Consider the following 56,947-nt stretch of genomic DNA (forward strand, 5'->3'; position numbering starts at 1 on the left):
AAACATTTAAATTTTCGCAAGTTTCTTCAATATTTAAAAGCAAATAGTTGTAAAATTTGGTGTCGCCTGACATATCGGCTTTTAAAAGCCTATGTAAAATCAAATCCGAATACCGCCTAATCGGACTTGTAAAATGCGTATAATGCTCAAATCCAAGCCCATAATGCCCCAAAGGCTCTACGCCGTATTCGGCGCGTTTTTGCGCTTTGATGATGAGTTTATCGACTTGCTCTCTAACGCCCAAATCATCAGCCAAAGCTTGAATTTTGCTAACCATTTTTGCTATATCACTTTCATAAGCGACATCTATCCCAAAAAGCGCTAAATCATCAAGCAAATTTGCTATTTTTTTAAGATCTGCTGTGCCGTGATTTCTAAAAACGCCCTTGCTAATGCGTTTTGCGGCGGCTTTATTTGCTAGAAGCATACAATCTTCGATTAGCTTGTGAGATGGCGTATCGGTTTCAAACCTTGTGCTTTTTAAAAGTCCCATTTCATCGATACTCATACGCAGTTCTTGTGTGCGAAAATCAAAACCCTTTTTAAGGCGAATTTTGCGTAAATTTTGTGTTAATTTATCTAGCGGTAACAGCCACGATAAAATTTCATCTTCGCACTCTTTTTTGCCTTGCAAAATTTCATCGACTTCGTCGTAGTTAAAACGGCGCTTTGAAACGATTATGGCTTCAAAAAGCTCTTCTTTCTCGGCATCTAAATTTTCATCTAATGAAATTTTAAAAACAAATGCAAGTCGCGGTAAATTCGGCTTTAATGAGCAGATGTTTTCGCTTAAAGCGCGTGGAAGCATAGGCACACTTTTGTGTGGAAAATATATGGAAAATCCACGAATTTTTGCTTCCTTATCTATGGGCGAATACTCGCTGACATACTCGCTGACATCAGCGATTGCGACATAGACTTCGTTTTTTTCTTTGTCATAATAAACAGCATCGTCAAAGTCTTTTGCGTCGATTGGATCGATGGTAACAAATGGCAAATGGCTTAAATTTACGCGATTAGGATACATTGAAATATCAACGCTATCGCCAAAGCTTGTGGCTTGCTCCTCGCAAACATCGCTAAATTCGTCGTTTTTATTGTAAATTGCAAGTGAAATTTTCTCATCTACCCACGGATCTTCAAGGTTTCCTAAAACTTCCACGATTTCGTTTTTAAGGTTATCGATTTTTAAAAGTGTGTTTGGAAGTAGCTGTTTTAGGGACTTTTGCGTGGCTGCTAAATTTGAAGCTAGACCTGTTTTTACATTTACGCCTAGTATTTCATTTCCAAATTTTTTGGTAAAAACAACGCTTGTTAAATTCGCAGGAACAACGCACATTAGCACTTTTGCGTGAATTCTTGCTTTTTTTGTGTTTATTATTTTTGCTAGGACTATATCGCCAAAGTGTGCTGCGTTTATGTGCTTATTTTCGATAATCAAATCTTGTTTAAATTTTTCATCAAATGCCGATAAATAGCCAGTTCCGCCTTGCGAAATATCAAGTTTGCCAAATACAAAACTATCATTTAGATAAAATTTGCCTTTGTGGTTGCTAATGGCGCCGATATTTTGCAAATTTCGCATTAACTCTTTTTGTTTTGAGTTTAAATTTTTCTCATCAACGCCTAAATTTAGGGATTTTAAAAACTCTTTCATTGTGCTATCTTTTTAACTGAATTTAAAAATGCTTCTTGTTCAAAACCAAATTCAACAAGCAAATTTAGCGTATGATCTATGCTTGTTTCATCGACTCTGTGGTAGATATTTACGACCGTTTTGACGACTTTTATCATAGCGCACGGAATTTTTATATCAAAATCTGCATCATCGATTAAGCTAGAAAATCTCGCTAAATACGCCATTTCATCAAGTCCTAAATGCAAAAAAATCTTGCTTATAACGCTTTCTCTGTCGGCACTTGTGAATTCTTGCTCGACATCGGTGAAATCTTGCGGATACACGCAAGTTTTAACAAGAGATAAAAATTCATACTCTTTTTTATTTTTTTGCAAAAGCTCATCGATGAAAATTCGTCCAAATTCCATCAAAATAACAATGCTAAGTATGATTTTTGGGACATTTGGATATGATTTTATCCACTCGTGCATTATTAAATTTCGCATAAGTGAAATCTCAATAAAGTGTTCGCTTGAAATTTTGTAACTTTTTAAACCTGTCGGCAGTATTTCGCAAAAAATGCAAAATAAAAAAAATGCCTTTATTTCGTCTTTTCCATAAAATTCAAAGGCTTCGTTTAAATTTGAAAATTTTGTTTTTATAAATTTGTTGTTTGCGATTTTTAAAATTTTTTCATCGAATTTTTTATATGACAATTTTTTGCAAATTTTTTCATCACCAAATTTGTCAAAAGCTTCCAAAATTTCGACTATTTCATCATCAAATTTAGGCAAAGATTTTATTTTTTCACTTATAGTTTTATTCATTTTTTTATAAATTTCCTTGAAAAATTTTTGTATCATAGCAAATTTTGGCTTAACCTTAAAATTTTTCTTTTTTATAAAAAATGTGAGCAAAATGTTTTTTATTTACATTGATATTACTAATAAAATTTTAATAATACTTTAATAATAATTATTGCATAATACGAAGTTTTTTTTAATATTACCATAAAGGATTTTTATGAAAACAAAATTTTTGTCTTTTTTGGCTTTGAGTTGCCTTTTAGCAACAAATTCGTTCGCACATGATTTGATTATCACCAAAAGCGGTGAAAACAAATTTGAGGCAAAGTTTGGACATTTACCCGATAAATTTAACGAGTATAATCCTAAACAACTTTTAAATGCAACCGCATTTGACGAAACCGGCGAGATGATAAAAACCGGTATCAATTATAAATTTGATAATAATATCTCGCAAGAAATCGTAACCGAAAAAGCTCCCGCTGTTTTAATCGGCGTGTATAGCTCAGGTGGCACGATTTTTAGCGACGATAAAAAGCGCCACAAAAATGCCGACAAATCGGAAGTTAAAGGAACGATTTTTGCGGCTACAAAAAGCGTTTCTATAAACAAAAACTATTTTGTTTGGAGCGAGAATTTAATAAAACCTTTGGGGTTAAAATTGGAACTAGTCGCACTTGCAAATCCTTTTAAATTGAGCGTTGGAGATACTTTGCCTGTGCTTGTCTTAAAAGACGGAAAGGCTGCTAAAAATATTCGCTTTTATACCGCAAAAGACGAACCAAAAATTTTCTCAGATGAATTTGGAATAGCTCTTTTGCCTATCAAAAAAGCTGGTATTCAAAATTTTTCAGCTTACACGCAAGAACAAATTTTTGAAGAAAATGCAAATTCGCTAAATATAAATACTTCAATATCTTTTGAAATCAGATGAAAAAGCTAATTTTACTGATATTTGCTTGTAGTTTTGCCTTTTCGCACGGCATTAGTTACTCAGTAAAAGAAGATAAAGCACTTATCATAAGTGCTTTTTTTTCGCAAAATGATCCCGTAAGCTACGGCGAAGTTAAAGTATTTTACGAAAATTCCGCCATAGCTATGCAAAACGGACAAACCGATGAATTCGGTAAATTTGCATTTTTGCCGCCAAAAGCTGGAATGTATCGTATCGAAATCATCGGTGATACAGACCACGGCGAACATAAAAGCGAATTTAGCATAGAGGTAAATTCTGATTTTAGCATAAGTAAATATGATGAGCTAGCTTTTGCAAAATATCAAGGAATTTTAAGTGTGATAGGCATTATTTTTGGGCTTTTTGGCGTAATTATAATGATAAAAAATCGTAAAAAAGATTAAATTTACAAATTTTAATAAGGAAAAATATGAAAAAAATAAATTTGGCACTTAGTGCTTGTGTGGCACTTTGTGGTGTGGTTTTTGCAGATGAAAATGCAAAAGCTTACGAGTTAGAAACCATCGTGGTTAGTTCTCAAATAAGCGGTGTAAATTCGCAAATCGATAGTGATAAAATCAGCGTTAGAAACGCAGGATTGCTTAGAGATATTTTGCGAGATGTTCCGGGTGTTTATGTTGGCGGAACAAATTCGGTTCACCAAAAAATTTATATGCGAGGTACTAGCGAGAGAGGTTTAAATGTTACCATTGACGGAGCTAGACAAAGGGGCGCCGTGTTTCATCACGCAGGAGATTTGTATTTAGATCCCGACATTATAAAATCGGTTGATATTGGATTTAGTGCAAACTCAGTCGTAGGAAACTCTGGTTCATTAGCAGGAAGTGTTGCTTTTAAAACAATAGATGCAAAAGATTTATTAGGAGATGAGAGTTTTGGAGGAAAAATCAAAGGCGGATATGCAAGTAATAATAAAGAGTGGCAAGAAAGCTTAATGCTTTATGGAAAACCGCTTGAAAATGTCGATATTTTAGGCTATATAAATCATCGCGGATATAAACAAGGCAAAGACGGCTACGGCGAAAAAATCGGCGGCGATAATGCAAAAAATTTAAACTATTTGCTAAAAATGGGAATTGATGTAAATGATTATTCAAGATTAACGCTAAGTGGCGAAAAAATGAGTATTAAGGGTGATTTTAGAAGATTACCTGAGCGAACTATAAGCGGAGATTTAACGCCGACACAAGCTACAAGAGAAACTTATGCTATTATGTTTAATTCAAATCCAAACGATTTTGTAAATTTAGAAACAAATTTATATTTTACAGATCATAAATTTGAGAGTGATTTTCTCACATACGATTATCTTAGCGGAAAACCGGCAACCAAATCATACGGCGGAAAAGTTATAAATAAAACATTTTTTGGAACCACAGACGGATTGAGTCAAACATTTGTTTATGGCAGCGAATATTATATTACAAAAGGTTATAATAAATCTGATAATCCGCCTTCAAACGGAAAGGGCGAAAAGGTAAATAGTCTATCATTTTTCCTTGAAGACCAAATTCGCTACGGCGGATTTACTTTTACTCCCGGAATTCGCTATGATTATCACAAATTAAGCACACTTGATGATTCGTCTTATTCTTGGAACGCATTTAGCCCCGGCGTTAGTTTGGATTACCAATTTGAAAATGGCTTTGGTGCTTATACAAGTTGGGCAAAAACATTTAGGGGACCAGAAGTTTCCGAAGCCGAGCAGTATCAATACAATGCGGCAAGTATTATTCATAACCCAGATTTAAAACCTGAAAAAGGAGACGCTTTTGAGGGCGGAATTCGCTATTTGGCACAAATTTCAAATAACCAAAGCCTTAGTTTTGCGGCGAAATATTTTTATAACGATTATGAAAATTTGATTTTAGACTATTTTAGATATAGTAGTGGCAGCAGAGCCAAACAAAATGTAGGAAATGCCAGTGTTAAAGGTTTTGAGCTAAGTGCAAAATATAACATAGAAAATTTAAGCCTATCTGCTAGTTATTCAAGAGCTAGAACAGATTATAAGGATTCACTAGGCACAAATTTGACAAATTCAACTCTTGCTTATAGTGACAGCGGTGATAAATTTGGATTTAATGCAGAGTATTTTATAAGCGGATTAAATACCCTAATCGGCTATAACTTAATCGCATTTAATAAAATCGATACCAAAACAAGCACAGGAACGCAAATTCACAAACCGGGATATGCAGTAAATGACTTATATTTATCGTGGATACCAAGCGGTAAATTTGACGGACTTGAAGTGAATTTTGGGATTTATAATATATTTGATAAAGGCTACTGGTCTCATGCACAAAAAGCTAATACAGATAGAGCAACCGGTAAATTTATCGGTCCTATCGAATACGAACCCGGTAGAAATATAAAAGCTAGTATTAGTTATAAATTCTAACTTTTCAGATAAATTTGCAAATTTTTAAAATTTGCAAATTTATATTTTTAAATCTGATTTAAATTTTACACAATATGATTGTTATTTTCAAAAAAGGTAAATGAATATGGAATTTTTAAAATCATACACAGATTTTATAATCATCGGAATTTTAGCTTTTATGAGCTTTTTGGTTGTTTGGTTTAGCATAGAAAGGGTGCTTTTTTACGCTAAGGTTAGCCAAAAAGATTATAAAAATAAAACACTTTATGAAGAAGCTTTGACAAAAAATTTAACAACGCTTTACATAATATATTCAAATGCGCCTTATATCGGGCTTTTAGGCACGGTTTGTGGGATTATGATTACATTTTATGATATGGGTGTAAGTGGTGGAATCGATACAAAATCTATTATGATAGGGCTTTCTTTGGCTTTAAAAGCCACTGCTTTGGGGCTTGTTGTTGCAATTCCAACTCTTATTATTTACAACGCATTTTTACGCAAAGTTGATGTTTTGTTGAATAAATACGATGAGATTTAGATGATGAGACTACCTAGAAAAGATGGGCTAAATATAGTGCCTTTTATAGATATTATGCTTGTTTTACTTGCAATTGTGCTTAGTGTTTCAACTTTCATCGCACAAGGGCTTATCAAAGTCGATTTGCCAAATTCTAAAAACTCAACCCAAATGCAAGAGATGATAAAAACAACGATAAAAGTAGATAAAGATTCTCAAATTTTTATTGATGATAATTCCGTAAAAAGGGAAGAGTTAGAGATAAAATTAAAAAGTGTAGAAAAAGAAAATTTGGTTTTATTGCAGTTAGATAAAGATAGTAAATTTGATGATTTTATCTTTATCATCGATATTTTAAAAGAGATAAAACACGAAAATTTCTCGATTGTTACGAAAAAAGAGCAATGAAAAATAATATCATAGGTTTTAGCATATCATTACTGCTACATATAGCTTTATTTGTCGCTTTTTTTGCAAATTTTAAAAATAATTTTGAGACAAAACAAGAAAGCGTAAGCATAACGCTAAATAATTTTATATTAGAAGAAAACGCAGGACAAAACAGCGACGCCAATGAGATTAAAAAAGAAGAAGTCGTAGAACAAGAGATTATCCAAGAAGAAAAAGTTGAAGAAGCAAAAGAAGAAATCGTAGAAGAAAAACCACAAGAGATTGTAGAAGAAAAACCTGCTGTTGTGGTAAAAAAACCAAAAAAAACTAAAAAAATAGATAAAGTTGCTCCAAAGGTTGTAAAAAACGACGCTGTTAAAGAAAATGACGGCATTGCAGGCAAAAACGCAAGTGCAATAGGAAATAGCCAAATGGCAGTGAGCACAAATTCGCAAGATGAAAATATTTTGGCTAAAATCCGCCAAATCATCGCAAGTTATGCAAAAGAGCATTATCCTACAAATGCAAAAAAAAGAAGACAACAAGGCATAGTTAGTGTCGAATTTACTTACCATAAAAATGGAAGTGTAAGTGGATTAAAAATAGTAAAAAGTTCAAATTCATCTTACCTTGACGAAGGGGCATTAAAGGTCATAGAAAAGACAAAATCTCGATTCCCAAAACTAAGTGATAAAGAGTCTATGACTATAAAAGTTCCTATCGAATTTAAATTACATTAACATAAATTGATTTTTAAAGTTAGAAAATTCATTTTATCTAAGATTTATAAGAATTTGGCTAAAATCAGCAGAAATTTTTTCAAAAAGGACATAAAATGGCAATTACCGTTTATTATGACAAAGACTGCGATTTGAGCTTAATCAAATCAAAAAAAGTCGCTATGATCGGCTTTGGCTCACAAGGTCATGCTCACGCTGAAAATTTAAGAGATAGCGGAGTTGAAGTTATAGTAGGTCTTCGCAAAGGCGGAAGTAGCTGGAAAAAAGCCGAAGATAAAGGCTTTAAGGTTATGGAAGTAGGAGAAGCCACAAAAGCAGCAGATCTTATTATGATTTTAACTCCCGATGAGCTTCAAAGCGAAATTTTTAAAGCTGAAATCGAGCCAAATTTAAGCGAGGGCAAAGCAATCGCTTTTGGTCACGGATTTAATATTCATTTTGGTCAAATCGTGCCTCCAAAAGGCGTAGATTGCATTATGATCGCTCCAAAAGCTCCGGGTCATACAGTTAGAAATGAATTTGTAAATGGCGGTGGGATTCCTGATTTAATCGCAGTCGCACAAGATGCCACAGGCAAAGCAAAAGATTTGGCTCTTAGCTACGCTAGTGCCATAGGCGGCGGCAGAAGCGGTATTATTGAAACTACTTTCAAAGCAGAAACCGAAACTGACCTTTTTGGCGAACAAGCAGTTTTGTGTGGCGGTTTGTGCGCACTTATTAACGCTGGATTTGAAACGCTAGTTGAAGCTGGATACGAGCCTGAAATGGCGTATTTTGAGTGCCAACACGAAATGAAACTAATCGTAGATTTGATTTTCCAAGGCGGAATGGCAGATATGAGATATTCTATTTCAAATACTGCTGAATTTGGCGATTATGTAAGCGGACCACGCGTCATCAACGAACAATCAAAAGCCGAAATGAAAAAAATCTTAAAAGAAATCCAAGACGGAACTTTTGCTAAAAATTTCATTTTGGAGCGAAAAGCAGGTTATGTCAAAATGAACGCAGAACGCAATATCACAGCAAATTCACTGCTTTCAAAAACAGGCGAAAAACTTCGCGCTATGATGCCTTGGATCGCAAAAGGCAGACTTGTAAATAAAGATAAAAACTAATCTTTAATGGCTACAAAAAAGACTACAAAGGGACGCTCTAAAAAGCGTCCCGATTACGCTAAATTCGCTTTTATCGTTGTGCTTTGTTTTTTAAGCGGGGCTTTTTCGTATGGCGTTTTGGATTTGATTTTTTCAAAAAAACAGAATTTAGCCGAAGTTTCGATACCACAAGAAAAAGTGCAGAATTTGCCGAATTCACAAAATAAAAACGAAAAAACTAAACAAATTTCACAAAAACCAAAGCAAAACGATACAAAAAGCGAAGCAAATTTGACATTTTTGACTTCAAATATACCAAATTTGCAGAACAAACCTTTAAATTCAGAAAATCATGCATTAAATTTAGAGCCAAAACAAGAAGAAATTTCAAATACTACTTTGCCGATAAAACCACCATTTGACGGGAAAAAACCAAAACTTGCGATTATAATGGACGACATTAGCGAAGCAGGTCAAATCGCAAAAATCAAAAAGTTACCCGTCGCCGTTACCCCGTCGATTTTCCCGCCAAGTGCAAAAAATCCGCACACTCCAAATCTAAGCAAAGGCTTTAAGAGCTTTTCTATACATTTGCCGCTTGAAGCGTTAAATTACACTGATAATCTAAAAACTATAAAAACAAACGCGAGTTACGAAGAAATCGAACAAGCGGTTGCAAAATTAAGAGAAGATTTTCCAAATGCAAAATTTATAAATAATCACACAGGAAGCAAATTTACAGGCGATGAAAACGCCATGAATTTGCTAATTCGCGCACTTTTTAGATATGATTTTTATTTTATTGATTCTCGCACGATAGGCAAAACGGCAGTTAAAGGCGTTGTGGGACGATACCATATGCGCTATGCTTACCGCGACATTTTTTTAGATAATATCGATAGCGTAGCAGAAGTGCGAATAAAACTAAAAGAAGCCGTGCAAATCGCAAAGAAAAAAGGCTATGCCATCGCAATCGGGCACCCAAAAAATGCAACATTTGGAGCATTGGCAAATTCAGGCGATATTTTGGACGAAGTCGAAGTTGTTTATTTGGACGAAATTTACGAGTATTACAAATGATAGAAAATTTGCTAAATTTAGATGAAATAATCGAATTTAAAAAATTAAAAAATTTGCCAAAAAAACTATATTTTAAGGGCGATTTATCGCTTTTAAAAAAACGAAAAATTTCAGTTGTTGGCTCACGCAAAATGAGTTTTTATACCAAAAATTTGATTTTAAATTTAACGCGTGAGATAACAAAAACGGGTGAGTTTTGCGTGGTTAGTGGGGCAGCGCTTGGGTGTGATATAACGGCTCACACAGGAGCTTTTCCAAATACAATCGCGATTTTTGGAAACGGGCTAGATCAAATTTATCCAAAAGAAAATGAAAAAATGATAAATCAAATTTATGAAAACGCTCTTGCCATAAGCGAATACAAACCTAATCAAATGCCTACAAAATGGAGCTTTTTAGAGCGAAATCGCCTTGTGGTGGCTCTGGGCGAAGTTTTGATCGTGGCACAAGCTGACTTGCGAAGTGGTTCGCTTCAAAGTGCAAGACTGGCTAACGAGCTAGGAATTCCTGTTTTTGTCTTTCCACAAAAAATAAACGAAAGCAAAGGAACAAATCTGCTTTTATCGCAAAATAAGGCAAATTTGATTTATGATATAAATGAATTTTGTGCTAAATTTTTGGGCGAAAATGGGAAAAATTTACCAAATTTACAAAATGATGAAATTTTAAATTTTATTATGCAAAATGATGATTTTAACGCAGTTTTCGCCAAATTTGGCGATAGAGTTTATGAATACGAACTAGACGGCAAAATCGAAATTTTTGGCACGAAAGTGGTTGTAAAATGAGTGAAACGATAGTCGCTATCGATGTTGGACTTAAACGCATAGGCGTAGCAATCTCGCCTGATAGTAAAATCGCACTTCCTAGCACTCCTGTGCTTCGTAAAAATCGCAATCAGGCTGCAAGCGAAATCTCGCAAATTTTAAAAACGAAAAATGCAAAAACGCTGGTTGTGGGTATCCCAAAGGGTGGCAGTAGCGAAGAAGAGATGAGCCGAAGAATTCGCCACTTTGTTTCGCTTTTGGAATTTGAGGGCGAAATCAAATTTATCGACGAAAGCTTTTCAAGCTTCGAAGCTGACGAACTTAGAGAGTTTTCATCTCGCAAAAAAGACGGCAAACTTGATAGCCTTTCTGCGATGATAATTTTGCAAAGATATTTGGAAATTTTATAAAGCAAATTTAAAAAGCGTTATTGTTTAAATTTACAAATTTTTATGATTATTTTGTCGTCGCATTAATTTTTATGTAAAATTCTTAATCAAAATCGTTTAAATTTCCGCTTTGTTTAGCTCTTGAAATGATTTCGCAAAGTGCGTAAATATCGTCATAAAGATATGGCATTTTTAGTTTAAAAGCTTTAAAATTTATCCGTTTCATAAATTTAAAATCTGATTTGTTTCGCAAAATAAACACAAAAAATGCTTTTTTGTGTTTTTGAATATTATTTAGATATTCGACATCTTTTTGATTTCTCAGGATTTCAGCGCTAATAAAAACAAGGTCAGGCTTGTAGATAAAATCGTCCAAATGCTTTTTGATATTCGCCCAGGTCGAATTCGGTGCAACGGCACAGCCCATTTGAGCGAACAAAAGCGTCAAATCGTCAAAAATATTTGCGTTATTTTCGCAGATTAAAATATTGTAGTCATATTTATTTTTGATAAAACCAAAGCGGTTTGATTTATAAAAAACCAAATTTGAGCTAAAATCTATTGCAATTTTATTATTATCAGCTTCAAAATGCAAAAAAGCTCCGATTTTTTCGGCACTTTCTTTTGCTTTTATTAAATTTATATCATCGAAATTTTGTTTGTTGTCTAAAAAATTTTTAATTGAAAGAATTCTGCTTTGACTTAGAAATTTATCCGAATTTACCGATATATGCAAAAGAATTTTATTTTCGCTGACACGAAGCGATGAAAAATTTATACTTATGGTTGTTTTTTGGAATTCAAAAGCAAAAAATTTGCAAATATGATTTACGGTTTGTAAGACTCCGCTAACGGAGTTATCATAAATTCTAGGCAACGATTTTGAAAAATTTACAAAAATCGTGTTATCAAATCTAGCACACTCTTCAAATAAAATTTCGCTTTGAAGCTTTAAAAGTTCAAACAAATCGATAATCCCTGCTTTTATCTCTTTTTGTTTTAGTTCTTTTTTTGGCGTGGGTGTTTGTGAAATTTGCGTGTTGTTTTCTTTTTTTGATTTAAAAAATAGCAGTGCTAAAACAGCCAAAATTATCGTTAAAATCGTTATTAAAGCAAAAATTGCATTCATATTATCAGCATTCCATCGCCATAAGAGTAAAAGCGATATTTTTGTTCTACGGCGATTTTATAAATTTCAAGCGTCCTATCAAGTCCGATAAAACTCGCAACCAGCATTATTAGCGTTGATTTTGGCAAGTGAAAATTTGTAAGTAGATAATTTTGGCGAATTGGTTTATTATTTGGGTGCAAAAATAGCGTGCAAATTCCATCTCTTTCGCCGTTTCTAGCGTAGTTTTCAACCACCCTTGTAACTGTCGTTCCTACGCCTAAAATAGGCTTTTTGCTCTCTAAAAGCCCTGCCGTTTCATTTGGAATAGAATAAATCTCGCCGTGCATTTTGTGATCATAGATGTTTTCGCACTCTACGCCTTTAAAAGTTCCTGCTCCAACATGAAGCGTAAGATAGTGAATTTTGTGCGATTTTTCTAACTCTTTTACCATTTTATCATCAAAATGCAAACTAGCAGTGGGAGCTGCAACCGCGCCTTGATATTTGGCAAAAATGCTTTGATACCAGCCTACATCTTCTCTCATATCGGCTCTTTTTATGTATGGCGGTAACGGCACATGCCCGATAGAGTTAAAAATATCAAAAATTTCATTTGTAGAGAGTTTTTTGCCGTTTTGGGTAAATTTAACCACTCTTAGCCCGTCGTCAAAAAGCTCACAAACTTCGGCTTTCAAGTCGTTTGCAAATTCTAAATTTGTTCCTTTTTTAACGCTTCCTTTGATATAAACACTAAATTTATTATCATTTAACGGCGAATTTAGTAAAAGCTCTATTTTTCCGCCACTATCTTTTTGTCCGTAAATTCGAGCTTTGACAACCTTTGTATCATTAAAAATAATATCACAAGGCGGTAAAATATCGGCCAAATTTGCAAATTTCAGGTGCGAAATTTTACCAGTATTTCGCTCATAAACTAACAATCTTGCATTTTGTTTTGGCATGATTGGCGAATTTGCGATTAGTTCGCTAGGAAGTTCATAATCATAGCTTGAAACCAAATTTAACTTATTCATCGCCTTTACTTTCTTCTTTTTCGTCGTCGTCTTTTGTGGCAGGATTTACCATTTTTGCGATATAAATCGAAAATCCGTAAAGCACGATTAACGGCACGGCTAGTAAAAACTGACTTAATATATCAGGCGGTGTCATAACGGCTGCAAATATGAAAATAACGACGATTGCGTATCTAAAAAAGCCTTTTAAGCTTGCGTCCGTGACAAGACCGATTTTAGCTAGAAAAAATGTAACAATCGGAAGCTCAAAACTTATGCCAAAGGCTACAACTAGTTTTGTAAAAAATCCGACATATTCGCCGATTTTAGGCATCGCAACAAACTGCGAACCGCCGAAATTTATCAAAAAATTATAAGCAATCGGAATTACAAAAAAGTAGCAAAACGCAGCACCTAAAAAAAACATTACACTTGCACTTAGCACAAATGGAATTACATATTTTTTTTCGTTGTCATAAAGTCCGGGTGCCACAAAAAGCCATGCCTGCCAAAAAATAATCGGCATAGAAATCAAAAGTGAAGCGAAAAATGAAACTTTCATCGCCGTAAAAAAGGCTTCGGCGACTTGTGTAAAAATGACTTCGCTTCCTTGCGGCAGAACCTTTATGAGTGGTGCAGTCATAAAATTTAAGATAATTTCCCAAAATCCAAAGCAAATCACAAAAAGCACAAGTAGGCTCAAAACACAGATAATCAGGCGTTTTCGCAGTTCAGCAAGATGGGGTTTAAGTTCTTCAAACATCTTTTTTATCTTTCAAATTTGGATTTTCTTGCTCTTGCGAGAGTGTGTCGGCTTGAATTTCGGTTTGCGAATTTTGCGTTTCATCGTCAAAATTTGCCGAATTTAGCTTATCGATTGCGCTTTGATTTTGTGAAACTTCTTTTTTTTCTTGCGAATTTTGGCTAGTTTTATCTGAATTTGCTTTTTTATCGGTTGAAGTAGCCGCATTTAGGTCATTTTGCAGATCGCTTAGACCTTTATTTAGGCTATCTTTTGCTGAATTTAGATTTTTTTTGATTTCATCGAGCTCTTCAAATGTAAGCTTTTTGCGAACGCTATTTGTTGCATTTTCGATACTGTCTCTGTATTTTTTCGCATCTTCTTTGAGTTCTGCAATTTTGACCTCTTGTTCGAAATTTGATTTTGCGTCATTGACTGCTTTTTTTATCACTTTAAAATATTTTGCTATCTCGACTAAGGCTTTTGGGAGTTTTTCAGGCCCCAACGCGATAACAGCGATAACCAAGATGAGAGTCATCTCGGGAAAACTAATGCCAAACATTAAAAATCCTAAAATAAAATTAAGGGATAATTTTAGCAAATTTAAATTTAACTTGTGATAAAAAGGGCGATTTCATCGGCAAGTAAATAGTTTTGATTGTAAAATATTTTTCCGTCAAATTTTAGTTTTTTATTTTTTGTTAGAATCCCAGCTTTTTCTAGTTCGTTTTGGTTTAAAATTTGAGAATTTATGCCGACGATTGATCTTGCTCCAAGAAATATCGCTTCATTTTTTTTATCAAATTTGCTTAAATTTTCAACTCTTTTTTTAAGTGGATTTTTGATATACTCGTTTAAATTTTGCGCTGAATAAAGCCTTTTTAAGCCGTTTGTGCCGACACTAAATGCACCAAAACCTGCGTAATCTTTTCCTTGCCAATAAGCAAGATTGTGTTTGCAAATTTTATTTTTTTTGGCGAAATTCGAGATTTCGTATTGAAAAAAGCCTAAATTTGCTAATTTTTCAAAAAGAAAATTTGCCAAACGAACGCTATCTTTTTTGAAATTTTCCTTTCCAAAAAAGGGCGTTTTTTCTTCCAACGACAAAGAATACGCGCTCACATGCGAAATTTGCAGTTTTTCTAAATTTGAGATTTCAAATTCGATATTTTTTTTATCATCAAATTTGCTGCCGTAAATCAAATCTAAATTTATATTTTTAAACCCCGCTAAATTCGCATTTTGAACTGCTTTGTGAATTTGAGCCGAGTTATGAATTCGCCCTAAAAATTTAAGTTTTTTTTCACTAAAACTTTGTGCGCCAAAACTTATGCGATTTAGCCCAAACTCACGCATTTGTTTAAGCCATTTTAAATTTGCCGAATTTGGATTTGCTTCGCTTGTGATTTCTGCAAATTTAGTGAATTTTGGTTTTAAAATTTCAAAAATTTTAGCGTAAAATTCGGCACCAACGCTACTTGGAGTTCCGCCGCCAAAAAAAAGAGTGGAAATTTTTAAATTCGGGTTATTTTGCAAAAAATTTGAAATTTCAAATTCCAAAGCGTTAAAATATTTTTGAACTAAGTCAAATTTATCGGTATATGAACCAAAGGCGCAATACGGACATTTGCTTTCGCAAAATGGAATATGAATATAAATATGCAACGCTTTTTCCTTGCTTAAAATGTGATAAATTTAGCAAAAAATTCTAAAAATTTAGATAAAAATTTGACTCATTAATGTAGCTTTTAATTGTTTTTTGGTAGTATTTGCAGAATTTATTTAAAACAAAAAGCAAGGCAATGCAAGAAGAGAAAAAATATAGACCAAATGTCGCAGCTATCGTGCTTTCGCCGTCGTATCCATTTAACTGCGAAGTCTTTATCGCTCAAAGAAGCGATATAAAAGGCGCTTGGCAGTTTCCGCAAGGCGGAATCGACAAAGGCGAAACGCCAAAAGTTGCGATTTTAAGGGAACTAAAAGAAGAAATTGGAACCGATAAAGTAGAAATCATCGCCGAATGCCCACACTGGCATAGTTACGATTTCCCGCAAGCGGTGGCTACAAAAATGAAGCCTTATGACGGACAGACGCAAAAATATTTTTTAGTGCGTCTAAAAAAGCTTGAAAATTTGGATATAAATACCAAAAAACCTGAATTTGATAGCTTTAAATTTGTTAATATCAACGAAGTTTTAAGCCATGTAAATCATTTCAAACGCCCGATTTACAGCGCTGTTATAAAATATTTTAAAGAGGAAGGATATATTTAATGCTAATCGTTCAAAAATACGGCGGAACAAGCGTAGGAACGCTTGAACGCATAGACAATGTCGCTGAACGCGTCATAAAAAGCAAAAAAGAAGGACACGATTTAGTCGTCATCGTTTCAGCTATGAGCGGTGTTACAAATAGACTTATCGAATACGCTGAGCATTTTTCTAAAAACCCTAGCACTCGTGAAATGGATTTGCTTTTAAGCTCCGGTGAGCGTGTAACAAGTGCGCTTTTGGCGATCGCTCTAACCGAAAAAGGCTATCCTGCGATTGCATTTTCAGGTCGCCAAGCAGGGCTTATAACCGATACTTTTCACACAAAAGCTAGAATAGCTTCGATTGAGCCAAAATTTATGCAAGATGCCTTAAAAGAAGGCAAAATCGTAGTTGTAGCAGGTTTTCAAGGTGTTGGTTTAGATGGAGATGTAACGACTTTGGGGCGAGGCGGAAGCGATTTAAGTGCAGTTGCCGTTGCAGGGGCGTTACAGGCTGATATTTGTGAAATTTATACAGATGTCGATGGCGTTTATACGACTGATCCACGCATTGAGCCAAAGGCGAAAAAACTAGATAAAATCAGCTATGATGAAATGCTAGAACTTGCCAGTATGGGGGCGAAAGTTTTACAAAATAGAAGCGTTGAGTTAGCCAAAAAATTAAATGTAAATTTGGTAACTAGAAGCAGTTTTAATTATAACGAAGGAACACTAATAACAGGAGAAGCAAATATGCAAGATATGGAACAAGCGTTAATCAGCGGTATAGCACTAGATAAAAATCAAGCAAGAGTAACTATTCGTGGCGTGGTTGATAAACCGGGCGTTGCGGCAAATATTTTTGGAAAACTAGCCGATGAAAATATAAATGTTGATATGATTATTCAAAACAACTCAAAAGAAGACGGCACTACAAGTATCGGTTTTACCGTTCCACAAAATGAAGCCGAAAAAGCAAAAAATGTAGTTTCATCTTTGGCAAAATCAGTCGATGTCGATAATGATGTAGTTAAAGTTAGCATCGTAGGCGTAGGTATGAAAAGCCACTCGGGAGTAGCTAGTTTAGCTTTTGCTACACTAGCAAATGAAGGAATTAATATCCAAATGATCTCAACAAGTGAGATTAAAATTTCAGTTATCGTCGAAGCAAAATACGGCGAATTAGCAGTTAGAGCATTACATAAAGCTTATAATTTGGATAAATAATGCTCGATTTATTTAAGTGGAATTTAGAGCTTATAAGAACTCAGCCTTGTATGTCGTGGCTAGAAGATAGACGCGAAGAATGGACGCCGCTTCTAGCTTCTAGGCTTAAATTTTTACTTGACGGACGGGCTTTTGTGATTATTTGCGATGACGAGACAGAGTGGTTTGGTAACTATATAGTTTCAAAAGTCAATCATACTGCAAATTCTCGTCCGCTACTTCCATTTTTTACACTAAAATCGCTTTATAAAAATTATTCAAATATATCGACTATCGAAGAGATGAAGCTAGTCGATGATATGCTAAATTTATCTTTTGCGAACGGCATTGTCTATTTTTATATCGGTAAGGGCGATTGTAGGCGTTCGCAAATCGCGAAAAACCACGAAGATAGCTATATGTGGCTAATCGATGAAAGAGCGCAAAATAGTTTTTATCTTAGCGGACAAGATGAAATGCTAGATATGAAACTTATCCAACTTTTTTGGATATTTAACAAAAGCATTGATGCGGTGCTTTTTAACGAAGTCGTGCTATAAAAATGCAACGAATTAGTCAAATTATTTTAACAAACGATTATGAAAGCTTAAAAGAAAATTTGATTAACGAATTTGGCGTAAAAAATTTGCGTTTTTTTGAAAATGATGACTTCAAAGTCGAAGATGCAAAAGCCGTCATAAACGAAGCATATATCGCAGAAAATTCGACTAAATTTATCGTCATAAAGGCTGAAAAATTCGGCGATGAAGCGCAAAATTCGCTTTTAAAAATTCTTGAAGAACCGCCACGAAATATGGTTTTTTTTATCGTCGCAAGTTCAAAAAATTTGCTTTTACCGACGATTCGTTCTCGTTTGATGAGCCAAAATTTACTAGAAAAAAAAGAGCAAACAAAAACAGGCATAAACTGGCAAAAGCTTGATTTAAAGACACTTAGCGAATTCGTCGATAGCAAAATCGCATTAGAACGCACTGGCGAATTTGATAAATTTCGCTTAAAAGAGTTGATATGCGTTATCACAAAAGAGTGTTTGGCGCAAGGCGTAAAATTTAGCGAATTTGAGCTATCTTACATAAACAAGCTTGTTGTTTTATGCGAACTAAACGCCAAATCCCACGCGGTTTTACTGCCGCTTTTACTGATGATAAGTGAGAAAAAATGAAAATTTTTAAAATTAATGCAGATACCGATTTTAACGCACTTTGCGACGATATAAAACCGCAAATCGCAGGCCGAAAAATAATGCAAAAAAAATCAAATTTGCACTTTTTTTATCTAAAAGATATAAAAGCTCCTGCTGCAAATATCTTAAAGCAAGATGCCCTTAGTGTGGGTGCTGAGCTGGTTTGCAACGATAGCGTGATTTTGGGGCAGGGCGTATCAAATGCACTTTTAATCGCAAATGATAAACAAGTGGAACTTTTAGCCAAAAAAGAGGCCTTGCAAGATTTTGAGCTAAAAAATTTGGCGAAATTTTTAAATTTAAAATTCAAAAAACCAAAAAAACCAGAACTTATGGGCGTTTTAAACATAAATGATGACAGCTTTAACGCTTCTTCGCGCATAAATTTAAATGACGGAATTTCTCGCATTGAAGCGATGATTGAAAATGGTGCCGATATTATCGATCTTGGCGGAGTTTCAAGCCGTCCGGGAAGCGAGTATTGTGGCGAAAAAGTAGAATTTGAACGCATTGAAAAGATTATTAGCGAAATTTATCGCCTAAATTTGCACGAAAAGGTTAAATTTAGCCTTGATACTTTTAGCGGATACTGTGCTGAATTTGCCCTAAATCACGGCTTTTGCATTATAAATGATATTGCCGCGAATTTAGAACTTTGCAAAATCGTGAAGCGATACGGGGCAACTTATGTTTTAATGCACATGCAAGGAAATCCAAAAACCATGCAAAATTCGCCTACTTACAGCGATTTGATTTTCCAAATCGATGAATTTTTTGCTTCAAATTTGGCTAAAATCGCCGAATTTGAGTTAGAAAATGTTGTTTTGGATGTCGGTATCGGTTTTGGTAAAACGCCAAATCAAAATTTACTTTTAATCAAACATTTAGAACACTTTTTGCACTTTGAAAAACCGCTTTTGGTCGGAGCTAGCAGGAAGAGTGTGATTAATTTTTATAGCCCAAGTAGCGTTGAAAATCGCCTTGCAGGAAGCCTTTATTTACACCTTAAAGCGTTCGAAAACGGCGCAAGTATCATCAGAACTCACGATGTAAGGGAACATAAACAGCTTTTTGCATTAAATCGCGCAATGCAAAATATTAGTGTGTGGTAAATTTAAGTTGAAATCAGCCTAGCTTTGACTTGATTATTCGAAAAACTCGCTCGAATAGGCATTTAAAGCCTTATTCTTCGCTCGTTTTTCTCTAAAACAAGCCAAATCGTCGGCATACGCAGTCCAAATTTGATATTGAATGTGCTTTTGTCATTTTGTATCCTTCTTGTCAAACAAATTTTTACATAAATTCTTGCAATGACAAATTTATTTTTGGTCGTGTTATGCCGACGATTTTTTCACAGAAACCTGCCACTTCGTGGCACCGCTTTGCTGGTTTTGTGTGGCGAACGAAAGACTAGACTAAATTCGTCTGTCCAAATTTGCCACACAAAAAAGCTAGGCTGAATTAATTTTTAAATTTAGTGACTAAAATTCTTGCAAAATTTGCGTTAGTTTTGCCTTATCTTTGTCGCTTTCGTAACCTGAAATTTTGAGATTTTTTAGCTCTTTCCCGTTTTCGAAAAACATTAAAACAGGCGGAGAAAAAACGCTAAATTCTTTTTTTATTTCGGTATTTTGTGCGTTCGGATTTGTTAAATCGACCTTGATGAGTTCAAATTTGGCTAAATTTGAAGCGATTTTTTCATCGTTAAAGTCGCTTTCAAGCTCTTTGCATGTTTTGCACCAACTAGCCCAAAAATCCACTAAAACAGGCTTTTTGGCTGAATTTATAATTTCGTTTAATTCTTTCAAATTTGATACTTTTTTAAATTTGTCGGCCGCCACAAATTCGTTAGAAAAATTTTCTTTTGCGATAGAAAAGTTTTCAAGTGGCTTAGCAAAGTCTTTTGCGCCACTTGCAAAGCCGATTAAAAGTAAGATTGAATATAACAAAACAAAAAGCGAAATACCTTTTTTAAGCAAATTTGCACTTTTATCAAAAAGTCCCAAAAATACGGCAAAAACGCACCCCAACGCCCCATAAAGCAAAAGTGCAAAATTTTCGCCAAAAGCGCGTGAGCCAAGCCAAATCGCCATAAATAAAAGTAAAAATCCAAATATTTTTGATACAAAATTCATCCACTCGCCGGGTCTTGGTAGGCTAAGCCCAAGCCCGATAGCAAGTAGCAAAACGCCGCTTCCAAGCCCAAGTGAGAAAAGCGCACTAGTGCCAAGTGCGACATTTCCGCTAGTGGCGATATAAAGCAAGGCACCTGCTAAAACTGCACTTGCGCACGGAGAGACGATAAGCACGGATAAAAATCCCATTATAAAAACATCGATAATACCGCCGTTTGTGTCTGTTTTATTTTTTAAAATTTGCGGAATTTTAATCTCAAAAAAGCCAAACATCGATAACGCTAAAATCACAAAAATCGCGCAAAACGCTAAAATAACGACCGGAATTTGCAAATAATCAGCCAAATTCGCACCAAAAAATCCCACACTAGCCCCGATTATAGCGTAAGCTAGTGCCATTGCAAAAACATAAACAAGGCTTATAAAAAAGCTTTTTTTGGTGTCGTTTTTTTGAGCTGTTTTTGCTACGATAATGCTTGAAAGTATCGGTATAAGCGGGAAAACGCAAGGCGTTAAAGAGAGTAAAACTCCATACCCAAAAAATAGCAAAATCACGCCAAAAAAGCTTTTTTGCGAAAACGAATTTGCGATTTTTTCTTCTTGCGAAAATTCGTCAAATTCGGCGTTAAAATTCGATATATTTTTTTTGATTTTTAAAATTTGATATGTTTGATTTGACTTTGTAAATTTAAACTCAAAACTTTGTGGCTCGTAGCAAAACCCGTCAAAGGTGCAGGCGTTAAATGAATTTTGTATTTCGAAATTTTCTAAATTTCCGCCGTTTCCGACAACTACGCCAAGCGGGATAAAAACGCTAAATTCGCCGTTGTAAATTTGATAATGCTTATGTGGTTTTGGGGTTGGCAGATTTAAAATCGGCGTTATATCGCTATTTCCAAATTTAAATTTAATCTCATCTGCGTATAAATAAGTGCTTTCATCAACGCTAAATTTAAACTCGATTTGCGAATTTGAGACACTTGGTGTGATTTTAACGGCTTCATCGACACTCAAAGGCTCGGCAAAAATTTGAGTTAAAAAAATAAAAAAAACGATAAAAAATCTCAAAATAAAATCCTAAATAAAAACTCGCCAAATTTTAACAACAAAAGATAAATTTTGCATAAATTTGCAAAAAAATATTTGTTTTTAAAGTAAATTAGAATAAAATAATCTTTTTATTATTTTTTCAGGAGGAAGAGATGGAAGAAAAAAAGATGAAAGCTGACGGCGAGAGCGTCGTTAAGGACGAAAAAGTAAAAGAAAAGGATAAAAAGAAAAAGGATAAAATGCCTTTAAAAGAGTATGAAGAAGAACTAGTCAAGCTCCAAATTGAACTATTAAAACTTCAAAACTATGTCAAAGAAAAAGGTTTAAAAATCCTACTTATTATGGAGGGTCGTGATGCAGCAGGTAAGGGCGGAACGATAAAACGCCTAACAGAACACCTAAATCCTCGTGGCTGTCGTGTGGTCGCGCTTGAAAAGCCGAGCAATGTCGAGCAAACTCAGTGGTATTTCCAACGCTATGTATCGCACTTGCCAAGCGGCGGCGAGATAGCGATTTTCGATAGAAGCTGGTACAATAGAGCAATGGTCGAGCCTGTAATGGGATTTTGCACACACCAACAACACAAAGATTTTTTACGCCAAGTGCCAAATTTTGAAGAAATGCTTGTAAATTCTGGCATAATTTTATTTAAATTTTATTTTTCGGTTTCAAAAGCAGAGCAAAAACGCCGTTTTGACAGCCGTAAAAACGACCCGCTAAAACAATACAAACTCTCTCCTGTCGATCAAAAATCGCAAGAGCTTTGGGAGCAATATACTTTGGCGAAATACTCAATGCTGCTAGCTTCAAATGCCGAATTTGCGCCATGGACGATACTAGTGAGCGATGATAAAAAACGAGCAAGATTAAATGCATTTAAGTGCATACTTTCACGCATTGATTATCCAAATAAAATCGACGCAAAAGAGCTTGCGGTCGATCCAAACTGGGTGCGAAGCGGTTCGGAAGAGATTATTTTGATGGAAGAAAATCTCAAAAAAGAGGGACTTCGCAAAATGGAAAAACAAAACAAAAAAGATAAGAAAAAAGAAGAAAAGAAACAAAAAGAGCCAAATAACGAAAAAAAGTAGTTCGTAAATTTTGAGCTTGAAAATTACTTGATTTTTTACAAATTTGCCTCTTTGTTGCAAATTTGCTAGATACTTCGCCGAATTTGTGAATTTTTGATTTGCAAATTCGGTTTTTTATTTCCAAATTTTTGACATTTAAATTTTTTAGATTTTAAAAACAGGTAGTATCAAGTAGTGGCGGTATCTGCAACGCAAAAGCAATGCAAATACCACAAATTCGCGATAAAAGAATTATTTATCTCTTAAATTTAATTCGCTTACAAGTTTTGTATAACTTGCATAGTTGGTATTTTTAAGATATTTCATCATTCTTTTTCTTTGACCGACTAGTTTAAGCAAACCTAATCTTGATGAAAAATCTTTCGGATTTGCTTTGATGTGATCTGTAAGATAAGAAATTCTGTTGCTTAGTAGAGCAATTTGAACTTCTGGGGAACCTGTATCTTTTTCTCCCCTAGCGAATTTCGCAACTATTTGTGCCTTTTGAGCCGAATCCAAAGCCATAATTGACCTCCTGACTGGTAAGATTAAAGTTTGCAATTATACTGAAATTTCCTTTTAAGCTACTTAAATTTAAATTTGGAAATAAAAAATTTCAAAAAGATAGCAGTTTAAGCTATTAAATAGCAAAACTTTTATACAATAAAAAGTTAAAAATTAAGATAAGGACTAAAATGCTCTTTACAAAAGCGAGTGAATATGCACTAGTTGCAATGATATGTATAGCCAAAAAATGCTGCTCTTGCGATGTCGATACTTTGGCAAATGAACTTGGAATTCCAAAAAGTTTTTTGGCAAAAATTCTACAAAATTTAGCAAAAGCAAAACTTCTAAATTCTTTTAAAGGCGCAAAAGGCGGTTTTACGCTTGTAAAAACTCCTGATAAAATCACGCTCAATGAAATCATAACGGGTGCTGAAAAACGCCAAACTGCGGTTTTTGAATGCTCTATCGAAGGCAGTATCTGCCCGAGCGGAAAAGGCGATATTTGCCAAATTCGTTGCATTTTTGAAAGCTTACAAGATAAAGTCGATAATTTTTTAGATAGTATCACGCTAGAAGATATAATGAAAAGCAAAGTCTAAAAATGGCGATTTTTCATCTTAGCCATACCGATTTGGACGGCTATGGCGCTCAATTTGTTACAAATTTTTATTTTGATAATATCAAATTTTTTAACTCAAATTACGGCAAAGAGATAAACGAAAAATTCGCCCAAATTTTAAATTTAATCGACACCGAATTTGCAAATGAAACAAATTTGATTTTAATCACAGATTTGAATTTGACCTTGTCTCAGTGCTTGGAATTCCAAAATTTAGCCAGTGAAAAAAATGCAAGAGTTTTGCTACTTGACCACCACCAAAGCGGTGAAGAGTGCGCTAAAAAGCACGGCTGGTATCTGCTTGACTCATCAAGGTGCGCGACAAAAATCACCTATGACTTTTTTAGCGACCTTTACGGCAAAAACGAAACGCTTGATAAATTCGTGCGGGTTGTAAATGCCGTTGATATTTGGCTAGATAAAGATAGCGAATTTGAGCTTGGAAAGGTCTGTTTGGGGCTTGTTTCTGGTGCAAAAGAGATAAACAAAGTTATGTTTGAAAAGGAAAGTTTTAGCTATATTCAGTTTTTAATTTCTGCTATTCCAAACTTTTTTGATATAGAAAATTCGCACATCGCCCTTGATAACGCGATCCACGGACTAAAAAAAGAATTTTTTAAAACCGAAAAAGATGATACACTAAGCAATCTTATTTCGAATTTTGTCGTTGGCAAACTAAGCGCTCAAAAAGATAAATTTATCATCAAATTTGGCGAAAAGACGGGCATTTTGACCTATAATATCGGCAACACTTCTGTCATCGGAAACGACTTTTTGGTAAAAAACCCTGATGTGGATTTTTTCATCGATGTAACTTCGAAAAAAACACTAAGTTTTCGTGCTAACGGCAACGCAAATGTCAGCGAAATGGCGAAAATTCTTGTCGGCGGTGGCGGTCATATAAACGCAAGCGGGGGTATGTTTGCAGGATTTAAAGATAGCAATTCGTATGAAAATATCAAAACGCAAATCATAAATTTGATAGATAAAAAACTAAGCGAAACTAAGGAAAATCAAAATGAAAAATAACGCAAATTTCAAAAATAACGGACACCAAAACGGAAAAAATTTTAATAAAAATTCTAATAAAAACAGCGAATTTGACTTCGAAGAAATGGCGTATGAAGTAAGCGTTTTGCTCGAAGGAATGCTCTATTTTGCGGGAGTTAAAAGAGCAAATTTAGAAAAAGCAGCTGAAATTTATATAGAAAATATCGATGAAATTTTAGAAAATTCCGACCTTGATGGCGTCGATGAGCCAATCGCCGTCGTAGAATACTTAAAGAAAAATCATAAAGAGTTGTTTGAGTAAGATTAAAAGTTAAATTTGAAATGAAAAATAAAATTTCAAAACCAAATGTCTATTCGCTCGAAAAGATTGAGAAGTTAAGGCTAGAAACGCTAAGAGATATTGAAACATTAAAGAAAAAAACTTTATATTTATTGATTTTTATTTTCATTGTGCTTGATATATTAAGCATTTATTTTATGTATCTAAATTTAAAATTAGAGCATTTATATTTTGGCTATATAACCTTTGCTGTTTTAATTAGTGGTTTTTTATATATAAAATCAAATTTAACTTTATTTATAGCTTTTTTGGCAAATATAGGCACTGCCTATGTTTTATTGAATTTTTTTAAATTTGAATTTTATCCTGTTATATTTATTGTAATGTCACCTTTTAGTGTTTTTCTGTTTTACACTATCATTGCAAAAAGTATAGTAAAAAGTAAAGAAAAACTTTTTAAATTTATATTCAAACAAAATTTTATAAAACCACATATACGAAATTTAGGTTACAATTACGACAGCAATCGTTCAATCACAGATAATGAAATAAAATTTAGTAGATTATATGGCGATAATTTTATAAAACAAGGCGGAAACGACAGAATTAGTGGTCAAAAAGATGGTGTAGATTTTGTTTTTAGTGATATAAATATAAGTGTGAATAATAATGGATATTTTCCGTCTAATGGAATTTTTTTCTATGCAGATTTTAATAAATTTATCGCTTCAAATACGCTGATATTTTCTACCGATTTTATACCATTTCAACTAGATAGAAAATTAATCAAAATGGACAATGTAGAATTTAATAAAATTTTCAAGGTTTTTACGGATAAACCAAAAAATGCAGCGTATCTTTTAAGTCCGTTATTAATGCAACAACTGCTTGAATTGCATAAAATATTTAAATGTCCTATAAATATCAGTTTTAGAAGAACTAAAATTTGTATCGCTATTTTAAGAGATTTTGATAGCTTTGAACCTGATATTAATCAAAGCGTTTTAACGCATAATCCGATACACTACATAGAGCAAGATTTAAATAAAATCTTTGAAATAATCGAAACATTGCGGTTAAATCGCAAAATTTGGAGCGTATAAAAATAAAAAAAGCCGAATTTGAAAATTAAAATTCGCAAATTTGGCGTAGTTATCAAAAAAAGCTAATTTTTTATAAAAATAGGCAAAAAATAAACGCAAATTCGCACCAAATTTAGCACAAATTCACTCACAAAACTGCAACCAAGCCTAAGTCGCAGTCAAAATCAACTAAAAACCAAAAAGCTTTCTCAAAAATTCTCTAAATTTCGATTTTTTGGCACAAACAACTGAAAAAACCATGTCCAACTCATTTCGCTCTTGCGTAGTGAAGCGTTGCATAATCACTCTCCTATCAGTTTTTTTATTTTACTCAAAACAAATGAGGCGTCGTCGCTATCAAGCTCACAAAGCATTTGAAACACGGCAAGCGCAGCCTGTGGCTTTGTCGTGCCTAAACGCCAGTCTTGATAGGTTCGCATAGAAACTCCCAGCTTTTTTGCCATTGTCGCATGGGAGATCTTTTTCCCCATATATTTGGATTCCACAGCATTGTGGAGAATATTAAAAATGTCGTTTGTTTCTACCATGATGAAATTATACAAATTCTTTCATTAACTATACATTAAATCGTATAAATATACAAGATTTTGTATAACTTATAATTAAAAATGGTTAAACAATCACTTTTAATGTTGAAATTATACAGATTTTTGCATAAAACGAACATTAAAAATTATAAAAAAAGCAAAAAATTTTATAAGGAAAATGGGTAAAATTTCGCCAAATTTACCTGTTTTTTATAAAAATTTGAGAAAATATTATAAATTTTAAAAGTAGAATTTATAAATTTTGTAAATTTTGAGCTATGCACCTAAATTTTTATTTTTTAAATTTTTGAACGCTGTCATCAAACACTGCCTAAATTCGCCAAATTTTGCCAAAAATTAAATTTTTATATAAAAAACCTTGACATTAATGCACTCAATATTGTATAATTCTTAGCAATTAAAATGAAAGAGTGCTAAAAAATGAAAATGAATAAACGAGATTTGATTTTGGAATCAATCATTTCGGCTTACCTTGATGACAACACGCCGATTGGCTCGTCTGAGCTTGGTTCGAGAATGCAAATTTCGATTCCGGCTTCGACAATTCGGGTTTATTTTAAAAAGCTAAGCGACGAAGGCGCTATCACGCAACTTCATGTCAGTGGCGGTCGTATCCCCACAGTCGCGACTATGCAAGAGTATTGGCAAAGCAAACTTCGCTTTGACAATGTTTTGCAAATCTCAAATTTGGAAAATTTAGCGCTTATTTTAAAGGAATTTGAGATTTATTGTATGATTTTTAGCTCTGATAATGAGCTTTTGCGTGAAGTCTTAAACTACAATAATCGCTTCATCGTGCTTGTTTTTGACGAAGATGAGATTATTATGAAATTTGAGCCTAGAATTTACAAATTTTTGCTGAATTTGGTCGGAATTTCGCTAAAAGATTTGGAAATGGCGAGTATTCAGGTTGGGCTTTCGGGGCTTCGCTCAAAGATAAAGGAACTAAAAAATTCAAAAATCGAGTTTTTGGCAAACGAGGTCGTGGCGTATAAAATTTTCAAAGATGAGAGATTTAAAATCCTTTTAAATCCGTCGATTGCCGTAAATTTTGGCAAAAATTTGATTTTTTCGCCGTATTTTGAAAGCGGTTTTATGGGTATCAAACGCGCCGTCAAACTCGGCGAAAAAGACGCAACGATGATTTGCGCAGGAAGCGTGTATGAAGACTATGATAAATTTTTTAATTATATAACGGAGGCAGCATGAACGAAGAGAAAGAAAATTCGCAAAACGCCGAATTTGACGAAAACAAAGGTTGTGGTTGTGGCGGCGGCTGCGGGTGCGAAAGCCCGTTAGCAGACGACGGCGACGAATTCGCAGATGAGCTAGAAAACGAGCAAGAAAATTCTTGCGAGTGCGAAAATTCGCAAGATGACGAAATCGCAAATTTGCAACGCCAGCTAAATGAAATAACCGATAAATTTTATCGTGCAAATGCCGATTTTGACAATATCAAAAAGCGTTTGGAGCGAGAAAAAAGCACGGCGGTCGAATATGCAGCCGAAAAATTTGCAAAAGATCTCTTGCCGATAATCGACGCGCTTGAAGAAGCCGCTAAAATCGACATTGAAGGCAACGAGCTAGCCGATAAAATCGAAGAAGGCGTGAAGCAGTGCATAAATTTATTTCTAAAAACATTTGAAAAATACGGCATTACGCCGATTTCAACGGACGATGGCTACGAGAGCGAAAGCGGTAAATTTTACCCAATCCAACTCGTAGAAAAAGATGGCGCAAAAACGAACGAAATCGTTCAAGTTTTGCAAAAAGGTTACCTTTACAAAGAGCGAATTTTACGCCCTGTAATGGTTATTTTAGCGAAGTAGATTAATTCGCAAATTTACAAAATTTAGAAAAAAATTTAATAAAAAGGATAAAAAATGGGAAAAGTAATTGGAATTGACCTTGGCACAACAAATTCATGTGTCAGTATCTTTGAAAGGGGCGAAAGCAAGATTATTCCTAACAAAGAAGGAAAAAACACAACTCCGTCAGTTGTCGCATTTACCGACAAAGGCGAAGTTTTAGTCGGCGACAGCGCAAAACGCCAAGCTGTTACAAACCCTGAAAAAACGATTTATTCAATCAAAAGAATTATGGGTTTGATGATGAACGAGAAAAACGCACAAGAAGCCAAAAAGCGACTTCCTTACAAGATAGTCGATAGAAACGGCGCTTGTGCGGTTGAAATCGCGGGCAAAGTCTATACTCCGCAAGAAATTTCGGCAAAAGTTTTGATGAAACTAAAAGAAGACGCTGAAAGCTTCCTTGGAGAGCCAGTTGTCGATGCGGTTATCACGGTTCCTGCGTATTTTAACGACAGCCAAAGAAAAGCGACAAAAGAAGCAGGAACAATCGCAGGGCTAAATGTGCTTCGTATCATAAACGAACCAACGGCTGCTGCGTTAGCGTATGGGCTAGATAAAAAAGAAGCCGAAAAAATCGTGGTTTATGATTTGGGTGGCGGAACATTTGATGTTACCGTGCTAGAAACAGGCGATAGCGTGGTTGAAGTGCTTTCAACAGGTGGAAATGCTTTCTTGGGTGGCGATGATTTTGATAATAGAGTGATTGATTTCTTGCTAAGCGAATTTAAAGCAGAGAGCGGAATCGACCTTAAAAACGATGTTATGGCTATGCAACGCTTAAAAGAAGCAGCAGAAAACGCCAAAAAAGAGCTTTCAAGTGCTATGGAAACGACTATAAATTTACCTTTCATCACAGCAGACGCCACAGGCCCTAAACACCTTATGAAAACGCTAACAAGGGCTAAATTTGAAAGTATGATTGATGATTTGGTCGATGAGACTATCGATACTCTTAACCGCGTTGCCAAAGAAGCAGGGCTAAATATGAGCGAAATCAAAGAAGTCGTTATGGTCGGTGGCTCGACTCGCGTTCCTTTGGTGCAAGAGCAGGTCAAAAAAGCGTTTGGCAAAGATTTAAATAAAAGCGTAAATCCTGACGAAGTCGTCGCAATCGGTGCTAGTGTGCAAGGCGCTGTTATCAAAGGCGATGTAAAAGATGTGCTTTTGCTTGATGTTACGCCACTTTCGCTTGGTATCGAAACACTAGGCGGCGTTATGACAAAGATTATCGATAAAGGCACGACAATCCCAACCAAAAAATCGCAAGTTTTCTCAACAGCAGAAGATAACCAATCTGCCGTTACAATCAATGTCTTGCAGGGCGAGAGAGAATTCGCAAGAGATAATAAAACTTTGGGTAACTTTAACCTAGAAGGCATTATGCCAGCCCCACGCGGTGTGCCACAAATCGAAGTTGAGTTTGACATCGACGCAAACGGCATTTTAACCGTTTCGGCAAAAGACAAAGCCACAGGCAAGGCGACCGACATTCGCATTACAGGTTCAAGCGGATTGAGCGATGCTGAAATCGATAAAATGGTAAAAGATGCCGAGCTTCACAAAGAAGATGACAAAAAACGCAAAGAAGGCGTCGAAGCAAGAAACCAAGCCGACGGAATCGCTCATCAAACAGAAAAAACGCTAAATGAAATGGGCGAGAAAATCCCGGCTGAGCTAAGAGCAAACATAGAAAGCGCATTAAATGACCTAAAAGCCGTGCTAAAAGATGAAAACGCCACAAAAGAGCAAATCAACGCAAAGGTTGAAGCCCTAAGCAAGGCAGCTGAGCAAATGTATAAACAAGCTTCGGCAAATCAAGGTGGCGCTAACGGCGGTTCGCAAAACGGCTCTGGCAACGCTGGCGGCAAAAAAGCAGATGACGATGTCATCGACGCAGAAGTAGAGTAAAACATTAGCTTTTTGGCAAATTTTGGCGAATTGAACTTAAAAAATTCGCCAAAATTTTAAATTCAAAAATCCTTTCTGGTAACTTCGCAATGTAGGTTTAAAATTTTTAAGCCTACATTGATTTTTTAAATTTTATTGAAATTCTTAATTTTAGTTGTTTTTATCGCAAATTCATTGTAAAATTTGGTGTTTATAAAATTTTGAAGGATAAAAAATGCGTAAAATCGGTTTTGACATTGGGATTTCAAGTATCGGCTGGGCGGTAGTTGATACAGGCGAAAGCGATAATGAATTTGAGATTATTGATTGTGGTGTGAGAATTTTTGAAAAGGCCGAAAATCCAAAAGACGGTTCATCTCTTGCTTTGCCTAGGCGCGAAGCAAGAAGCGCAAGGCGTCGTCTTGCAAGGCGAAAAGCAAGATTAAATGCTGTCAAAAGGCTACTTTGCAAAGAATTTGATATTAAATTTAACGATTTTATTATGCAGGGCGAAAATTTGCCGAAGATTTTCGCTACTGATAAAAACACGCTAAACCCGTGGCAACTTCGCAAATTTGCGTTGGAGCGAAAACTAGATAAATTTGAACTTGCAAGAGTGATTTTGCATATCGCAAAACACCGCGGATATGATGATTTGCGGTATTTTGGCGATAGTGATGACGCAGATAGTAAAAAAGTCTTAGGTGCTATTTCAAAAAATAAAAAATTTACTGAGCGTGGTTTTAAAACGGCTTCTAATATGCTTTTAAACGATTTTGAAAAAAAGGAAATTTCAAGTATTCGCAATCGCGACAAAGACGGCGTGTGGAATTATGAAAATTCAATTCCGCAAAGTCTAAACAAAGAAGAACTTACGCTAATTTTAGAAAAACAAGCCGAATTTGGCTATAAATTTAGCGAAAATTTTGCACAAAATCTCATACAAAAGGTCTTTTACTCTCGTCCATTAAAAGACTTTGAAAATAAAGTTGGCAAATGTATTTTTTACGAAAAAGAAAAAAGAGTGGCAAAATTTACGCCATTGGCACAAGAATTTATCGCTTTAACTAAGATTATAAATACGCTTATAAATATCTACAAAGACACAGGCGAAATTTTGCAACAAGAAAAAATTATAGAAATTTTAAATCTTGCAAAATCAAAAGGCGAATTTAAATACAAGGATTTGGCAAAAGCACTGAATTTGCAAAATTACAAAATTAAAGGCTCAAAAAAAGATGATTTAAGCGATACTTTTATAGATTTTAAAAAATATAAAAAATTTACTCAAATTTGCTCTGCTAAATTTGGCGGTGAATTTTGCGATGTTTTTAATGATAAATTTAATGATATTGCACGAATTTGCACCTATAAAAAGGATTTTGACAGCCTTAAAATCGCTCTTAGTAAGTATGAATTTGATGACGAGCAGATAAACGAACTTTTAAAACTAAAATTTAGCACAAATATCGAGCTAAGCGAAAAAGCGTTAAGGCAAATTTTGCCTTTGATGATGAGTGGCAAACGATATGACGAGGCGTGTAAAGAAGCAAATTTAACTCTAAAAATTCGTGAAAAAAGCGAAAAATTACCACCGCTTTGCGACACGCCACACGGAGCAAGTCTAACAAATCCGGTCGTAGCAAGGGCTGTAAGCGAATATCGAAAAGTTTTAAATTCTATTATCAAAAAGCACGGAGCTGTTCATCAAATTTATTTTGAGCTTACGCGCGAAGTCGGTAAAAATTTCGCTAGCAGAAACGAAGCGATAAAAAAACAAAACGAAAATTTTGCCAAAAATGAAGCCGCGAAAAATCGTTTAGAACAATACGGACTTGAAATAAACAGCGCAAATATCCTAAAAATGAAGCTTTTCATCGAGCAAAATGAGTTTTGCGCTTACAGCGGAGAAAAAATCACGCGTGAAGATTTATTAGATCCCAAAAGGCTTGAAGTTGATCATATTTTGCCGTATTCTAGGAGTTTTGACGATAGCCAGAGTAATAAAGTTTTGGTTTTTATTTCGCAAAATCAAGAGAAGAAAAACCGCACGCCTTTTGAGTGCTGGGGAAATACGCCAAAATGGGAATTTATCAAAAATTTTGCCGAAATTCACTACAAAAAGGCAAATCCAGCCAAATTTAAAAAGCTTTTAAACAGTGATTTTAAAAGCCGTGAGCAGGGTTTTCGTGCGAGCAACTTAAACGATACTTCTTATTTAAATCGCCTTATTATGAACTATACGAAAGATTATCTGAAATTTTTGCCGTTAAAATCCGAAAATTCTCGTCATGTTTATTCGATAAACGGCGGTTTTACTACGCCACTTCGTAGATTTTTAGGGCTTGAAGAAAAAAATCGCAACACTCATTTGCACCACGCACAAGATGCCCTTATAGTCGCACTTTGCAACGAAAAAATGAATAAAGCGTTTAATGAATTTATGAGCCGTATCGAAACCAAAAAACTTTTAGAGAGTTCAAAAGATGAATTTAGCGATTTTGACAAAGAAAAATATAAAGAAATTTTGCAAAATAGGCTCGATAAAGATGAGCGAACAAAGAAAAAACTTCGCCTTGATGATTTTATTCATTTAGAAAATTTTAGAAAAAATGTTGAAAATGCACTTAGTAAAATTTTCGTTTCCAAACCACCGCGAAAAAAGGTTACAGGGGCATTACACGAAGAAACTATTTATGATAAAGAAAAATATATTTTGAAAGTCTTGTATCCTAAAAATAAAGATAATATTGTAACTTATGAAATGGAATTAGAATTTGATAAACTATTAAAATTTGGTCGAATAATAGAAATAAATAGTGGTTATGTTACTGCTAAAAGTATTGTTAGAACCGATGTGTTTATTAGAAATGACAAATTCTATTTAGTTCCAATTTATGCTATACATTTTGCGAAAGGTATATTGCCAAATTTGGCTATTTCTGGCGAAAAAAAGAATAAAAAAACTAAAATCACAACAATAGATGAAAGTTTTGAATATTGTTTTTCATTATTTAAAAATGACCTTGTGGAAATTAAAACTAATAAAATGGATAAATCTATTATGGCTTATTTTAAGGCACCAAATAGTAGTAGTGGTGGATTGCTTGAATATGAAATGCCACTAAATGATGAAAAATTTACACCGCTTATTTCTACTATAACAAAAATTAAAAAACTAAAAGTTTCGCCTTTGGGCGAGATTAGCGAGTGTGAATTTGAGCCAAGACAAGAAGCGAGATTAAAATCATCACCGAAAAACAAAAAGGCATAAATTTGCAAATTTAATTAAAGGAGCGAAAATGGCAGGGTTTGATGAGAGTTTTAGAAGCTTGATGATAGGAAGTTCTGCTAAGCTTTCTTTGAAAAACGCAAATTTGCTAATAGAGCGCCCCGAAAAAGGAAGCGTTAGTGTTGCATTAAGCGATATACACACTATTATTTTAGAAAGCCCCGCCATTACGCTGACTTCGGCGTTGCTTTGCGCTTTGGCTGAGCATAAAATCGTCCTTTTGTGCTGCGACGCTTCGCACTCGCCAAACGGCGTTTTTATGCCGTATCTTACGCATTATCAAAGCAACGCCGTCATAAAATCGCAAATCGCCCAAACCAAACAGCACAAGGCGATTTTATGGCAATATATCATAAAAACAAAAATCCAAAATCAAGCAAATTTAGCTCGTAAATTTGATAAAAAAGTAAGCGAAGAGCTAGTAAATTTAAGCAAAAAAGTCGTTTTGGGCGATACTAAAAACTGCGAAGGAATTGCGGCGGCAAAGTATTTTAAAGCTATTTTTGGTAGTGAATTTAGCCGTGATGAGCCGATTTGGATAAATTCGGCACTTAATTATGTCTATGCGATAATTCGCTCGTGCGTGGTGCGAAATATCGTCGCAAGTGGTCTTTTGCCGATTTTTGGCGTGGGACACGATAATATTTTTAACAATTTCAACCTAGCAGATGATTTAATGGAGCCGTATCGTCCCTTTGGCGATGAGCTTGTTTTGGAGCTCTTTGATGAGAGCAAAGATACATTTTTAAGCGTAAAAGATAAGGCGAATTTGGCTGAAATCTTAGAAGTTTCTACGAAAATAAACGGTAAAAAATTTAGCCTTGCTATGGCTATTGCTAAAACCGTGCAAAGCTATAAAAATAGCCTTGCAAGCGGCGTTTGTGAGCTAGAATTTGCTGGGTTGTAAATGGAAAATTTTATGAGAGTTTTGGTTATGTTTGATGTGCCAGTCGCTACAAAAGACGAGCGAAAAAAGGCGACAAAATTTCGCAACAACTTGCTAAAACAAGGCTTTTTTATGATGCAATTTTCTGTTTATATGCGGGTTGTGCGTGGGCTTACGGCGGCAAATTCTGTCGTAGAACGCCTTAAAAAAATACTTCCTCCAAAGGGCAATATTCGCTCACTTATCATCACCGAAAAGCAGTTTGACAAAATGCAACTTTTGTTAGGCGAAAATGATGAACAGATGAAAAAATCAAAACCAAAACAACTTACACTTTTTGATGATTTGGAAGATTTTTAAATTTGCATTGTAAAAGAAAGAAAATTTGGCAAATTTTATAAATTTGTCAAAATAAAAAATTCGGTTTTTCTAAGGGATTTAAACCCTGCGGGAGACCGAAAACTCCCTTATTTTAGGCTCTTCTTAAATTCGTTTGTCAATTATACCAAAATTTAGATATTTTTGGCATAAAATTTGCGTTTTTTTGCTTTTAAATCGGCTTTTGCTATTGGGCTATTATAGCAAAAACGAATTTAAGAAGAGCCTAAAACCATTTATTTTAATTCGCATTTTGCATTTTGATTATAGCAAAAACGAATTTAAGAAGAGCCTAAAACGGAGAATGTTGGTGTAAATGCTAAAAGTCCATTATAGCAAAAACGAATTTAAGAAGAGCCTAAAACTAATTATAATGGACAAGTAATATATGATTTATTATAGCAAAAACGAATTTAAGAAGAGCCTAAAACTATCGCCTATTAAGTTATGAGCCATTGTTGATTATAGCAAAAACGAATTTAAGAAGAGCCTAAAACCATGGGATTTATATTATGACGATAATGGCGATTATAGCAAAAACGAATTTAAGAAGAGCCTAAAACTAATGAAATATTTTATCATAAAAATGGTGCATTATAGCAAAAACGAATTTAAGAAGAGCCTAAAACTATATCCGTTATTTTGATTATATCCGCCATATTATAGCAAAAACGAATTTAAGAAGAGCCTAAAACTTGTCGCACTAACAAAATCATCCCAATATTATTATAGCAAAAACGAATTTAAGAAGAGCCTAAAACTTGAGTTTGTCTTCTTGTTCTTTTTCTTGTATTATAGCAAAAACGAATTTAAGAAGAGCCTAAAACGAATACTTTTTGGCATTAGCATCGGCTAAGATTATAGCAAAAACGAATTTAAGAAGAGCCTAAAACAATATCGTGTAGCCTATATAATCGCCGTTTATTATAGCAAAAACGAATTTAAGAAGAGCCTAAAACCTTACTTGCGGTTGTGTAAAATACCCGCCGATTATAGCAAAAACGAATTTAAGAAGAGCCTAAAACCTTAAGATTCAAGAGTGGGTAGGCAAATGCTATTATAGCAAAAACGAATTTAAGAAGAGCCTAAAACCATAATATTCGGTCATAGCGCCTAATGTAAATTATAGCAAAAACGAATTTAAGAAGAGCCTAAAACCTTAAGATTCAAGAGTGGGTAGGCAAATGCTATTATAGCAAAAACGAATTTAAGAAGAGCCTAAAACCATAATATTCGGTCATAGCGCCTAATGTAAATTATAGCAAAAACGAATTTAAGAAGAGCCTAAAATCAGAGTTTGAACCGATAACGCTTATATTTGATTATAGCAAAAACGAATTTAAGAAGAGCCTAAAACCCCGTCCTTTATCAATAGCCGCTAAATCTAATTATAGCAAAAACGAATTTAAGAAGAGCCTAAAACCAAGCGGTTCGAGCGTAGCGAAAACTGCTTAGACAAAAATTTTTCTTTAAATTTAGTTAATAAATTCTACTTTTAAAATGTTTGAGCGATACTTTTGGATACAAAGCAGATGAATTTGTCGCAAATGAATTTGAGATTATATAGGTAGATTTAGTTGATTTTAATTTTAAATTTAATATACTTTATATAAACATTACAAAGGATAGAAAATGGAAGCAACACTGAGTAAATGGGGAAATTCTTTGGCGATTAGAATACCAAATTATATTTTAAAAAAGTTAAATTTGGTAGAAAATTCGCCTATGAATATCGATGTGGTTGCTGGTAAAATCGTTTTGTCAAAACAAAAAAACAGATTAGAAACTCTATGTTCGGCTATCACAGAAGAAAATCTAAATATAGATGATAGTTTTGACGATACAAAGGGCAATGAATGGTAAAATATGTCCCGGAAAAAGGCGATATAGTATGGTTGGAATTTGACCCACAAAGCGGACATGAGCAAAAAGGTCTTCGTCCAGCACTTGCTATCAGCCCTAAAATTTACAATGAAAAATCAGGTTTGTGTCTATTTGTGCCGATAACTACAAAAATAAAAGGTTATCCGTTTGAAGTAGCGATAAACTGCGACAAAATTCACGGCGTAGCACTAAGTGATCAAGTCAAAAGCTTGGATTTCGTAGCTAGAAATGCTAAATTTTGCGATAAAATCGATGCTAAAATCTTTGATAGAATTGTAGAAAAGATAGCACTACTAATCGAAAAAAATTGATTTATGATTTTAAATTGCGATTATATAATAAAACGCACTCGGTTTGGAACCAAGCACTTTTAGCGTAGCAGAAAACTACTTGGTAGAATTTTTTATTTAAGATTATTTTTACTAAAATCAAAAACTTTTACAAATTCAGAGAAAGTTTTTAAAGTATTTTTTTAGAAAATTTACTTCCTAGCCAAAAATACAGCGAAATTCGCCCATTTAAAGATAGTTTCTACGCTTTTAAAACCTGAATTTAAAGCCAAAGTTTTGTTTTCATCTTCGGTGTAGGGTATTAGCACATTTTCTAGTGCCTTGCGTTTTTCGGCGATTTCGTATTTTGAGTAACCCTGATTTTCTTTGTAATCTTCATAAATCTCAATCATCTCTTTGCTAAGCGTTTTATCGCTATATACGAGCTTTTCGCTAAAAATAAAAACGCCGTTGTCGCTTAAATTTTCGCAAATTTTTTGCATAAATTCAGCCCGTTTTATCGGACGGATAAACTGCAAAGTGTAGTTTAAAATCACGCAATCAGCGCCCTTAAAATCGCACTCTAATATATCTTCGCAAGAAAAATTTATTTTTGCGCCGTAAGCTGTGGCTTTTGCGGCGGCGATTTCTAGCATTGAAGGCGAATTATCCACGCCAAAAAGGTTTAAATCGTCTCTTTTTTGGTGCAAATTTAATAAAAGTTCAGCCGTCGAACAGCCCAAATCAACGCACTTTGCGTTCTGTGATAAAATGCGAGATAAAAGCTTGCAAATCAAATTTGAGCTTTCTTTATAAAACGGCACCGAACGGCTTATCATATCATCAAAAACACTCGCCACGCTTTTGTCAAATTCAAACTGTTTTTTTATGGGTTCTTTAAAAATTTCATCTTTCATTTTTCGCCTTTAAATTTGCTTTTTTCAAATCGTTTCGTTTTCAAGTGCCTTATTTGCGTTTTCGATGTCGATTAGGATTTGTTGTTTTAGCTCTGTTAAGTCGTGGAATTTTTTATTTTCACGCAAAAATTTAACAAAATAAATAGTTGCGAATTTGAAATTTTCTTCGTTAAAATTGCCAAAAATGTGGCTCTCGACTGCAAATTCGCCATCAGCCGAAACTCGGTGTCCTATAAAAGAGACGCTTTTGTAAATTTTTTCATTGACACGCGTAAAAGTCGCATACACGCCATCGCACGGCAGAAAATATTGTCCTGTTTGCAAATTTATTGTTGCGACCAAATCTTTTTTGCCGATACCCTGACCGCTTACGACTTTGCCTGAGATTTCGTATTTTCGTCCTAAAAATCGGTTTGCCGAAACTATATTTCCGTTTCGCAAAAATATCTTAATGACGGTCGTATGCACTCCCGTGCCGTCAATACAGACTTCGTCGATGATGGTTGTCGTGCCTTTGAAGCGATTTTTCAAAAACTCGGTATCAAATTTACGATCCTTACCGAATTTAAAATCATCTCCGACTACGATTTTAGTTAAATTTGGAAATTTATTGCGTAAAAGTGCGACAAATTCGTCGCCTTCAAGGTTTTTTATGTCGTGCAAATCAAAATAAAAAATCGGCAAATCTGTAAATTTTTCCCTTGCACGAAACGGAGTTAGCTTATAATAATCTTTCAAAATTACCACAGCTGCGCCATTTTCGCCGATATTTGCAAAAAGTTTTTTATGCCCTAGATGAATTCCGTCGAAGTTGCCAAGCGCAACGGTTGTGATATTTGCAGGATTTGCCGTTTGGATCTCGTCAAATTTGCCCTTGTAGCTCTCATACGGCAATAAAAGTTCGCAAAAATTATCTTCTTTTATCATTCGTGTGTCGTCCAAACGATTTTATCTGTATTATAGCCCATTTTAGCGGCATAGCTGGTATAAACTGCCTTTATCATCTCAGGCATAGTTTTTGTGCGCGAAAGCATATAAAGTTCGCTCGTATCGTCACCAAAAATGAGCGCATACTTATACTCATCATCGATTTTTACGATATTGTGAAATTTGTCTTTGATTTTCATCGAAGCTGTGTTATTTAAATCAACGCGTTTTAGCTCATAAATTTCGTTAAAATCTTTATCATTTGTAAATTTGCCGTTTTTCATCAAATTTATCGTGCCGTTTTTATCGACAAAATACTCGTATGTAGTGTTATTTAGCGTAGCTTCAAACGGACTTTTCATTTTGCCGATTTCATACCAAAGTCCTGTGAATTTTTCGATTTGAAAATTTTGCGGATTTTGCAAATTTGACGGCAGTTTTGTGGCAATACAACCGCCCAAAAACGCACCTAAAATCACTAAAAATAAAACTTTTTTATACATTTAAATCTCCGAATTTGGTTTTTCGTAAAGGTAAAAAAACTCTTGGTTTCCGTTTTTACCTTTGATTTGACACTCTTTAAAAGCTAGTTTGATTAGCCCCATTTTAGCGCAGTTTAGCTCGAAATTTGCTACCGATTTTTTGATAGCTTTTTCATCTTTTACTACGCCTTTTTTGTCTCTTTTTGCGTTAATGCCCACTTCAAATTGTGGTTTGAAAAGCAAAATTATATATTTTTTTGCTAAATGAAAAATATTTTCTAAAATGGAATTTAGCGAAATAAAACTCACATCGCAGGTTATTAAATCAAATTTTTCGCTTTTAAATTCCCTTATATCGGTATTTTCGCAGACTTTTACCCTTGCGTCGTCTCGCAAAATTTCGCTAAGCTGCATTGAACCAACATCAAGAGCCGTTACGCTTCCCGCGCCATTTTCAAGCAAAATTTGCACAAATCCGCCTGTGGAAGAGCCAATATCAAGGGCGTTTAAGCCAGTTATATCAAAGCTAAATTCATCTTTTAACTCACGCAAAAAGCCTTTTAATTTTAATGCCCCACGACTTACATAAATTTCACTAGCCACCGAAATTTCGCCGTTTTCGACATTTTTCGCCGTATCATTGCAAATTTCATTATCAAGCAAAATTTTTTCATTTTTTATTAGCTCACTGGCTTGATTTCGGCTGATATTAAGCTTCTCGGCGACAAATTTATCAAATCTCAAAGTAACGCCTTAAATTCATCTTCGCTTAGCGTTTTCACACCAAGAGCGTTTGCTTTTTCTAGTTTGCTTCCTGCTTCTTCGCCGTAAATCACAAAATCGGTTTTAGCTGAAACTGAACTAGCCACCTTTGCACCCATTTTAAGCAAATCGTTTTTGACTTCATCTCGTGAGCGAGATAGCGTTCCTGTGATGACGACGGTTTTGCCTGTAAAGGCGTTTTGGATAATCTCCAAATTTAGGGATTTTGGCGTGATTATATTGATTAAATTTAAGATTTTTTCTCTATTTACTTCGCAAAATTCGCAAAAGCTTTTTGCCATAGCTTCGCCAAATCCGTCCAAGCTTAAAACTTCGTCAAAACTTGCTTCAAGCCACTTTTCGCCAAATGCAAGGGCGATTTTTCGTGCCGCGACTTCGCCGATATGCTCGATTCCAAGCGAAGTGATAAATCTATCAAGTGGCGAATTTTTGCTGTTTTGGATTGAAGTTAGCAAATTTGCGATTTTTTTCTCTTTAAAGCCGTCCAAATCGCTTAAATCATCAGCTTTTAAAGCGTAAATATCGGCGACAGAAGCGATTTTGCCTTTTTCGTAAAGCAAATTTATTATCGATTCGCCAAGTCCGTCGATATTCATACATTTTTTTGAAGCAAAATAAATCAGCGAATTTATCGCTCTTGCCTTGCAGTCGATATTTTGGCAACGGATAAAAATGTCGTCATTTAGCACCTTTTGCCCACACACGGGGCAGGTTTGCGGTCTTAAAATTTCGCTTTGAGTGCCATCTCTACGCTCTTTGAAAACGCCCGTGATTTTTGGGATTACATCGCCGCTTCGTATGATGCCCACAAAATCGTTTTTCATTAACCCAAGTCTAGCGATTTCATCGAAATTATGAAGCGTAGCGTTTCGCACGATTGCTCCGTCTATATTTACGGCTTCGACGACCGCCACAGGCGTTATCACGCCTGTCCTGCCAACTTGCAAATTTATATCAACTAGCCTTGTGATTTTTTCGATGGCTGGAAATTTATACGCCACCATAAAACGCGGAAATTTAACGGTATAGCCCAAATTTTCGCACTTTGCGAGTGAATTTACACGCACGACCATGCCGTCCATTAAAATATCTTTTTGATTTCTAAGCTCGTGCAGGTCATTATAAGCCCCACGAATTTCATCTAAATTCGCACAAATTCGTTTAAAATCATCTTGCAAAAACCCCAAATTTCGCACAAATTCCATAATCTCGCTATGGTTTTTAAATTCAAGCGAATTTGCACCCACGCCCCACGGGATAAACTGCAACGGGCGATTTGCTACGATTTTGCTATCTAGTTGCCTAAGGCTTCCTGCGGCTGCGTTTCTTGGATTTGAAAATAGGCTTTCGCCTTTTAATGCTCTTTGTTCGTTTAATGCGTCAAAATCGCTTTTTGAGATGACGACTTCGCCGCGAATTTCGATTTTTTTGTTATATGGAATTTGAAGCGGGATTGATTTTATAACTTTTGCATTTTGCGTTACATTTTCGCCGATTTTGCCGTCTCCACGCGTGGTGGCTGTTTTTAAAATGCCATTTTCGTAGGTTAAATTCAAACTTGCTCCGTCAAATTTTGGCTCACAATAAATTTCAAATTCGCTTTTTTCGCCACGCCCAAGCCACGCTATAAGCTCGTTGTCATCGAAAATGTCTTCCATAGACCACATGGCACTTTCGTGGGCTAATTTTTCAAAACCCTCGCTTATCTCGCCGCCGACCCTTAGTGTCGGCGAATATGCTAAAATTTCGCTTGGATTTTCTTTTTCGTAAGCCAGCACTTTATGATAAAGCTCATCATACTCTTCATCTGTCGCGATGGGGCTATCATCGGTATAATAAGCTTTTGCCCATAAATTCAGGGTTTCAACGCTTTTTTTATATTCAAATTTGTCCATAAAATCGCCTATAAAAATGTTTTTATCGCTTTTTCGTAATCGCTTTGCGTATCAATGCCGATACTTTTGGTTGAAATTTCTAGCATTGCGATTTTTTCGCCGTTTGATAAAGCTCTTAGCTGTTCTAATTTTTCCACATTTTCTAAAATGCTAGGCTTAAATTTGCAAAATTTAGCCAAATTTTTAACGCTATAAGCATAAATTCCAATATGCCCCAAATAGTCCTTAAAATCGCTTCTAGGATACGGAATTAGCGATCTTGAAAAATAAATCGCATCGCTAAAATCATCTAAAACAACTTTAACTAAATTTGGATCAAGGGCTGAGAGTTCGCTAATTTTTTTGTAGCAACTTGCCATAAATTTGCCGTCCCCAGAGATTTGAAATTCGGCAAATTCTCTGAATTTCGCCAAATTTTCGCTCTCAAAAAATGGCTCGTCGGCTTGAACATTTATAATGATTTCATTTTCATCTAAGCCAAAATTTTTAACTGCTTCGTTTATTCGGTCAGTTCCGCTTTGATGATTTGGATTTGTTAAAACCGCGTCAAAACCATACTCTTTTGCGATTTTTAGCACCTTTTCATCATCGACGGCGATTAAAACTCTATCTGTTTTTGAAGCGTTTTTTGCGGTTGCAATAAACATAGGCACACCGCCAATGTCGCATAAAATTTTGTTTTCAAACCTTGTTGAAGCTAGTCTGGCAGGAATCACTATCATTTTTTTATCCAATTTATGATTTCATTTTTGATTTCATCTTTTTCGACTACGCTTTTATGGATCGCTTCTGTTTCAAAAAGCCTTGAAATGCTCATTGGAACGGGGCTATTAAATTCCTTTGAAAGTGCGATCATTTCGTCTTTTTCGCCTAGTTTCATTTCGCCTTTGATTGCTTTTACCATTGACGGAGTAAATTTGATCCATTTTGCCGTTGAAACTACCAAATTCGTTGAATTTTCATCAATCATTTTAAAGCAAGTCGCCGTGTGCGGGTCGATTAAAACGCCTTTATCACTAGCATTTTTTATAAATTTAGCGCACTTCTCATCATCGCAAAAATTTGCTTCAAATTCGCATTGCAAGGCATTTAGCTCATTTTGCGTGAGTTTATAAAATTTATTTTCATTTAGGCTTTGCATTAACTCTTTTGTGCGAACATCGCCAAATTTATCAAAAAGCAATCTTTCCACATTTGAGCTAATCAAAATATCCATTGCAGGGCTAATTGTATTTATTAGCGTTTTATTTCGCAAATCATAAATTCCTTTTGTGAAAAGCTCGGTTAAAATGTTATTTGAATTTGAAGCGATTTTGATTTTAGCGATATTAGCGCCCATTTTTTTAGCATAATACGCCCCCAAAGCATTGCCGAAATTTCCGCTAGGCACGATGACGGCGAATTTTTTAACGCCCATTTTAGCAAAATAGACATTTGCGTAGATATAATAGATTATTTGAAATAAAATTCGCCCAAAATTCACCGAATTTGCTGCACTCAAACTTAAATCATTTTTGGCTAACTCATCTTTAAATTCATCATTTGCCAAAAGCGTTTTTAAGGCTCTTTGAGCGTCGTCAAAGTTTCCTTTTATGCCGATAGTTTTAAGATTTTTCGCTTCCACATTTACCATTTGTCGGCGTTGAATTTCGCTTGTGCCACCACTTGGATAAAGGCAGACAACCTTGATATTATCAGCATTTGCAAAGGTTTCAAGGGTGGCTGGACCCGTATCGCCGCTTGTAGCGCACATTATTAGATAATTTTTATTTTGTTTTTTTGCTAATGCGCTTAAAATTTCACCAAAAGGTTGAAGCGCCATATCTTTAAAAGCCAAAGTCGGTCCGTGATAAAGCTCTAAAATGTATGAGTTTTGCCCAAATTTTGTAAAATTTACAGGGCAGTTTTTATCATCAAATCGCTCATATCGTTTCAAAGCATTTATAAAAATTTCATCTTCAATATCAAATTCAAAGCTTTTTATCACTTTTAAAGCAATCTCTTTATAACTCAAATTCTCGCATTCGCTCCAAAATTTTTCATCAAAATTTGGTAAGCGTTCAGGGCAAAACAACCCGCCAAAATTCGCACTTGGATTTAGCAGAGCATAGCTTAAATCTACTTTTTGGTTTTTATCTCTTGTTGAAATTAGTTGCATATTTTTCCTTTAAAATTTCTCTTTTATCAAACTTCCGATTCCATCGTCTGTGAAAAGTTCAAGTAGCAGTGAGTGTGGAATTTTGCCGTTTATGATATGAGCTGAGAGCGCTCCTGCTTTAACACACTCTAAACAAGCATCCATTTTTGGGATCATTCCGCCGCTAATGGTGCCGTCTTTTTTAAATTTGTTTATCAGTTTTTCATCTAGTTTGCTGATTAGTTTTCCTTCTTTATCTAAAACGCCGTCAATGTCGCTTAAAAATATCACTTTGTCTGCTTTTAGCGCACTTGCGACTTTACTAGCACAAAGATCGGCATTTATGTTATAGCTTATGCCGTTTTCATCGGTTGCAAGTGGAGCGATAACCGGCAAATAGCCTTTTTCAAGTAAATCATTTATGAAATTTGTATTGACTTCATCTATCACGCCGACAAAGCCGTATTTTTTCTCATCTAAAAATTTAGCTCTTAGCAAATCGCCGTCTTTTCCACTAATGCCGATTGACGGGGCTCCATTTTGATTTAAAAGTGCGGTGATTTCTTTATTGACTAAACCGCTTAAAACCATTTCGGTTACTTCAACGCACTCTTTGCTTGTAACTCTAAGTCCGTCTTTAAATTCGCTTGTAATGCCGATTTTATCAAGTGTTTCGTTGATTTTTTTGCCACCGCCATGCACGACGATAATCTTAATGCCAACCATGTGCAAAAGCACAATATCTCGTGCAAAATTTGCTTTTAAATTTTCATCTATTTGGGCTGCGCCACCGTATTTGATGACAAAAATCTTGTCTCTAAATTTGCGTATGTATGGGAGAGCTGAGATGATGATCTCTGCTGTTCTACTCTTTCTTATCATAATTTTTCCTTAATTTTTAACAAAAGAATTATTTTATCAAATTTTGCTTTATATAGCTTTTAATTTTGTCTTTAAAATTCTCACTTAGAGTTAAATTTAGCCTTATTATCGAAGTTGGCAAATCAAAATTTTTTATTTTTGTGTAGTCTTTTTCGGTGATTAAAAGGCTTGTGGCGTTGTGAATTTTTAGCAAATTTTCAAGTTCGGCTTTTTTAAAATCATAGTGATCTGGGTAAAAAATTTGAGCTTTTGTATGAGCGAAAAACTCTTTTAAACGCCATGGTTTAGCGATGGCTGAAACCAAAATCATATTTTTTGTAGGATTTAAAATTTGCGAATTTGCAAAAATATCGCCTGTTTGTGGGATAAAATTTGCAAATTTAGCAAAAAACAGCGGATAACGATATGCTGAGCTTGGAATAGTAAAAGGAAGCGTCGGCAAAGGGCATGGCAAAAGTAAAATATCAAATTTTAAAATATCAAATTTGCCAAATCCGTCATCAAACAAAATCAAATTTGCCCCCATTTGCTTAGCTTTTTCAATGGCGATTTTGCGATCTTCGCTAACTATGACATTTGCGTTTTTTAAGCTTAGGGCATATTCCATTGCTTCATCGCCACTTTGGGTCGTATCGCACAGAATTTCGCCGTTATCGCAAACCAAAATCATACCTTTGCTTTTTCGTGCGTATCCGCGCAAAATAATAAAAATTTTGTATTCGCTAGAAAATTCGTTAAAAATCGCCTTGCATAGTGGCGTTTTGCCGCTTCCGCCAAGTGTGAGATTTCCAACACTTATAATAGGAATTTTAAAATCCTGCGGTTTGGCAAAAAGCTTTTTTAGGCAAACTATTAAGCTATAAAGTGCCGAAAACGGAAGCAAAAAAATCGCCAAAACCACACCAAATGGGCTTGGTTTCCAAAGAAATTTCTCAATGCCAAGAGCGATTTTATTAAACACGATTGACTGCTATTTCTTTTATTTTTTTGCAAATATAATAGACTTCATCGTCGCTTAAAGCTGCATATATCGGGAGCGATAGAATTTGCTGATAAACTTTTAGGGCATTTGGAAATTCATTTACTTTGTAACCATATTTTTTCTTATAATAACTAAGCAAGTGAATCGGTATATAATGAAGCGATACATTTATGCCGTTTTTTATCATTTCTCTGGCGAAATCATCGCGGTTTTTATCAACTTTGATGATATATTGCGAATAAATATGCTCGTCATTTCCGACAGGAAGCGTGATGTGTGGGGTATCGCAAAGCTCATTTTGATAAATTTGAGCTATTTCTTTGCGACGAGCTATAAATTTAGCCGTTTTTTTAAGCTGAGATTTTGCGTAAGCTGCATTTATGGCGTTTAAGTCGTATTTAAGTCCTACATCTTCTATGTCATAAACATAGGTGATATTGCCGCTTTTATCAAATCCTTCTGAAATAATGCCGTTATCTCGCAAAAGCACAGCTCTTTTGGCGATTTCTTCGTCGTTTGTAGTGAAAAATCCAGCCGAGCTTACGGCATTTTTTACTTGCGGATTTATCTGAAAACATGAAATCGCGGATTCTTTAATCGAGCCTAGTTTTTTACCTTTATAGGTTGCACCCATAGCTCTACTTGCGTCATCGATTATTTGAACGCCGTATTTTTTTGCAATGTCATAAATGGCGTCCATATCGGCACTTTTACCTGCGATATGCGTGATAAAGGCGCATTTTAGGTGTTTGTGATTGCCGTTTTTTAAGATTTTTTCGAATTCATCGACATTTATATTAAAATCATCTGTGTTTATATCACATAAAACAGGCGTTGCGCTTAACGCACAAATCGCACCGGCAATGTGCGGAAAGGAATTTACCGAACAAATTACTTTATTTGCTTTTTTAACTCCTAATGCACAAAGTGCCAGATAAATTGCCGCTGCGCCGTTGTTTGTGGAAACTGCGCATTTTGTGTCGAAATATTTTTTTATATCAGTTTCAAAAGAATTTACAAATTTGCCTTCATTGTCGCTTAGTGCTTCTAAAAGCAGCTCTTCTTCTTTTTTATCCGTCCATGCTTTAAAAAACGAAATTTCACGCATTATTCGTCCTTAAATTTTTTCTTATTTTTGCTATTTTTGGTTGAATTAGTTTAAATTTATTTGTTCTTATTCGAGTGGTTACAAAATTTACCAAATTTTCGCCAAATTTGGCTTTTAAGTCATCTAAATTTGCATTTTTATCATAAATTTCTGCTAAAACTTTATCTAAATTTTTATATGAATACCCAAGATCTTTTTCATCGCTTTGACCGTCCCAAAGGTCGGCACTCGGGGCTTTTTTGATGATTTTGTTATCTATTTTTAAAAATTTAGCAAATTCAAAAATTTCAGTTTTAAAAATTTCACCTATTGGATTAAAAGCACACGCCATATCGCCGTAAATCGTGCCATAACCTAGCAATCGCTCACTTAGATTGCTTGTTCCTACGACCACACCGTGGTTTTTCGCACTATAATCAAAAAGTAAATTCATACGAATTCTAGCCGTAAAATTGCCGATTTCAAGTTTGGTTGAGTTTGGCTGAATTTTTAAAAATTCATCGATAAATGGCTGAATTTGAATAATTTCAAATGGAATTTTAAATTTATCGCAATGCCTAGTTGCATCGTCTAAATTTTTTGAATTTGAATATTTGGTAGGCATTATAACCCCAAGCGTTTTTGCGCCTTTAACTTTTGCACAAAGTGCGCTAACAACGGCACTATCAAGTCCTCCGCTAATACCGATGATAAAGTTTTTTTGCTTTGTTTTTTTTAGAGATTTTTCTAAAAATTCTACAAGCTTATATTCTAAATTTTTGTAATCCATATTTTTTTCCGTAAAATCTAAGAATTTTAGCTCTTTTTTGATAAAATACTCATAAATTTAAAGGAAAAATTTATGGAAATTTTAAGCAAACCTTGTGGCGATTTTATGACAAATTGCTACATTTTAAAAGGAAAAAGTGGAGAAATCGTAATCGATCCGGGTCAGGGTAGTTTTGCGTGGATAAAACAAAACACTAAAAAAATTTTAGCTGTTTTTAACACACACGGGCATTTTGATCACACATTTGATGATGAAAATTTGCAAATTTTAGGGCATAAAATTTATATACACGAAAAAGACGCATTTTTTTTAGAAAAAGATCCATTTGGGTATCTTGCAAACTGCGTAACGCCTGATATTTTGATAAAAGATGAAAACGAGTTTTTTCTTGGCGAAAATGATGAATTTAATGTTAAATTCTTGCATTTTCCAGGACACACGCCAGGAAGTTGTATGATAGAGATTAACGGCGTTATTTTTAGCGGAGATGTGCTATTTAAGGGAAGTATCGGCAGATATGACTTTCCATATTCAAACGCAGATGATATGAAAAACTCGCTTTTAAAAATTTTGCAAATCAAAGAAAATTTTGAAATTTATCCCGGACACGGACAAAAATCAAATTTAAACGATGAACGAAAAACTATTGAGTATTTTTTGAGATTTTTTAGATAAAAAAATATCCGTGCCAAAACAAATTTGACACGGATTTATAAATTTTTAAGTTCTTGTATTTTTTAATTAAATGATTTTGACGCCATTATTCTTCGTGCAAAACTCTTTCATAAGTTTTACAAGCTTTTTCGTGACCGCCGTCACAAGCTTTTTTTAGCCAAAGCAGGGCTTTATCGTGATCGTGTTCTGCGCCTTGGCCGACAGCATAAAAAAGTCCTGCCCTATAACAACCATTTAGATTATGTCCTGTTTCACAAGCATTTTCGTAAAGTTGGTGTGCTTTTTCATGATCTTTTTCTAATCCGTCTTGACCACGATAATATTTCATACCTAGCTCAACACACTTTTCCCAATCCCCGCCGTCACAGGCTGCTTGAAGTTCTGCGTTTGCAAAAACCGCACTTAAACTTGCTGCACAAAATGCTGCAATCAAAAACATTTTTTTCATTTTTAATCCTTTCGCATTTTTTGGATTTAACTTTTTAAATGCGAGTGCATTATACTCTGAATTTTTAAATATATATTTACTTTTTAATTTATTGATAATTTCTATATGATATATCGTAAAAGTATAATTTAAATTTGCGTCCAAATTTACGGACGCAAACTTGTCTTTTATTATTCTTCTTCGTGCAAAACTCTATCATACATTTTGCATGCTTTTTCGTGATTTCCGTCACAAGCTTTTTTTAGCCAAAGTAGGGCTTTATCATGATCATGTTCTGCACCCTGACCGATAGCATAAAATGCTCCCGCTCTAAAACAACCATTTATATTATGTCCTGTTTCGCACGCTTTTTCATAAAGTTGGTGTGATTTTTCGTGGTCTTTTTCTACGCCGTCGCCCTTGTAGTATTTTATGCCAAGTTCGACACATTTGTCCCAATCTCCGCCGTCACATGCCTTTTGCAACTCTTCGCTAGCAAACAAACTTGCAGTCCCTAACAACGCTAAGAAAACTAATTTTTTCATAACCTTGCTCCTTTTAAACAAAAAATTCCTCTTTTCAAAGGCGCAATTATACTCCAAATTTTTAATTTTGGAGCAAATTTTTTATAAATTTTTTGTTTTTTTACCTAGTTTTTTTATAAAAATTATAAGATATTCTAAATCTGCCCTGTTTTAGGCATAAATTTATAAATTTAAATGAATTTTTTTTGAATTTTTTACTAAATTTAAACCGAAATTCTCACATAAACTCGTTTTGGTGCGGGGTAGTTTTCGATCGTCAAATTTGGATTATTTGGATTTAGAAAATTTTCTAAACTTTGCCCTAAAATCCAATCCGTTTTGCGTTGTTCGTTTAAATCGGTTTGCTTAGTTTCTAGCACTTCAAAACTGCTAAATTTGGCTCTTTCGCACCAGTTTTGTAAAGCGTTTATGGTAGGCACGAAATAGATATTTGGAATTTTTGAGTAGGTATTTTTTGGCGTAAGCGCAAATTCGCCGTCCCCGTCGATATACATAGTATCTAAAAAAACTTCACCACCATTATTTAGGCTCTGTTTTAAATCTTTGAGCATTTTTATCGGATCGCTTCTGTGATAAATCACTCCTAGACAAAAAATCGTGTCAAATTTATGCTCGTAATTACTCAAATCTTCCACGCCTTTAAGCTCATAAATAATGCCCGTTTTAGCGAATTTATTTAGGAATTTAAACTGCAAAAATGTCCGCACGCTCGGATCAAATCCGACTAGCTTTTTGGGCGAGTGTTCTAGCATACGAAACATATAATACCCGTTATTGCACCCGACATCTGCTACGACCTTACCTTGCAAATTTAGATATGGTTTTAGGATATTGAATTTAATCTGGCTTTGCCACTCGCTGTCGATAAATGTCTCAAAAATTTCAAATGGACCCTTTCGCCAAGGGCGTAAATCCATTGCTAAATCATAAATTTGCTTTTTAAACTCGCTATCTGCGTTTTGATTAAAAATTCGCACGACATCGCCAAAATCCAAATTTGCGTCTAAATTTGGTAAATTTTCAATCTGTTTTAAAAGTTCGGTGCTGATTTTGTCAAAATTCATAAATTTATCCTAAAATTTTTGTGTTATACTAGCGTTTTTTAAATTCCAAAAAGGTTAAAAATGCAAAAAGTTATGAGTTATTTTAGGCAAATTTGCGAGATTCCGCACCTTAGCTATGAAACGGAAAAATTGCGAGATTTTTTAGTGGAATTTGCAAAAAAGCACGAATTTAGCGTGGAAGTTGATAGTGCCGGAAATATTTATGCCATAAAAGGTGAGCCAAAAATTTGCCTGCAAGCGCATTATGATATGGTTGGCGTGGGACTTGCGCCGCAAATCGAGCTAGTGGAGCAAGATGGCTTTTTAAGTGCAAAAAACTCATCTTTGGGGGCTGATAATGGAATCGGTGTAGCAATTATAATGGCGATGATGAGCGAGTTTGAGAACTTCGAAGCAGTTTGGACAAATAACGAAGAAGTGGGGCTCTGGGGCGTTAGGGAATTTAACGGCACTATAAAAAGCAAAAAAATGCTAAATTTAGACAGCGAAGATGAAAACGAAGTCATAATCGGGTGCGCAGGAAGTGCCGAAATTCGCGCTCTTTGCGATACTACGCGCGAGAAAAAAAGTGGCTTTTGCTATGAGATTTTTATCGATGATTTCCCGGGCGGTCATAGTGGAATCGAAATTCATAAAAACCTGCCAAATGCGATTAAATTTTTAGCCGAATTTATCGCTAAAAACGGCGGTAAAATCGCCGAATTTAGCGGTGGCGAAAGGGCAAATTCAATCCCTGCAAAAGCTAGTGCGACTGCAATTTTTAAAAATGAAATTTCAAATTTTCCAAATTTTATTAAACATAAATTTTTAGGGTTTAAAGAGTGCGAAATTTATGAAAATTCGGACAATATTTTAAATCTCATTTGCGAATTTAAACAAGGCGTTAGGGATTTTAACGATGAGTTAAATTTGCCCGGGACTAGCATAAATTTATCTTTGGCTGGTGAAAAAAACGGCAAATTTGAGCTTTTGTTTTATGCTAGATCGATGAGCGAAAAGGGCTTAAAAGGTGTGAAATATCAAACCAAAATGTCGGCTGAAAATTTTGGCTTGGAGTGCGTTTTTGGCGAAACGAGTGAGCCGTGGCAACCACAAATTAGCGAGTTTAGCGAATTTATCTTAAAAAAATTGCAAAAATTTGTGCCTAGCGCGAAGCTTGGTGCCGTTCATGCTGGGTTAGAGTGTGGCGTTTTTATCACAAAAGATTCTAACATTATGGCATGTTCTATTGGTCCAAATATCACTTCACCACACAGCACGCATGAAAAAGTCGAGCTAAAATCGGTCGAAAAAATCCTAAATGCCGTGCGAGAGATAATCTCTGGCGTGCAAAATTTATAAAATTTTATCCTTGCTTTTGCAAAGGTGTGCTAAAAAGCACTCTTTGCAATTTGGCTTTACGGCTTTGCAAGTGTATCGTCCAAATAGCACCAAAGCTTGGTGCAGGTAGTTTAGGTCGCTTACAAATGCCTTTGTAAGGTCGTTTTCGGTTAGTTCTGGCGTTTTTGCGCTTGAAAGTCCAAGTCTATGTGATACGCGAAAAACATGCGTATCCACGGCGATAAAATTCGCCCCACAATGCTCGATTAACACGACATGGGCTGTCTTTTGCCCGACCCCTGCAAGGCTTTTTAAATCCTTTTCATTTAGCGGGATTTCGCCGCCGAAATTTTCCACCACAGACTTTGCCATTTTGATTAAATTTTGCGCTTTGTTATTAAAAAAACTGCACGAATTTATTAGCATTTTAACTGCGCCCAAATTTGCATTTGCGAGCGAGTGTATGTCAGGAAACTCCCTAAATAGCGCAGGTGTGATTAAATTTACCCGTTTGTCGGTGCATTGGGCTGAGAGCATAACGCAAACGATAAGTTCGTATAAATTCCTAAATTTAAGCTCACTTGTCGGTTCGCCGAAATTTTCTAACAACAAATTTTTGATTTCTAAAATATCTTTTTTCGTTCTCATGGGCGGTATTTTACACTAAAAATTTAAAAATCTAATTTAATTATTAACCACATTTAGCTATAATTTTCGCGAAAATTTTTTTATTAAGGAATGTAAATGAAAAAGATTGTTTTTTCTGCACTTAGTTTGGCTGTGGCTGTAAGCCTAAATGCGACCGTTTTTGCAACCGTAAATGGCAAAAATATCACTGAAAATGAACTTATTCCGATGTTAGCAGGTAGTGGTATAGCTCCAAACGAACTTGCTAATATGCCAGCAACTGCCAAAAAAGAGATACTTGATAGAGTTATTACTCAGCAACTTTTAGTCGATCAAGCTAAAAAATCAGGCGTAACAAATGACGAACTTTATAAAAAAGAGCTTGAAGTTCAAAAAGATATTTTGGCTGTGCGTGTTTGGCAGGCAAAGCAAGCAAATAACATAAAAATAAGCGATAGCGAAGTTCAAAATTTTTATAACAAAAATAAAAGTAAATTCGTTGAACCGCCTTTGGTTCAAGTTCGCCACATTTTGGTTAAAACAGAAGCCGAAGCAAAAGGACTTATCGGCGAGTTAAAAGCTTTAAATGGCGCTGCTCTTACTCAAAAATTTGCTGAAACTGCTGCTGCTAAATCAATCGAACCAGCTGCTAAGCAAACAGGTGGTGCATTGCCTCCGTTCCCAAAAGAAGGCGCTATGGTTAAACCTTTTGCGGACGCAGCTTTTGCTATGAAAAAAGGCGAAATCTCAAAAAATCCTGTTAAAACTGAGTTTGGTTATCATGTAATCTTAAAAGAAGATGAAAGAGCGCAAAGACAAGTGCCTGTAAATGAAGCAAAACCTATTATCGAGGGTGTGATTCGCCAAGAAAAAGCAGCTGCAAATTTACAAAAAACAGCACAAGATTTGTTTAAAAAAGCAAAAATCGAATATAAATAATAAATTTAGGAGGTTGGGCTATGGGAGTTTTAGATATTGTAAAGCCCGGAGTTTTATTTGGCGATGATGTTAGTAAGCTTTATAAATACGCACAAAGCGAGGGTTTTGCGATCCCTGCTGTAAATGTTGTCGGAAGTCACTCTGTAAATGCTGTTTTAGAAAGCGCAAAAAAAGCTGGTTCGCCTGTGATTATCCAGTTTAGTAATGGCGGAGCGAGCTATTATGCTGGTAAAGAGTGCGAAAACGGCGCGATTATGGGTGCAGTTAGTGGGGCTATGCAGGTTCATTTATTAGCTAAATATTACGGCGTGGCGGTAGTTTTACACACAGATCACGCCGCAAGAAAACTGCTTCCTTGGATAGATGGCTTACTTGAAGCTAGTAAAAACTATAAAAAAGCTCACGGAGTGCCGCTGTTTAGCTCTCACATGCTAGATCTTAGCGAAGAGAGTTTGGAAGAAAATTTAAGCACTTGCGAAGAGTATCTAAAAAAAATGAGTGAGCTAGGAATTTCCCTAGAAATCGAGCTTGGCGTAACAGGCGGCGAAGAAGACGGCGTGGATAATACAGGCGTGGATAACGCACTTTTATATACGCAACCAGAAGATGTCGCTTTGGCTTATGAAAGGCTTTTAAAGATTAGTTCAAATTTTAGCATCGCAGCTAGTTTTGGTAATGTGCATGGCGTTTATAAACCTGGAAATGTCGTGCTTCGCCCTGAAATTTTGCGAAATTCGCAAAAATTTGTAAAGGAAAAATTTGGTTTAAATGACGAAAAACCTGTAAATTTCGTTTTTCACGGCGGAAGCGGTAGCGAGATAAAAGACATTAAAGATGCCGTTAGTTATGGCGTTGTTAAGATGAATATCGACACTGATACGCAGTGGGCATTTTGGGACGGCGTGAGAGAGTATGAGCTAAAAAATAGGGCATACTTGCAAGGTCAAATCGGAAACCCGGAAGGCGAAGATAAACCAAATAAAAAATACTACGATCCACGCAAATGGCTAAGATGTGGCGAAGAAAGTATGGTAAAAAGGCTTTTAACGGCGTTTGAAAATTTAAATTGTATAAATAAAAACTAAGGCAAATTTCATGGAAAACAGAAGTAGCGAAGTTTTGGATTTAACACTGCCCGAAAACAACGAACGCTCCCAAATAGGAGTTTATCTAAAAATTGTTTTCGTGCCGATTGCGATTTTTGTGGTATTTTTGCTCGGATTTTTAAAAGTTATCGATTTTAAGGTTGAGCTTCACTCGATTGTGATGATGGCGGTTTTGCTTGTCATCGCGCTTATTTTGGCGCGTCATAACGCAGAATACGGCTGTTGCGCATTTGAAAGCAGGATCGATAATTTCAAAAAAGAGCTTAAAGAGTTCATTATGTCGCACCTTTTAGTCATCGCAGGTAAGAAAAAAAGCGACGCTAAATTTGAAGATTTTAGCGATGAATACGCGCTAAATTTGCGAAATCCAAACTATGCTTCTGTTGCAGCTGGAATTTTCCCAATGCTAGGAATTTTAGGAACCTTTATCAGTATTGCCATTTCTATGCCGCAGTTTTCTTCAAGCGATATAAATTCGCTCGAAAAAGAGATTGCTCAGCTTCTTGGCGGCGTTGGAACGGCTTTTTATGTCTCTATTTATGGTATTTTTCTTGCACTTTGGTGGATTTATTTTGAGAAAAAAGGCATTAGCAAATACCAAAATTTGGTTACAAAATACAAATTCGCTACAAGAAACTTTTTTTGGCATAAAGATGAGATTATGCAAAGCTATTTGCAAGAAATTTTGGATAAAAACGAAAAGGTAGCAAAGCACTTCGAAAGTATGGCAAGTGGCGAATTTAACGAAAAACTTAGCAGGTCGATTGAAGAAAAATTCCAAAATTTCCAAAAGATTGTAAGCTTAGAAGAAGAAACACTAAAACTTACTTCTGCCGAGCTTGAAAAATCAAACGAAATGCTTGTAAATTCGAATATCACGCAAAAAAGAGTAAGCGAAAGCTACGCTGAGATTATTTCGATTTTAAAATCCGTTTCGCAAAATTTAGCCTATATCCAAAAGGGCGTTGCCGACGAGCAGGTCAAATTTGCAAATTTTACCACGCAAAAAACTGATAAATTTGAAAATATCGCAAATTCGTTATCACAAGAGTTAAAAAATTTGCAAAGTTCGCTTGGTTCGCTAAATTCTCAAATTTTGCAAAATAAAGAAATTTTAAATCAAAGCGTCAAAAGCGAAATAAAAACAATAGTCGATGATTTTAAACAAATTTTTAAAGACGAAAATATCGGTAAATTCGACAACTCCGACATTATCGAAGAGCTTAAAAAATCCCTTGCCGATATTGATTTAAAAGAAAAAGAAAATGAAAACTAACAACGAAGAAAGCTCATTTTGGGTCGTTTATGCAGACTTGATGGCTGGTTTGCTTTTTGTTTTTGTTTTGCTTGTGGGTGGGATTATCGTTAAATATTTTTTAACTCAAACTAGCCTAGAAAGCACCGAAAGCGCGCTAGAACAGCAAAAAAAAGATTTTGCAAGTGCGATTTTAAGTCTGCAAAATGAAGAGAAAAAAACCGCCGAGCTAGAAGCGTTAAATAAAATTTTCAACGAACGACTTGAAGAGCTAAATGTCGAAAATGTCGATTTGCGTAAGCAAAACTCGATATATTTTATTCAAATCGAAGATCTCACCGAAATGGCAGAAAAGCTGAAAAAAGAGAATTTCGATATGAACGAAATTTTGCGAAACCTAGAAGCACAAAAAAACGAAGCAAACGCGACAATCACACAAAACGAGCTTAAAATCGCATTTTTGCTCGATCAACTCAGCCAAAAAGAGAGCGACTTCAACCAAATTTTGCGTGATTTAAATGTTACAAAAAACCGAATTCGCAACTTAACGGGTATGAAAGTTAAGGTCATAGCCGACATAAAAGAGAAACTTAGCGATAAAATCAGCATTGACGAAGAAAGTGGCGCGATAAAACTTTCGTCCCAAGTGCTTTTTGACAAGGGCGAAGCAGTCTTAAAAGATGAGATTAAAGATGAGCTTGAAACCACGCTGAAAAGCTACTTTGAAACGCTTTTAAACAACGATGAGATTAGAGCAAATTTAGACCAAATCATCATCGAAGGGCACACTGACAGCGACGGCGAGTATCTTTATAACCTTAAATTATCGCAAAATAGGGCATTGGAAGTGATGAATTTCATAAATTCATGGAACACCGACGAGCGACTTCGAAAATATCTCATCGCTAGCGGTAGAAGCTTTATGTCGCCTGTGCTAACTGGTGGCGTCGAAGATAAAGACGCTAGCAGGCGGATTGAGATCAAATTTACGCTTTCAAATAAAGAAGCGATGGAAGAAATT

The 56,947-nt window shown here is 35.1% G+C and carries 59 protein-coding genes and 1 CRISPR repeat array (2 of these 60 only partly in view); of the genes, 34 read left to right on the forward strand and 25 right to left on the reverse strand.

The window, feature by feature from the left end; genetic code table 11:
- Both PF026_RS02385 and PF026_RS02390 read right to left on the reverse strand, forming a co-directional pair.
- A protein-coding gene (locus PF026_RS02385) for an RNB domain-containing ribonuclease (protein ID WP_270863415.1) crosses the window boundary here: on the reverse strand, window positions 1-1,657 show its 5' portion. Its footprint begins 272 nt before the window's first position; the window shows 1,657 of its 1,929 coding nt (coding positions 1-1,657); its start codon is at window positions 1,655-1,657; its stop codon lies beyond the left edge, outside the window.
- Window positions 1,654-2,445: a hypothetical protein gene (locus PF026_RS02390; RefSeq protein ID WP_270863416.1), complete on the reverse strand. Its 792-nt coding sequence runs from the start codon at window positions 2,443-2,445 to the stop codon at window positions 1,654-1,656. Before PF026_RS02390 ends, PF026_RS02385 begins: the two co-directional genes overlap by 4 nt.
- Before the next feature lie 196 nt (window positions 2,446-2,641).
- Between PF026_RS02390 and PF026_RS02395 the strand changes: the two genes are divergently transcribed.
- The 10 genes from PF026_RS02395 to ruvX all read left to right on the forward strand — a co-directional run bounded on the left by PF026_RS02395 (window position 2,642) and on the right by ruvX (window position 10,790).
- Window positions 2,642-3,358 carry a DUF4198 domain-containing protein gene (locus PF026_RS02395; RefSeq protein ID WP_270863417.1) on the forward strand — a complete coding sequence of 239 codons (717 nt, stop codon included), beginning with the start codon at window positions 2,642-2,644 and terminating at the stop codon, window positions 3,356-3,358.
- Window positions 3,355-3,783 carry a hypothetical protein gene (locus PF026_RS02400; RefSeq protein WP_270863418.1) on the forward strand — a complete coding sequence of 143 codons (429 nt, stop codon included), beginning with the start codon at window positions 3,355-3,357 and terminating at the stop codon, window positions 3,781-3,783. The genes PF026_RS02395 and PF026_RS02400 overlap by 4 nt, the downstream gene beginning before the upstream one ends.
- A 26-nt stretch (window positions 3,784-3,809) precedes the next feature.
- A complete protein-coding gene (locus PF026_RS02405; RefSeq protein WP_270863419.1) occupies window positions 3,810-5,804 on the forward strand; it encodes a TonB-dependent receptor domain-containing protein in 1,995 nt (664 codons plus the stop codon).
- 106 nt (window positions 5,805-5,910) lie between these two features.
- Window positions 5,911-6,327, forward strand: a complete 417-nt coding sequence (gene exbB, locus PF026_RS02410; RefSeq protein ID WP_270863420.1) for a TonB-system energizer ExbB — start codon at window positions 5,911-5,913, stop codon at window positions 6,325-6,327.
- Between the two features lie 3 nt (window positions 6,328-6,330).
- Window positions 6,331-6,714 carry a TonB system transport protein ExbD gene (gene exbD / locus PF026_RS02415; RefSeq protein WP_270870381.1) on the forward strand — a complete coding sequence of 128 codons (384 nt, stop codon included), beginning with the start codon at window positions 6,331-6,333 and terminating at the stop codon, window positions 6,712-6,714.
- On the forward strand, window positions 6,711-7,436 hold the full coding sequence (locus PF026_RS02420; RefSeq protein ID WP_270870353.1) for an energy transducer TonB: 726 nt from the start codon (window positions 6,711-6,713) through the stop codon (window positions 7,434-7,436). The genes exbD and PF026_RS02420 overlap by 4 nt, the downstream gene beginning before the upstream one ends.
- Window positions 7,437-7,531: 95 nt before the next feature.
- Entirely contained in the window at window positions 7,532-8,554 is a 1,023-nt protein-coding gene (gene ilvC, locus PF026_RS02425; RefSeq protein ID WP_270863422.1) for a ketol-acid reductoisomerase, read from the forward strand.
- A 6-nt stretch (window positions 8,555-8,560) separates the two neighbouring features.
- The gene (locus tag PF026_RS02430; RefSeq protein WP_270870352.1) at window positions 8,561-9,613 is read left to right on the forward strand and encodes a divergent polysaccharide deacetylase family protein; all 1,053 of its coding nucleotides are present in this window, start codon (window positions 8,561-8,563) and stop codon (window positions 9,611-9,613) included.
- Window positions 9,610-10,401 carry a DNA-processing protein DprA gene (locus PF026_RS02435; protein ID WP_270870351.1) on the forward strand — a complete coding sequence of 264 codons (792 nt, stop codon included), beginning with the start codon at window positions 9,610-9,612 and terminating at the stop codon, window positions 10,399-10,401. Before PF026_RS02430 ends, PF026_RS02435 begins: the two co-directional genes overlap by 4 nt.
- Window positions 10,398-10,790: a Holliday junction resolvase RuvX gene (gene ruvX / locus PF026_RS02440; protein WP_270863425.1), complete on the forward strand. Its 393-nt coding sequence runs from the start codon at window positions 10,398-10,400 to the stop codon at window positions 10,788-10,790. Before PF026_RS02435 ends, ruvX begins: the two co-directional genes overlap by 4 nt.
- An 82-nt stretch (window positions 10,791-10,872) precedes the next feature.
- Here ruvX and PF026_RS02445 read toward each other — a convergent pair whose 3' ends face one another.
- The 5 genes from PF026_RS02445 to hemW are packed head-to-tail and all read right to left on the reverse strand — an operon-like array spanning window position 10,873 to window position 15,300.
- On the reverse strand, window positions 10,873-11,898 hold the full coding sequence (locus PF026_RS02445) for a hypothetical protein (protein WP_270863426.1): 1,026 nt from the start codon (window positions 11,896-11,898) through the stop codon (window positions 10,873-10,875).
- A complete protein-coding gene (gene queA / locus PF026_RS02450; RefSeq protein WP_270863427.1) occupies window positions 11,895-12,914 on the reverse strand; it encodes a tRNA preQ1(34) S-adenosylmethionine ribosyltransferase-isomerase QueA in 1,020 nt (339 codons plus the stop codon). The genes PF026_RS02445 and queA overlap by 4 nt, the downstream gene beginning before the upstream one ends.
- Window positions 12,907-13,656, reverse strand: a complete 750-nt coding sequence (gene tatC, locus PF026_RS02455; protein ID WP_270863428.1) for a twin-arginine translocase subunit TatC — start codon at window positions 13,654-13,656, stop codon at window positions 12,907-12,909. Before tatC ends, queA begins: the two co-directional genes overlap by 8 nt.
- Window positions 13,649-14,197 carry a Sec-independent protein translocase protein TatB gene (gene tatB / locus PF026_RS07945; protein ID WP_270860310.1) on the reverse strand — a complete coding sequence of 183 codons (549 nt, stop codon included), beginning with the start codon at window positions 14,195-14,197 and terminating at the stop codon, window positions 13,649-13,651. The genes tatC and tatB overlap by 8 nt, the downstream gene beginning before the upstream one ends.
- Before the next feature lie 47 nt (window positions 14,198-14,244).
- Window positions 14,245-15,300, reverse strand: a complete 1,056-nt coding sequence (hemW, locus tag PF026_RS02465) for a radical SAM family heme chaperone HemW (protein WP_270863429.1) — start codon at window positions 15,298-15,300, stop codon at window positions 14,245-14,247.
- 137 nt (window positions 15,301-15,437) lie between these two features.
- On the opposite strand from hemW, the gene PF026_RS02470 reads away from it, so the two are divergent.
- From PF026_RS02470 to folP, 5 genes are read left to right on the forward strand one after another with little or no spacing between them, the layout of a single operon-like run.
- Window positions 15,438-15,908, forward strand: a complete 471-nt coding sequence (locus PF026_RS02470; protein WP_270863430.1) for an RNA pyrophosphohydrolase — start codon at window positions 15,438-15,440, stop codon at window positions 15,906-15,908.
- Window positions 15,908-17,113 (forward strand): aspartate kinase, encoded by a 1,206-nt coding sequence (locus PF026_RS02475; protein ID WP_270860307.1) that lies wholly within the window; start codon window positions 15,908-15,910, stop codon window positions 17,111-17,113. Before PF026_RS02470 ends, PF026_RS02475 begins: the two co-directional genes overlap by 1 nt.
- A complete protein-coding gene (locus PF026_RS02480; protein ID WP_270860306.1) occupies window positions 17,113-17,652 on the forward strand; it encodes a HobA family DNA replication regulator in 540 nt (179 codons plus the stop codon). The genes PF026_RS02475 and PF026_RS02480 overlap by 1 nt, the downstream gene beginning before the upstream one ends.
- Before the next feature lie 2 nt (window positions 17,653-17,654).
- Window positions 17,655-18,275, forward strand: coding sequence for a DNA polymerase III subunit delta' (locus tag PF026_RS02485; protein WP_270863431.1), 621 nt, complete (start codon window positions 17,655-17,657; stop codon window positions 18,273-18,275).
- Window positions 18,272-19,408 carry a dihydropteroate synthase gene (gene folP / locus PF026_RS02490; RefSeq protein WP_270863432.1) on the forward strand — a complete coding sequence of 379 codons (1,137 nt, stop codon included), beginning with the start codon at window positions 18,272-18,274 and terminating at the stop codon, window positions 19,406-19,408. The genes PF026_RS02485 and folP overlap by 4 nt, the downstream gene beginning before the upstream one ends.
- 369 nt (window positions 19,409-19,777) lie before the next feature.
- Here the strand turns inward: folP and dsbD are convergent, their stop codons facing one another.
- On the reverse strand, window positions 19,778-21,499 hold the full coding sequence (dsbD, locus tag PF026_RS02495) for a protein-disulfide reductase DsbD (protein WP_270870350.1): 1,722 nt from the start codon (window positions 21,497-21,499) through the stop codon (window positions 19,778-19,780).
- Between the two features lie 134 nt (window positions 21,500-21,633).
- On the opposite strand from dsbD, the gene ppk2 reads away from it, so the two are divergent.
- Window positions 21,634-22,572 carry a polyphosphate kinase 2 gene (gene ppk2, locus PF026_RS02500; protein WP_373566979.1) on the forward strand — a complete coding sequence of 313 codons (939 nt, stop codon included), beginning with the start codon at window positions 21,634-21,636 and terminating at the stop codon, window positions 22,570-22,572.
- Between the two features lie 231 nt (window positions 22,573-22,803).
- Here the strand turns inward: ppk2 and rpsO are convergent, their stop codons facing one another.
- Window positions 22,804-23,076, reverse strand: coding sequence for a 30S ribosomal protein S15 (gene rpsO, locus PF026_RS02505; protein ID WP_270863435.1), 273 nt, complete (start codon window positions 23,074-23,076; stop codon window positions 22,804-22,806).
- A 170-nt stretch (window positions 23,077-23,246) separates the two neighbouring features.
- On the opposite strand from rpsO, the gene PF026_RS02510 reads away from it, so the two are divergent.
- From PF026_RS02510 to PF026_RS02525, 4 genes are all read left to right on the forward strand, one after another.
- Window positions 23,247-23,657 carry an RrF2 family transcriptional regulator gene (locus tag PF026_RS02510; protein WP_270863436.1) on the forward strand — a complete coding sequence of 137 codons (411 nt, stop codon included), beginning with the start codon at window positions 23,247-23,249 and terminating at the stop codon, window positions 23,655-23,657.
- Between the two features lie 2 nt (window positions 23,658-23,659).
- A complete protein-coding gene (locus PF026_RS02515; protein WP_270863437.1) occupies window positions 23,660-24,706 on the forward strand; it encodes a DHH family phosphoesterase in 1,047 nt (348 codons plus the stop codon).
- Window positions 24,707-24,791: 85 nt separating this feature from the next.
- A complete protein-coding gene (locus PF026_RS02520; RefSeq protein WP_270863458.1) occupies window positions 24,792-24,989 on the forward strand; it encodes a hypothetical protein in 198 nt (65 codons plus the stop codon).
- A gap of 20 nt (window positions 24,990-25,009) precedes the next feature.
- Window positions 25,010-26,071: a DUF3137 domain-containing protein gene (locus tag PF026_RS02525; protein WP_270863438.1), complete on the forward strand. Its 1,062-nt coding sequence runs from the start codon at window positions 25,010-25,012 to the stop codon at window positions 26,069-26,071.
- A 281-nt stretch (window positions 26,072-26,352) separates the two neighbouring features.
- Here PF026_RS02525 and PF026_RS02530 read toward each other — a convergent pair whose 3' ends face one another.
- Entirely contained in the window at window positions 26,353-26,598 is a 246-nt protein-coding gene (locus PF026_RS02530) for an XRE family transcriptional regulator (protein WP_270860425.1), read from the reverse strand.
- 441 nt (window positions 26,599-27,039) lie between these two features.
- Between PF026_RS02530 and PF026_RS02535 the strand changes: the two genes are divergently transcribed.
- The 8 genes from PF026_RS02535 to mazF all read left to right on the forward strand — a co-directional run bounded on the left by PF026_RS02535 (window position 27,040) and on the right by mazF (window position 37,128).
- Window positions 27,040-27,828 carry an HrcA family transcriptional regulator gene (locus tag PF026_RS02535; RefSeq protein WP_270863439.1) on the forward strand — a complete coding sequence of 263 codons (789 nt, stop codon included), beginning with the start codon at window positions 27,040-27,042 and terminating at the stop codon, window positions 27,826-27,828.
- A complete protein-coding gene (locus PF026_RS02540) occupies window positions 27,825-28,448 on the forward strand; it encodes a nucleotide exchange factor GrpE (protein WP_270863440.1) in 624 nt (207 codons plus the stop codon). Before PF026_RS02535 ends, PF026_RS02540 begins: the two co-directional genes overlap by 4 nt.
- A gap of 54 nt (window positions 28,449-28,502) precedes the next feature.
- Window positions 28,503-30,398 (forward strand): molecular chaperone DnaK, encoded by a 1,896-nt coding sequence (dnaK, locus tag PF026_RS02545; RefSeq protein WP_270863441.1) that lies wholly within the window; start codon window positions 28,503-28,505, stop codon window positions 30,396-30,398.
- 214 nt (window positions 30,399-30,612) lie between these two features.
- Window positions 30,613-33,651: a type II CRISPR RNA-guided endonuclease Cas9 gene (gene cas9, locus PF026_RS02550; RefSeq protein ID WP_270863442.1), complete on the forward strand. Its 3,039-nt coding sequence runs from the start codon at window positions 30,613-30,615 to the stop codon at window positions 33,649-33,651.
- Between the two features lie 28 nt (window positions 33,652-33,679).
- Complete coding sequence (gene cas1 / locus PF026_RS02555) at window positions 33,680-34,576, forward strand: type II CRISPR-associated endonuclease Cas1 (RefSeq protein ID WP_270863443.1); 897 nt, start codon at window positions 33,680-33,682, stop codon at window positions 34,574-34,576.
- 12 nt (window positions 34,577-34,588) lie between these two features.
- Window positions 34,589-34,915, forward strand: coding sequence for a CRISPR-associated endonuclease Cas2 (cas2, locus tag PF026_RS02560; RefSeq protein ID WP_270863444.1), 327 nt, complete (start codon window positions 34,589-34,591; stop codon window positions 34,913-34,915).
- A gap of 215 nt (window positions 34,916-35,130) precedes the next feature.
- Window positions 35,131-36,356: direct repeats of the CRISPR family, unit length 36 nt; unit sequence ATTATAGCAAAAACGAATTTAAGAAGAGCCTAAAAC.
- A gap of 209 nt (window positions 36,357-36,565) precedes the next feature.
- Window positions 36,566-36,796, forward strand: coding sequence for an AbrB/MazE/SpoVT family DNA-binding domain-containing protein (locus PF026_RS02565; protein ID WP_270864209.1), 231 nt, complete (start codon window positions 36,566-36,568; stop codon window positions 36,794-36,796).
- Window positions 36,790-37,128, forward strand: a complete 339-nt coding sequence (mazF, locus tag PF026_RS02570; protein WP_270864210.1) for an endoribonuclease MazF — start codon at window positions 36,790-36,792, stop codon at window positions 37,126-37,128. Before PF026_RS02565 ends, mazF begins: the two co-directional genes overlap by 7 nt.
- A gap of 170 nt (window positions 37,129-37,298) precedes the next feature.
- On the opposite strand, the gene cmoA is transcribed toward mazF, so the two are convergent.
- The 11 genes from cmoA to PF026_RS02625 are packed head-to-tail and all read right to left on the reverse strand — an operon-like array spanning window position 37,299 to window position 47,968.
- Window positions 37,299-38,003, reverse strand: a complete 705-nt coding sequence (gene cmoA / locus PF026_RS02575) for a carboxy-S-adenosyl-L-methionine synthase CmoA (RefSeq protein ID WP_270864211.1) — start codon at window positions 38,001-38,003, stop codon at window positions 37,299-37,301.
- A gap of 24 nt (window positions 38,004-38,027) precedes the next feature.
- Window positions 38,028-38,930: a bifunctional riboflavin kinase/FAD synthetase gene (locus PF026_RS02580; protein ID WP_270860291.1), complete on the reverse strand. Its 903-nt coding sequence runs from the start codon at window positions 38,928-38,930 to the stop codon at window positions 38,028-38,030.
- The gene (locus PF026_RS02585; RefSeq protein WP_270864212.1) at window positions 38,927-39,433 is read right to left on the reverse strand and encodes a lipocalin family protein; all 507 of its coding nucleotides are present in this window, start codon (window positions 39,431-39,433) and stop codon (window positions 38,927-38,929) included. The genes PF026_RS02580 and PF026_RS02585 overlap by 4 nt, the downstream gene beginning before the upstream one ends.
- Window positions 39,434-40,156: a 23S rRNA (cytidine-2'-O)-methyltransferase TlyA gene (tlyA, locus tag PF026_RS02590; RefSeq protein WP_270864213.1), complete on the reverse strand. Its 723-nt coding sequence runs from the start codon at window positions 40,154-40,156 to the stop codon at window positions 39,434-39,436. It lies immediately after the preceding gene.
- Window positions 40,153-42,090 carry an NAD-dependent DNA ligase LigA gene (gene ligA, locus PF026_RS02595; protein WP_270870493.1) on the reverse strand — a complete coding sequence of 646 codons (1,938 nt, stop codon included), beginning with the start codon at window positions 42,088-42,090 and terminating at the stop codon, window positions 40,153-40,155. Before ligA ends, tlyA begins: the two co-directional genes overlap by 4 nt.
- Window positions 42,091-42,098: 8 nt before the next feature.
- Window positions 42,099-42,812 carry a 3-deoxy-manno-octulosonate cytidylyltransferase gene (gene kdsB, locus PF026_RS02600; RefSeq protein ID WP_270870492.1) on the reverse strand — a complete coding sequence of 238 codons (714 nt, stop codon included), beginning with the start codon at window positions 42,810-42,812 and terminating at the stop codon, window positions 42,099-42,101.
- Window positions 42,809-44,248, reverse strand: coding sequence for a threonine synthase (thrC, locus tag PF026_RS02605; protein ID WP_270870491.1), 1,440 nt, complete (start codon window positions 44,246-44,248; stop codon window positions 42,809-42,811). The genes kdsB and thrC overlap by 4 nt, the downstream gene beginning before the upstream one ends.
- A 9-nt stretch (window positions 44,249-44,257) precedes the next feature.
- Window positions 44,258-45,109 (reverse strand): acetylglutamate kinase, encoded by an 852-nt coding sequence (gene argB / locus PF026_RS02610; protein ID WP_270864217.1) that lies wholly within the window; start codon window positions 45,107-45,109, stop codon window positions 44,258-44,260.
- A gap of 28 nt (window positions 45,110-45,137) precedes the next feature.
- Complete coding sequence (locus tag PF026_RS02615; RefSeq protein ID WP_373567002.1) at window positions 45,138-46,073, reverse strand: tetraacyldisaccharide 4'-kinase; 936 nt, start codon at window positions 46,071-46,073, stop codon at window positions 45,138-45,140.
- Window positions 46,063-47,199 carry a DegT/DnrJ/EryC1/StrS family aminotransferase gene (locus tag PF026_RS02620; protein ID WP_270861258.1) on the reverse strand — a complete coding sequence of 379 codons (1,137 nt, stop codon included), beginning with the start codon at window positions 47,197-47,199 and terminating at the stop codon, window positions 46,063-46,065. Before PF026_RS02620 ends, PF026_RS02615 begins: the two co-directional genes overlap by 11 nt.
- Window positions 47,192-47,968 carry an NAD+ synthase gene (locus PF026_RS02625; protein ID WP_270864219.1) on the reverse strand — a complete coding sequence of 259 codons (777 nt, stop codon included), beginning with the start codon at window positions 47,966-47,968 and terminating at the stop codon, window positions 47,192-47,194. Before PF026_RS02625 ends, PF026_RS02620 begins: the two co-directional genes overlap by 8 nt.
- 72 nt (window positions 47,969-48,040) lie before the next feature.
- Here PF026_RS02625 and PF026_RS02630 point away from each other — a divergent pair, with 72 nt between their 5' ends.
- Window positions 48,041-48,643, forward strand: coding sequence for an MBL fold metallo-hydrolase (locus tag PF026_RS02630; protein ID WP_270864220.1), 603 nt, complete (start codon window positions 48,041-48,043; stop codon window positions 48,641-48,643).
- Between the two features lie 85 nt (window positions 48,644-48,728).
- Here the strand turns inward: PF026_RS02630 and PF026_RS02635 are convergent, their stop codons facing one another.
- From PF026_RS02635 to cmoB, 3 genes are all read right to left on the reverse strand, one after another.
- Window positions 48,729-49,091, reverse strand: a complete 363-nt coding sequence (locus PF026_RS02635; protein ID WP_270861255.1) for a tetratricopeptide repeat protein — start codon at window positions 49,089-49,091, stop codon at window positions 48,729-48,731.
- A 170-nt stretch (window positions 49,092-49,261) separates the two neighbouring features.
- Window positions 49,262-49,615, reverse strand: a complete 354-nt coding sequence (locus tag PF026_RS02640) for a tetratricopeptide repeat protein (RefSeq protein WP_270864221.1) — start codon at window positions 49,613-49,615, stop codon at window positions 49,262-49,264.
- 203 nt (window positions 49,616-49,818) lie between these two features.
- Entirely contained in the window at window positions 49,819-50,679 is an 861-nt protein-coding gene (gene cmoB / locus PF026_RS02645) for a tRNA 5-methoxyuridine(34)/uridine 5-oxyacetic acid(34) synthase CmoB (RefSeq protein WP_270864222.1), read from the reverse strand.
- Between the two features lie 60 nt (window positions 50,680-50,739).
- Here cmoB and PF026_RS02650 point away from each other — a divergent pair, with 60 nt between their 5' ends.
- On the forward strand, window positions 50,740-52,020 hold the full coding sequence (locus tag PF026_RS02650) for a M20/M25/M40 family metallo-hydrolase (protein ID WP_270864223.1): 1,281 nt from the start codon (window positions 50,740-50,742) through the stop codon (window positions 52,018-52,020).
- Here PF026_RS02650 and PF026_RS02655 read toward each other — a convergent pair.
- Window positions 52,015-52,647: an endonuclease III domain-containing protein gene (locus PF026_RS02655; RefSeq protein ID WP_270864224.1), complete on the reverse strand. Its 633-nt coding sequence runs from the start codon at window positions 52,645-52,647 to the stop codon at window positions 52,015-52,017. The genes PF026_RS02650 and PF026_RS02655 overlap by 6 nt on opposite strands.
- A gap of 96 nt (window positions 52,648-52,743) precedes the next feature.
- On the opposite strand from PF026_RS02655, the gene PF026_RS02660 reads away from it, so the two are divergent.
- The 4 genes in view from PF026_RS02660 to PF026_RS02675 are tightly spaced (at most 20 nt apart) and all read left to right on the forward strand, a layout consistent with a single transcriptional unit that may run on beyond the window.
- Window positions 52,744-53,565, forward strand: a complete 822-nt coding sequence (locus PF026_RS02660; RefSeq protein WP_270864225.1) for a peptidylprolyl isomerase — start codon at window positions 52,744-52,746, stop codon at window positions 53,563-53,565.
- 20 nt (window positions 53,566-53,585) lie between these two features.
- On the forward strand, window positions 53,586-54,650 hold the full coding sequence (gene fbaA / locus PF026_RS02665) for a class II fructose-bisphosphate aldolase (protein ID WP_270864226.1): 1,065 nt from the start codon (window positions 53,586-53,588) through the stop codon (window positions 54,648-54,650).
- Between the two features lie 10 nt (window positions 54,651-54,660).
- A complete protein-coding gene (locus tag PF026_RS02670) occupies window positions 54,661-55,947 on the forward strand; it encodes a MotA/TolQ/ExbB proton channel family protein (protein ID WP_270864227.1) in 1,287 nt (428 codons plus the stop codon).
- Window positions 55,937-56,947 carry the 5' portion of an OmpA family protein gene (locus tag PF026_RS02675; RefSeq protein WP_270864228.1) on the forward strand. The gene runs 42 nt beyond the window's last position, so only the first 1,011 of its 1,053 coding nucleotides appear in the window; it begins with the start codon at window positions 55,937-55,939; its stop codon lies beyond the right edge, outside the window. Before PF026_RS02670 ends, PF026_RS02675 begins: the two co-directional genes overlap by 11 nt.

Source organism: Campylobacter sp. CS_NA3, from assembly GCF_027797495.1.
Classification (GTDB): domain Bacteria; phylum Campylobacterota; class Campylobacteria; order Campylobacterales; family Campylobacteraceae; genus Campylobacter_B.

Coding starts and splice junctions, on each gene's coding strand:
- PF026_RS02400 (WP_270863418.1), top strand. CDS start 3,355: ATGAAAAAGCTAATTTTACTGATATTTGCTTGTAGTTTTGCCTTTTCG.
- tatC (WP_270863428.1), bottom strand. CDS start 13,656: ATGTTTGAAGAACTTAAACCCCATCTTGCTGAACTGCGAAAACGCCTG.
- cas9 (WP_270863442.1), top strand. CDS start 30,613: ATGCGTAAAATCGGTTTTGACATTGGGATTTCAAGTATCGGCTGGGCG.
- PF026_RS02470 (WP_270863430.1), top strand. CDS start 15,438: ATGCAAGAAGAGAAAAAATATAGACCAAATGTCGCAGCTATCGTGCTT.
- cmoA (WP_270864211.1), bottom strand. CDS start 38,003: ATGAAAGATGAAATTTTTAAAGAACCCATAAAAAAACAGTTTGAATTT.
- PF026_RS02585 (WP_270864212.1), bottom strand. CDS start 39,433: ATGTATAAAAAAGTTTTATTTTTAGTGATTTTAGGTGCGTTTTTGGGC.
- kdsB (WP_270870492.1), bottom strand. CDS start 42,812: ATGATAGTGATTCCTGCCAGACTAGCTTCAACAAGGTTTGAAAACAAA.
- PF026_RS02515 (WP_270863437.1), top strand. CDS start 23,660: ATGGCGATTTTTCATCTTAGCCATACCGATTTGGACGGCTATGGCGCT.
- dnaK (WP_270863441.1), top strand. CDS start 28,503: ATGGGAAAAGTAATTGGAATTGACCTTGGCACAACAAATTCATGTGTC.
- ligA (WP_270870493.1), bottom strand. CDS start 42,090: ATGGACAAATTTGAATATAAAAAAAGCGTTGAAACCCTGAATTTATGG.
- PF026_RS02445 (WP_270863426.1), bottom strand. CDS start 11,898: ATGAATGCAATTTTTGCTTTAATAACGATTTTAACGATAATTTTGGCT.
- ppk2 (WP_373566979.1), top strand. CDS start 21,634: ATGGAAGAAAAAAAGATGAAAGCTGACGGCGAGAGCGTCGTTAAGGAC.
- PF026_RS02485 (WP_270863431.1), top strand. CDS start 17,655: ATGCAACGAATTAGTCAAATTATTTTAACAAACGATTATGAAAGCTTA.
- PF026_RS02390 (WP_270863416.1), bottom strand. CDS start 2,445: ATGAATAAAACTATAAGTGAAAAAATAAAATCTTTGCCTAAATTTGAT.
- PF026_RS02525 (WP_270863438.1), top strand. CDS start 25,010: ATGAAAAATAAAATTTCAAAACCAAATGTCTATTCGCTCGAAAAGATT.
- PF026_RS02540 (WP_270863440.1), top strand. CDS start 27,825: ATGAACGAAGAGAAAGAAAATTCGCAAAACGCCGAATTTGACGAAAAC.
- queA (WP_270863427.1), bottom strand. CDS start 12,914: ATGAATAAGTTAAATTTGGTTTCAAGCTATGATTATGAACTTCCTAGC.
- PF026_RS02630 (WP_270864220.1), top strand. CDS start 48,041: ATGGAAATTTTAAGCAAACCTTGTGGCGATTTTATGACAAATTGCTAC.
- PF026_RS02535 (WP_270863439.1), top strand. CDS start 27,040: ATGAAAATGAATAAACGAGATTTGATTTTGGAATCAATCATTTCGGCT.
- PF026_RS02480 (WP_270860306.1), top strand. CDS start 17,113: ATGCTCGATTTATTTAAGTGGAATTTAGAGCTTATAAGAACTCAGCCT.
- PF026_RS02635 (WP_270861255.1), bottom strand. CDS start 49,091: ATGAAAAAAATGTTTTTGATTGCAGCATTTTGTGCAGCAAGTTTAAGT.
- fbaA (WP_270864226.1), top strand. CDS start 53,586: ATGGGAGTTTTAGATATTGTAAAGCCCGGAGTTTTATTTGGCGATGAT.
- PF026_RS02420 (WP_270870353.1), top strand. CDS start 6,711: ATGAAAAATAATATCATAGGTTTTAGCATATCATTACTGCTACATATA.
- PF026_RS02650 (WP_270864223.1), top strand. CDS start 50,740: ATGCAAAAAGTTATGAGTTATTTTAGGCAAATTTGCGAGATTCCGCAC.
- cas1 (WP_270863443.1), top strand. CDS start 33,680: ATGGCAGGGTTTGATGAGAGTTTTAGAAGCTTGATGATAGGAAGTTCT.
- tatB (WP_270860310.1), bottom strand. CDS start 14,197: ATGTTTGGCATTAGTTTTCCCGAGATGACTCTCATCTTGGTTATCGCT.
- exbD (WP_270870381.1), top strand. CDS start 6,331: ATGAGACTACCTAGAAAAGATGGGCTAAATATAGTGCCTTTTATAGAT.
- PF026_RS02530 (WP_270860425.1), bottom strand. CDS start 26,598: ATGGTAGAAACAAACGACATTTTTAATATTCTCCACAATGCTGTGGAA.
- argB (WP_270864217.1), bottom strand. CDS start 45,109: ATGATAAGAAAGAGTAGAACAGCAGAGATCATCATCTCAGCTCTCCCA.
- PF026_RS02580 (WP_270860291.1), bottom strand. CDS start 38,930: ATGATAAAAGAAGATAATTTTTGCGAACTTTTATTGCCGTATGAGAGC.
- cmoB (WP_270864222.1), bottom strand. CDS start 50,679: ATGAATTTTGACAAAATCAGCACCGAACTTTTAAAACAGATTGAAAAT.
- ruvX (WP_270863425.1), top strand. CDS start 10,398: ATGAGTGAAACGATAGTCGCTATCGATGTTGGACTTAAACGCATAGGC.
- PF026_RS02670 (WP_270864227.1), top strand. CDS start 54,661: ATGGAAAACAGAAGTAGCGAAGTTTTGGATTTAACACTGCCCGAAAAC.
- PF026_RS02510 (WP_270863436.1), top strand. CDS start 23,247: ATGCTCTTTACAAAAGCGAGTGAATATGCACTAGTTGCAATGATATGT.
- mazF (WP_270864210.1), top strand. CDS start 36,790: ATGGTAAAATATGTCCCGGAAAAAGGCGATATAGTATGGTTGGAATTT.
- PF026_RS02620 (WP_270861258.1), bottom strand. CDS start 47,199: ATGCGTGAAATTTCGTTTTTTAAAGCATGGACGGATAAAAAAGAAGAA.
- cas2 (WP_270863444.1), top strand. CDS start 34,589: ATGAGAGTTTTGGTTATGTTTGATGTGCCAGTCGCTACAAAAGACGAG.
- exbB (WP_270863420.1), top strand. CDS start 5,911: ATGGAATTTTTAAAATCATACACAGATTTTATAATCATCGGAATTTTA.
- folP (WP_270863432.1), top strand. CDS start 18,272: ATGAAAATTTTTAAAATTAATGCAGATACCGATTTTAACGCACTTTGC.
- PF026_RS02655 (WP_270864224.1), bottom strand. CDS start 52,647: ATGAGAACGAAAAAAGATATTTTAGAAATCAAAAATTTGTTGTTAGAA.
- PF026_RS02565 (WP_270864209.1), top strand. CDS start 36,566: ATGGAAGCAACACTGAGTAAATGGGGAAATTCTTTGGCGATTAGAATA.
- PF026_RS02475 (WP_270860307.1), top strand. CDS start 15,908: ATGCTAATCGTTCAAAAATACGGCGGAACAAGCGTAGGAACGCTTGAA.
- PF026_RS02435 (WP_270870351.1), top strand. CDS start 9,610: ATGATAGAAAATTTGCTAAATTTAGATGAAATAATCGAATTTAAAAAA.
- PF026_RS02405 (WP_270863419.1), top strand. CDS start 3,810: ATGAAAAAAATAAATTTGGCACTTAGTGCTTGTGTGGCACTTTGTGGT.
- PF026_RS02625 (WP_270864219.1), bottom strand. CDS start 47,968: ATGGATTACAAAAATTTAGAATATAAGCTTGTAGAATTTTTAGAAAAA.
- PF026_RS02640 (WP_270864221.1), bottom strand. CDS start 49,615: ATGAAAAAATTAGTTTTCTTAGCGTTGTTAGGGACTGCAAGTTTGTTT.
- PF026_RS02660 (WP_270864225.1), top strand. CDS start 52,744: ATGAAAAAGATTGTTTTTTCTGCACTTAGTTTGGCTGTGGCTGTAAGC.
- PF026_RS02395 (WP_270863417.1), top strand. CDS start 2,642: ATGAAAACAAAATTTTTGTCTTTTTTGGCTTTGAGTTGCCTTTTAGCA.
- thrC (WP_270870491.1), bottom strand. CDS start 44,248: ATGCAACTAATTTCAACAAGAGATAAAAACCAAAAAGTAGATTTAAGC.
- ilvC (WP_270863422.1), top strand. CDS start 7,532: ATGGCAATTACCGTTTATTATGACAAAGACTGCGATTTGAGCTTAATC.
- rpsO (WP_270863435.1), bottom strand. CDS start 23,076: ATGGCTTTGGATTCGGCTCAAAAGGCACAAATAGTTGCGAAATTCGCT.
- PF026_RS02520 (WP_270863458.1), top strand. CDS start 24,792: ATGGCGTATGAAGTAAGCGTTTTGCTCGAAGGAATGCTCTATTTTGCG.
- PF026_RS02430 (WP_270870352.1), top strand. CDS start 8,561: ATGGCTACAAAAAAGACTACAAAGGGACGCTCTAAAAAGCGTCCCGAT.